General features: G+C 70.2%; 58 protein-coding genes and 1 tRNA gene (1 of these 59 only partly in view). 29 read left to right on the forward strand and 30 right to left on the reverse strand.

Features of this window, described 5'->3' with window-relative positions; all coding sequences use genetic code 11:
• Nucleotides 1-340 precede the first annotated feature (340 nt).
• The 7 genes from ABDZ66_RS14180 (at nt 341) to ABDZ66_RS14210 (ending at nt 3,797) form a co-directional block, all read left to right on the forward strand.
• Nucleotides 341-691 (forward strand): roadblock/LC7 domain-containing protein, encoded by a 351-nt coding sequence (locus tag ABDZ66_RS14180; protein WP_343760151.1) that lies wholly within the window; start codon nt 341-343, stop codon nt 689-691.
• Entirely contained in the window at nt 688-1,029 is a 342-nt protein-coding gene (locus ABDZ66_RS14185; RefSeq protein WP_343760153.1) for a roadblock/LC7 domain-containing protein, read from the forward strand. Before ABDZ66_RS14180 ends, ABDZ66_RS14185 begins: the two co-directional genes overlap by 4 nt.
• Nucleotides 1,026-1,346 (forward strand): roadblock/LC7 domain-containing protein, encoded by a 321-nt coding sequence (locus ABDZ66_RS14190; protein ID WP_343760155.1) that lies wholly within the window; start codon nt 1,026-1,028, stop codon nt 1,344-1,346. Before ABDZ66_RS14185 ends, ABDZ66_RS14190 begins: the two co-directional genes overlap by 4 nt.
• A gap of 74 nt (nt 1,347-1,420) precedes the next feature.
• Entirely contained in the window at nt 1,421-2,422 is a 1,002-nt protein-coding gene (gene hemB / locus ABDZ66_RS14195; RefSeq protein WP_343760157.1) for a porphobilinogen synthase, read from the forward strand.
• On the forward strand, nt 2,419-2,958 hold the full coding sequence (locus ABDZ66_RS14200; RefSeq protein WP_343760159.1) for a cyclin-dependent kinase inhibitor 3 family protein: 540 nt from the start codon (nt 2,419-2,421) through the stop codon (nt 2,956-2,958). Before hemB ends, ABDZ66_RS14200 begins: the two co-directional genes overlap by 4 nt.
• Before the next feature lie 13 nt (nt 2,959-2,971).
• The gene (locus ABDZ66_RS14205; RefSeq protein ID WP_343760161.1) at nt 2,972-3,274 is read left to right on the forward strand and encodes an antibiotic biosynthesis monooxygenase family protein; all 303 of its coding nucleotides are present in this window, start codon (nt 2,972-2,974) and stop codon (nt 3,272-3,274) included.
• A gap of 28 nt (nt 3,275-3,302) precedes the next feature.
• Entirely contained in the window at nt 3,303-3,797 is a 495-nt protein-coding gene (locus ABDZ66_RS14210; RefSeq protein WP_343760163.1) for a hypothetical protein, read from the forward strand.
• A 196-nt stretch (nt 3,798-3,993) separates the two neighbouring features.
• Here the strand turns inward: ABDZ66_RS14210 and ABDZ66_RS14215 are convergent, their stop codons facing one another.
• The 6 genes from ABDZ66_RS14215 to ABDZ66_RS14240 form a co-directional block, all read right to left on the reverse strand.
• Complete coding sequence (locus tag ABDZ66_RS14215) at nt 3,994-4,155, reverse strand: hypothetical protein (protein ID WP_343760166.1); 162 nt, start codon at nt 4,153-4,155, stop codon at nt 3,994-3,996.
• Between the two features lie 239 nt (nt 4,156-4,394).
• Complete coding sequence (locus ABDZ66_RS14220; protein WP_343760168.1) at nt 4,395-5,480, reverse strand: HupE/UreJ family protein; 1,086 nt, start codon at nt 5,478-5,480, stop codon at nt 4,395-4,397.
• Nucleotides 5,477-6,016, reverse strand: coding sequence for a hypothetical protein (locus ABDZ66_RS14225; protein WP_343760170.1), 540 nt, complete (start codon nt 6,014-6,016; stop codon nt 5,477-5,479). Before ABDZ66_RS14225 ends, ABDZ66_RS14220 begins: the two co-directional genes overlap by 4 nt.
• Before the next feature lies 1 nt (nt 6,017).
• On the reverse strand, nt 6,018-7,202 hold the full coding sequence (locus ABDZ66_RS14230; RefSeq protein WP_343760172.1) for a DUF3500 domain-containing protein: 1,185 nt from the start codon (nt 7,200-7,202) through the stop codon (nt 6,018-6,020).
• Nucleotides 7,203-7,535: 333 nt separating this feature from the next.
• On the reverse strand, nt 7,536-8,102 hold the full coding sequence (locus ABDZ66_RS14235; RefSeq protein ID WP_343760338.1) for an IS630 family transposase: 567 nt from the start codon (nt 8,100-8,102) through the stop codon (nt 7,536-7,538).
• A complete protein-coding gene (locus ABDZ66_RS14240) occupies nt 8,099-8,614 on the reverse strand; it encodes a winged helix-turn-helix domain-containing protein (RefSeq protein ID WP_343760174.1) in 516 nt (171 codons plus the stop codon). Before ABDZ66_RS14240 ends, ABDZ66_RS14235 begins: the two co-directional genes overlap by 4 nt.
• A gap of 89 nt (nt 8,615-8,703) precedes the next feature.
• On the opposite strand from ABDZ66_RS14240, the gene ABDZ66_RS14245 reads away from it, so the two are divergent.
• The gene (locus tag ABDZ66_RS14245; protein ID WP_343760176.1) at nt 8,704-9,042 is read left to right on the forward strand and encodes a hypothetical protein; all 339 of its coding nucleotides are present in this window, start codon (nt 8,704-8,706) and stop codon (nt 9,040-9,042) included.
• A gap of 4 nt (nt 9,043-9,046) precedes the next feature.
• Here ABDZ66_RS14245 and ABDZ66_RS14250 read toward each other — a convergent pair whose 3' ends face one another.
• The 5 genes from ABDZ66_RS14250 to sdhC all read right to left on the reverse strand — a co-directional run bounded on the left by ABDZ66_RS14250 (nt 9,047) and on the right by sdhC (nt 14,012).
• Nucleotides 9,047-10,429, reverse strand: coding sequence for a cytochrome P450 (locus ABDZ66_RS14250; RefSeq protein WP_343760178.1), 1,383 nt, complete (start codon nt 10,427-10,429; stop codon nt 9,047-9,049).
• Nucleotides 10,430-10,509: 80 nt separating this feature from the next.
• Complete coding sequence (locus ABDZ66_RS14255) at nt 10,510-11,274, reverse strand: succinate dehydrogenase iron-sulfur subunit (RefSeq protein ID WP_343760180.1); 765 nt, start codon at nt 11,272-11,274, stop codon at nt 10,510-10,512.
• A 217-nt stretch (nt 11,275-11,491) separates the two neighbouring features.
• Entirely contained in the window at nt 11,492-13,243 is a 1,752-nt protein-coding gene (gene sdhA / locus ABDZ66_RS14260) for a succinate dehydrogenase flavoprotein subunit (RefSeq protein ID WP_343760182.1), read from the reverse strand.
• Nucleotides 13,244-13,278: 35 nt separating this feature from the next.
• Nucleotides 13,279-13,656 carry a succinate dehydrogenase hydrophobic membrane anchor subunit gene (locus ABDZ66_RS14265; protein WP_343760185.1) on the reverse strand — a complete coding sequence of 126 codons (378 nt, stop codon included), beginning with the start codon at nt 13,654-13,656 and terminating at the stop codon, nt 13,279-13,281.
• Nucleotides 13,656-14,012 (reverse strand): succinate dehydrogenase, cytochrome b556 subunit, encoded by a 357-nt coding sequence (gene sdhC, locus ABDZ66_RS14270; RefSeq protein WP_343760187.1) that lies wholly within the window; start codon nt 14,010-14,012, stop codon nt 13,656-13,658. The genes ABDZ66_RS14265 and sdhC overlap by 1 nt, the downstream gene beginning before the upstream one ends.
• 228 nt (nt 14,013-14,240) lie before the next feature.
• On the opposite strand from sdhC, the gene ABDZ66_RS14275 reads away from it, so the two are divergent.
• Nucleotides 14,241-14,606 carry a hypothetical protein gene (locus ABDZ66_RS14275; protein WP_343760189.1) on the forward strand — a complete coding sequence of 122 codons (366 nt, stop codon included), beginning with the start codon at nt 14,241-14,243 and terminating at the stop codon, nt 14,604-14,606.
• 232 nt (nt 14,607-14,838) lie between these two features.
• Here ABDZ66_RS14275 and ABDZ66_RS14280 read toward each other — a convergent pair whose 3' ends face one another.
• The gene (locus ABDZ66_RS14280; RefSeq protein ID WP_343760191.1) at nt 14,839-17,382 is read right to left on the reverse strand and encodes a hypothetical protein; all 2,544 of its coding nucleotides are present in this window, start codon (nt 17,380-17,382) and stop codon (nt 14,839-14,841) included.
• Nucleotides 17,383-17,718: 336 nt separating this feature from the next.
• Between ABDZ66_RS14280 and ABDZ66_RS14285 the strand changes: the two genes are divergently transcribed.
• The 5 genes from ABDZ66_RS14285 to leuB all read left to right on the forward strand — a co-directional run bounded on the left by ABDZ66_RS14285 (nt 17,719) and on the right by leuB (nt 22,658).
• Nucleotides 17,719-19,005: a homoaconitate hydratase family protein gene (locus ABDZ66_RS14285; protein WP_343760193.1), complete on the forward strand. Its 1,287-nt coding sequence runs from the start codon at nt 17,719-17,721 to the stop codon at nt 19,003-19,005.
• 38 nt (nt 19,006-19,043) lie between these two features.
• Nucleotides 19,044-19,664, forward strand: coding sequence for a LysE family transporter (locus ABDZ66_RS14290; RefSeq protein WP_343760195.1), 621 nt, complete (start codon nt 19,044-19,046; stop codon nt 19,662-19,664).
• Between the two features lie 30 nt (nt 19,665-19,694).
• Nucleotides 19,695-20,945, forward strand: a complete 1,251-nt coding sequence (locus tag ABDZ66_RS14295) for a hypothetical protein (RefSeq protein ID WP_343760198.1) — start codon at nt 19,695-19,697, stop codon at nt 20,943-20,945.
• 83 nt (nt 20,946-21,028) lie between these two features.
• Nucleotides 21,029-21,607 carry a 3-isopropylmalate dehydratase small subunit gene (locus ABDZ66_RS14300; RefSeq protein ID WP_343760200.1) on the forward strand — a complete coding sequence of 193 codons (579 nt, stop codon included), beginning with the start codon at nt 21,029-21,031 and terminating at the stop codon, nt 21,605-21,607.
• The gene (gene leuB, locus ABDZ66_RS14305; protein WP_343760202.1) at nt 21,600-22,658 is read left to right on the forward strand and encodes a 3-isopropylmalate dehydrogenase; all 1,059 of its coding nucleotides are present in this window, start codon (nt 21,600-21,602) and stop codon (nt 22,656-22,658) included. The genes ABDZ66_RS14300 and leuB overlap by 8 nt, the downstream gene beginning before the upstream one ends.
• A 76-nt stretch (nt 22,659-22,734) precedes the next feature.
• Here leuB and ABDZ66_RS14310 read toward each other — a convergent pair whose 3' ends face one another.
• On the reverse strand, nt 22,735-22,911 hold the full coding sequence (locus ABDZ66_RS14310; RefSeq protein WP_343760204.1) for a hypothetical protein: 177 nt from the start codon (nt 22,909-22,911) through the stop codon (nt 22,735-22,737).
• 92 nt (nt 22,912-23,003) lie between these two features.
• Between ABDZ66_RS14310 and ABDZ66_RS14315 the strand changes: the two genes are divergently transcribed.
• The 4 genes from ABDZ66_RS14315 (at nt 23,004) to ABDZ66_RS14330 (ending at nt 26,020) form a co-directional block, all read left to right on the forward strand.
• The gene (locus ABDZ66_RS14315) at nt 23,004-23,312 is read left to right on the forward strand and encodes a hypothetical protein (protein WP_343760206.1); all 309 of its coding nucleotides are present in this window, start codon (nt 23,004-23,006) and stop codon (nt 23,310-23,312) included.
• A complete protein-coding gene (gene pdxR, locus ABDZ66_RS14320) occupies nt 23,288-24,757 on the forward strand; it encodes a MocR-like pyridoxine biosynthesis transcription factor PdxR (protein ID WP_343760208.1) in 1,470 nt (489 codons plus the stop codon). The genes ABDZ66_RS14315 and pdxR overlap by 25 nt, the downstream gene beginning before the upstream one ends.
• Nucleotides 24,758-25,041: 284 nt before the next feature.
• Nucleotides 25,042-25,407, forward strand: coding sequence for a hypothetical protein (locus ABDZ66_RS14325; protein WP_343760210.1), 366 nt, complete (start codon nt 25,042-25,044; stop codon nt 25,405-25,407).
• A gap of 91 nt (nt 25,408-25,498) precedes the next feature.
• Complete coding sequence (locus ABDZ66_RS14330; protein ID WP_343760212.1) at nt 25,499-26,020, forward strand: hypothetical protein; 522 nt, start codon at nt 25,499-25,501, stop codon at nt 26,018-26,020.
• A 14-nt stretch (nt 26,021-26,034) separates the two neighbouring features.
• Here the strand turns inward: ABDZ66_RS14330 and ABDZ66_RS14335 are convergent, their stop codons facing one another.
• The 4 genes from ABDZ66_RS14335 to ABDZ66_RS14350 form a co-directional block, all read right to left on the reverse strand.
• Entirely contained in the window at nt 26,035-27,606 is a 1,572-nt protein-coding gene (locus ABDZ66_RS14335) for a hypothetical protein (protein ID WP_343760214.1), read from the reverse strand.
• Nucleotides 27,603-28,313 carry a VWA domain-containing protein gene (locus tag ABDZ66_RS14340; RefSeq protein ID WP_343760216.1) on the reverse strand — a complete coding sequence of 237 codons (711 nt, stop codon included), beginning with the start codon at nt 28,311-28,313 and terminating at the stop codon, nt 27,603-27,605. Before ABDZ66_RS14340 ends, ABDZ66_RS14335 begins: the two co-directional genes overlap by 4 nt.
• 76 nt (nt 28,314-28,389) lie before the next feature.
• On the reverse strand, nt 28,390-30,504 hold the full coding sequence (locus tag ABDZ66_RS14345) for a transglycosylase domain-containing protein (protein ID WP_343760218.1): 2,115 nt from the start codon (nt 30,502-30,504) through the stop codon (nt 28,390-28,392).
• A 31-nt stretch (nt 30,505-30,535) separates the two neighbouring features.
• Nucleotides 30,536-30,697, reverse strand: coding sequence for a hypothetical protein (locus ABDZ66_RS14350; protein WP_343760220.1), 162 nt, complete (start codon nt 30,695-30,697; stop codon nt 30,536-30,538).
• A 518-nt stretch (nt 30,698-31,215) separates the two neighbouring features.
• Between ABDZ66_RS14350 and ABDZ66_RS14355 the strand changes: the two genes are divergently transcribed.
• On the forward strand, nt 31,216-32,436 hold the full coding sequence (locus ABDZ66_RS14355; RefSeq protein ID WP_343760222.1) for a cysteine desulfurase-like protein: 1,221 nt from the start codon (nt 31,216-31,218) through the stop codon (nt 32,434-32,436).
• A 61-nt stretch (nt 32,437-32,497) separates the two neighbouring features.
• Here ABDZ66_RS14355 and ABDZ66_RS14360 read toward each other — a convergent pair whose 3' ends face one another.
• Nucleotides 32,498-33,802 carry a DUF4127 family protein gene (locus ABDZ66_RS14360; protein WP_343760228.1) on the reverse strand — a complete coding sequence of 435 codons (1,305 nt, stop codon included), beginning with the start codon at nt 33,800-33,802 and terminating at the stop codon, nt 32,498-32,500.
• 143 nt (nt 33,803-33,945) lie between these two features.
• On the opposite strand from ABDZ66_RS14360, the gene ABDZ66_RS14365 reads away from it, so the two are divergent.
• Nucleotides 33,946-35,121: an ABC transporter permease gene (locus tag ABDZ66_RS14365; RefSeq protein WP_343760230.1), complete on the forward strand. Its 1,176-nt coding sequence runs from the start codon at nt 33,946-33,948 to the stop codon at nt 35,119-35,121.
• 1 nt (nt 35,122) lies between these two features.
• A complete protein-coding gene (locus ABDZ66_RS14370) occupies nt 35,123-35,839 on the forward strand; it encodes an ABC transporter ATP-binding protein (RefSeq protein WP_343760232.1) in 717 nt (238 codons plus the stop codon).
• A 215-nt stretch (nt 35,840-36,054) separates the two neighbouring features.
• On the opposite strand, the gene ABDZ66_RS14375 is transcribed toward ABDZ66_RS14370, so the two are convergent.
• On the reverse strand, nt 36,055-36,510 hold the full coding sequence (locus ABDZ66_RS14375; protein WP_343760234.1) for a hypothetical protein: 456 nt from the start codon (nt 36,508-36,510) through the stop codon (nt 36,055-36,057).
• A gap of 100 nt (nt 36,511-36,610) precedes the next feature.
• Complete coding sequence (locus ABDZ66_RS14380) at nt 36,611-38,566, reverse strand: hypothetical protein (RefSeq protein WP_343760235.1); 1,956 nt, start codon at nt 38,564-38,566, stop codon at nt 36,611-36,613.
• 96 nt (nt 38,567-38,662) lie between these two features.
• Between ABDZ66_RS14380 and alr the strand changes: the two genes are divergently transcribed.
• On the forward strand, nt 38,663-39,748 hold the full coding sequence (gene alr, locus ABDZ66_RS14385; RefSeq protein WP_343760237.1) for an alanine racemase: 1,086 nt from the start codon (nt 38,663-38,665) through the stop codon (nt 39,746-39,748).
• Nucleotides 39,749-39,803: 55 nt separating this feature from the next.
• Here the strand turns inward: alr and ABDZ66_RS14390 are convergent, their stop codons facing one another.
• The 8 genes from ABDZ66_RS14390 to ABDZ66_RS14425 all read right to left on the reverse strand — a co-directional run bounded on the left by ABDZ66_RS14390 (nt 39,804) and on the right by ABDZ66_RS14425 (nt 47,735).
• On the reverse strand, nt 39,804-40,922 hold the full coding sequence (locus tag ABDZ66_RS14390) for a M50 family metallopeptidase (protein WP_343760239.1): 1,119 nt from the start codon (nt 40,920-40,922) through the stop codon (nt 39,804-39,806).
• Nucleotides 40,919-42,187, reverse strand: coding sequence for a 1-deoxy-D-xylulose-5-phosphate reductoisomerase (gene dxr, locus ABDZ66_RS14395; protein ID WP_343760241.1), 1,269 nt, complete (start codon nt 42,185-42,187; stop codon nt 40,919-40,921). The genes ABDZ66_RS14390 and dxr overlap by 4 nt, the downstream gene beginning before the upstream one ends.
• 318 nt (nt 42,188-42,505) lie before the next feature.
• Nucleotides 42,506-43,336: a phosphatidate cytidylyltransferase gene (locus ABDZ66_RS14400; RefSeq protein ID WP_343760243.1), complete on the reverse strand. Its 831-nt coding sequence runs from the start codon at nt 43,334-43,336 to the stop codon at nt 42,506-42,508.
• Nucleotides 43,337-43,424: 88 nt separating this feature from the next.
• The gene (frr, locus tag ABDZ66_RS14405; RefSeq protein WP_343760245.1) at nt 43,425-43,976 is read right to left on the reverse strand and encodes a ribosome recycling factor; all 552 of its coding nucleotides are present in this window, start codon (nt 43,974-43,976) and stop codon (nt 43,425-43,427) included.
• A 109-nt stretch (nt 43,977-44,085) separates the two neighbouring features.
• A complete protein-coding gene (gene pyrH, locus ABDZ66_RS14410) occupies nt 44,086-44,796 on the reverse strand; it encodes a UMP kinase (RefSeq protein WP_343760247.1) in 711 nt (236 codons plus the stop codon).
• A gap of 203 nt (nt 44,797-44,999) precedes the next feature.
• Nucleotides 45,000-45,797: a translation elongation factor Ts gene (gene tsf, locus ABDZ66_RS14415; protein ID WP_343760249.1), complete on the reverse strand. Its 798-nt coding sequence runs from the start codon at nt 45,795-45,797 to the stop codon at nt 45,000-45,002.
• A 154-nt stretch (nt 45,798-45,951) separates the two neighbouring features.
• Nucleotides 45,952-46,704: a 30S ribosomal protein S2 gene (gene rpsB / locus ABDZ66_RS14420; RefSeq protein WP_343760251.1), complete on the reverse strand. Its 753-nt coding sequence runs from the start codon at nt 46,702-46,704 to the stop codon at nt 45,952-45,954.
• A 236-nt stretch (nt 46,705-46,940) separates the two neighbouring features.
• Nucleotides 46,941-47,735, reverse strand: a complete 795-nt coding sequence (locus ABDZ66_RS14425; RefSeq protein ID WP_343760253.1) for an aminoglycoside phosphotransferase family protein — start codon at nt 47,733-47,735, stop codon at nt 46,941-46,943.
• A gap of 64 nt (nt 47,736-47,799) precedes the next feature.
• On the opposite strand from ABDZ66_RS14425, the gene ABDZ66_RS14430 reads away from it, so the two are divergent.
• The 4 genes from ABDZ66_RS14430 to ABDZ66_RS14445 all read left to right on the forward strand — a co-directional run bounded on the left by ABDZ66_RS14430 (nt 47,800) and on the right by ABDZ66_RS14445 (nt 50,576).
• Entirely contained in the window at nt 47,800-48,624 is an 825-nt protein-coding gene (locus ABDZ66_RS14430; protein WP_343760255.1) for an undecaprenyl-diphosphate phosphatase, read from the forward strand.
• Nucleotides 48,625-48,715: 91 nt separating this feature from the next.
• Nucleotides 48,716-49,723 carry a heme-dependent oxidative N-demethylase subunit alpha family protein gene (locus ABDZ66_RS14435; protein ID WP_343760257.1) on the forward strand — a complete coding sequence of 336 codons (1,008 nt, stop codon included), beginning with the start codon at nt 48,716-48,718 and terminating at the stop codon, nt 49,721-49,723.
• Nucleotides 49,720-50,181, forward strand: a complete 462-nt coding sequence (locus ABDZ66_RS14440; protein WP_343760259.1) for a guanyl-specific ribonuclease — start codon at nt 49,720-49,722, stop codon at nt 50,179-50,181. The genes ABDZ66_RS14435 and ABDZ66_RS14440 overlap by 4 nt, the downstream gene beginning before the upstream one ends.
• Complete coding sequence (locus ABDZ66_RS14445; protein WP_343760261.1) at nt 50,178-50,576, forward strand: barstar family protein; 399 nt, start codon at nt 50,178-50,180, stop codon at nt 50,574-50,576. Before ABDZ66_RS14440 ends, ABDZ66_RS14445 begins: the two co-directional genes overlap by 4 nt.
• Nucleotides 50,577-51,124: 548 nt before the next feature.
• Here the strand turns inward: ABDZ66_RS14445 and ABDZ66_RS14450 are convergent.
• Nucleotides 51,125-51,200: transfer RNA gene (locus tag ABDZ66_RS14450), tRNA-Lys, on the reverse strand.
• A 118-nt stretch (nt 51,201-51,318) separates the two neighbouring features.
• Nucleotides 51,319-52,659, reverse strand: a complete 1,341-nt coding sequence (ffh, locus tag ABDZ66_RS14455; protein WP_343760263.1) for a signal recognition particle protein — start codon at nt 52,657-52,659, stop codon at nt 51,319-51,321.
• A gap of 67 nt (nt 52,660-52,726) precedes the next feature.
• Between ffh and ABDZ66_RS14460 the strand changes: the two genes are divergently transcribed.
• The 3 genes from ABDZ66_RS14460 to ABDZ66_RS14470 form a co-directional block, all read left to right on the forward strand.
• Nucleotides 52,727-53,008, forward strand: coding sequence for a nucleoside triphosphate pyrophosphohydrolase (locus tag ABDZ66_RS14460; RefSeq protein WP_343760265.1), 282 nt, complete (start codon nt 52,727-52,729; stop codon nt 53,006-53,008).
• A gap of 33 nt (nt 53,009-53,041) precedes the next feature.
• Complete coding sequence (locus ABDZ66_RS14465) at nt 53,042-54,220, forward strand: thiolase family protein (RefSeq protein WP_343760267.1); 1,179 nt, start codon at nt 53,042-53,044, stop codon at nt 54,218-54,220.
• Between the two features lie 77 nt (nt 54,221-54,297).
• Nucleotides 54,298-54,381, forward strand: the 5' portion of a protein-coding gene (locus tag ABDZ66_RS14470; protein WP_343760269.1) for a YciI family protein. The gene runs 225 nt beyond the window's last position; 84 of the gene's 309 nt are visible here — the first part of the coding sequence; it begins with the start codon at nt 54,298-54,300; its stop codon lies off the right edge, out of view.

Consider the following 54,381-nt stretch of genomic DNA (forward strand, 5'->3'; position numbering starts at 1 on the left):
TGATACGGACGGCTGTCTGGTTCGTTCACACCCCGCCCACGCACCGGGTTGCCAGCACCACGCCCGACCGTCCTCCGGGCTCCCACGCTGCGCAGCCGCCCGCCGGGTCCGTATGATACGGATTCCGTCTGTTTCGCCAACAATCCGGAACTGCACCGGATTGCCGGCTCCACGTCCGGAACCCGTTTTTCTCCTACTCGCTCCGCTCGGATTGAACGGGCCTTGCAGCCCATTCAATCGGAGTCCGTATGAGAACGCGCGTGCGGCAGGGGCACCACCCCTGCCGGTCTGCCAGTCACCACCCCCCGCTGACCGCGCGTACCCTTTATGATGCGCTCACATGCTTGATCAACTCACGCAACTCGTCAGGGACGTGGACGGCGCCTGGGCCGCAGCGATCGGTGGCCTGGACGGCCTGCTCATCGAGGGGTACTCCACCGCCACCACCGACCTCAACCTGCTGATCGCCGAGCACGCCGGCCTGTACCGCTCGGCCAGCACCGCCTACGCCACCACCCTGAACGGCGGCCAGACCCGCGAACTGTACCTGCGCGGCGAACGCCTGAGCGTGTACCTGCACCCCATCAAGGCCGACTACTTCCTGCTGCTGGCCGTCGACGCCCGCAGCAACCTCGGGCAGGCCCGCCTGTACGGCCGCGACACCGCCCGCAAACTGGAGGCCACCCTGTGATCATCGACCCCCTGCGCACCCTGCCCGGCGTGATCGCCGCCGCCCTGGTCGGCCCCGACGGCCTGCCCATCGAGACGCACGGCGAGGGCGGCGACGCCATGGCCGCCGAACTCAGCGCCCTGCGCACCAGCCTGGACCGCACCGGCCGCCGCCTGGGCGCCGGGGAGGTCACCCGCATCGCCTTCACCAGCGAACGCATCGAGGTCGTCGCCGTCTCCAGCGGCGACTTCGTGCTGGGGGCCGCCATGGCGCGCGGCACCGACACCCGCACCGCCCAGCAGACCCTGGCCCGCCTGGCCCTGGAACTCGGGCACCTGCCCCGACCGGAGACCGCATGATCGAGGCCCTGATGGACGTGCGCGGCGTGCGCCACACCGCCCTGGTCGCCAGCGACGGCCGCGTCGTGGCCCGCGCCGGGCTGCCCGAGGAACAGCTGGGCGCGGAACTGACCCTGATCGCCGCCGGCCGCGCCGTGATCGGCAGCCTGCAGGCCAACCTGAACACCGGCGACTGGCAGGAACTGCTGCTGGACGTCGAGGGTGGCCCCGTCCTGCTCACCCCGCACGGCGACCAGATCCTCCTGACCGCCTTCGACGAGGTCGCCAGCCTGGGCCGCGTGCGCTTCGCGGTGCGCCGCCTGCTCGGCACCGCCTGACGGCCCGCGTTCCCGCGTGTCGCGTGCCGGAGTGCGTTGCATTCGTCCCGGCGCCCGCGCGCTAGCGTAGGCGCATGGACCGTCCCCGCCGCCTGCGCCGCACGCCCGCCCTGCGCGCCCTGACCCGCGAGGTGCACCTGCACCCAGAGCAGTTCATCCACCCGATCTTCGTGCATGAACGCGACACCGTCACCGACATCGCCACCATGCCCGGCGTGCAGCGCCACTCCATCGGGAGTGCCGTCCAGCAGGCCCGCGAGGCCCTGGCCCTCGGCGTGCCCAGCGTGATCCTGTTCGGCATTCCCGACCACAAGGACGCCCTGGGCACCCAGGCGTACGCCGAGGAAGGCATCATCCAGCGGGCCACGCGCGCCATCAAGGCCAGCGTGCCCGAGGTGAATGTCATTGCCGACACCTGCCTGTGCGAGTACACCGACCACGGCCACTGCGGCCCGCTGTGCGAGGTGCCCGGCCTGAGCGGCCAGGACGCCTGGACGGTCGACAACGACGCCAGCCTCGCCCTGCTCGCGCAGACCGCCGTGTCACAGGCCCGCGCGGGCGCCGACGTGATCGCCCCGAGCGCCATGATGGACGGGCAGGTCGCCGCGATCCGCGCCGCACTGGACGGGGCGGGCTTCACGCACGTCCCGGTCATGAGTTACGCCGTGAAGTACGCCAGCGCCTACTACGGCCCCTTCCGGGACGCCGCCGGGTCCACCCCCAGCGTCGGGAACCGCGCCACCTACCAGATGGACCCCGCCGGCGGCTACCGCGAGGCGCTGCGCGAGGCCCGCCTGGACGCCGAGCAGGGCGCCGACACACTGATGGTCAAACCCGCCCTGGCGTACCTGGACGTCCTGAACCTCCTGAAACGCGAATTCGACCTGCCGGTCGTGGCGTACAACGTCAGCGGCGAGTACTCCCTGATCAAGGCCGCCGCCGCCGCCGGCTTCATGGACGAACGCCGCACCGTCCTCGAAACCCTGACCGGCTTCAGGCGCGCCGGAGCGGACGCCATCATCACGTACCACGCGCTGGACGCCGCCCGCTGGCTCGCCGAGGACGCCCGCGCATGACCAGCGCCGTCAACCCCATCCGCGTGGACTGGATTCCCACCGGCCTGTGGCCGGGCCGCCTGGGCCTGACCTTCGCGCCCGGCAAGAAGGGTGGCAGCGTGTACCAGCCGGGCGTCACGCACGACCGCAGCGTCACGGACGACATGCGGACCCTCGCGCAGCAGGGCACGAACGTCATCGCGCCCCTCATCGAGGACTTCGAATTCGACCTGCTGGGCATGGACGGCTACCACGACGCCGCCTCCGCGCACAGCATCGAGATCGCCCCGTACCCCATCCCCGACCGGCACGCCCCACACGACCCGCGTGACTTCGCCGCGTACATCGACGAACTCATGACCCACCTGCTCGACGGCCGCAGCGTCGTCGTCCACTGCCGGGGCGGGCTGGGCCGCGCGGGCCTGACCGCCGCGTGCCTGCTCGTGCAGGGCGGCCTGGGCGCCCACGACGCCATCGCCCTGGTCCGCCAAACCCGCAGCCCGCACGCCATCGAGACGCGAGGGCAGGAGCAGTTCATCCACGACTTCGCCCAGTGACTGGAGGTCACCCATGATCAGCGTCGCCAACCGCATCCACGTGAAGGCCGAGTACCACGACATCTTCGAGCAGCGGTTCCGTGACCGCGCCGGACTGGTGGACGGCATGCCCGGCTTCATCGCCAACCACGTCCTGCGCCCCACCCGGGACGGCGACCCGTTCGTGGTGCTGACCTTCTGGGAGTCCCGCGAGTCCTTCGAGGCCTGGACGACCAGCGACGCCTTCCGGCAGGGGCACGCCCGCAGCGGCACCCTCCCGAAAGACGCGTTCAGCGGCCCGAACGTCCTGGAAATCCACGAGGTCGTCACCCGCTGACCGGGACCGGCAGGGCTACACTGGGCGCATGAAGTTCCATGCCCTGCTCGGCGCGGCCCTGCTCGCCTCCGTCCTCGGCGCGTGCGCGCCTGCCGTCACCGCCCCGCAGACCGGGCGGATCGTGAACGCCGTGACCGGCGAGGAAGGCACCGTGACCTTCACGCGCGGGACCCTCACGCCCCACGTGGGTGACCCGTTCGCGCCCGACAACGCCACCCTCCGCATCGGTGGGCGCACCTACACGGGCCGCACGTACCTGATCGGGAACGGCGCGCTGCCCGGCGGACTGGGCTTCAGCGTGGCGTTCGGCGCCAGCAGCGGCAGCGACGGAAGCGCCGTGACGGGCGGCGGCACCCGCGTGGAGGGCGGCCGCCCCGTCCCCGCCTACACCGGCAACCTGATCGCCCGCGCGGACAGCGACCCGCCTGCCCTGCTGACCTGCACCCTGACCGTGGACGCGCAGGAACGCGGCATCGGCGAGTGCTTCGACGGGGCCGGCACCCGCTACGCCCTCCAGTTCTGAATGGAGCCTCCGGTTGAAAGGTTCGCAGAATCTTTCAACCCGAGCGGATGCGAGTAGGAGTGATACGGACTCCGATTGAATGGCTTACAAAGCGGTTCAATCCGAGCGGATGCGAGTAGGAGAGAAGCGGGTTCCGGACGTGGAGTCGGCAATCCGGTGAAGTTCCGGATTGTCGGCGAAATAAACGGAATCCGTTTCAGTCAGGAAGGCTGCGCATGATCGTGTCAGATCGGTATTCGGTGATCCAGGGGTCCAGGCTCCCCTCGCAGAAGTCGTCCAGGCGGGACACGTTCTGCGGGACGTTCACGGTCCAGCGGGGTTCGCGTGACAGGGTCACGAGGTCGGCGGTGTGACCCACCGCGCCCGGCCAGCCCAGCCCTTCGCTGCGGGGGCTGACTGGGCGGCCGGGGTAGCTGGACTGGTCTGGGAACGACGTTGCAGGGGAGCGGAACGAGGTGGACGCAGCGCTCCGAGAGTCCCGCGTCTGGAGTCCCACCAACCCGGTCTCGTCACCCACCTGGCCCTCCTCCGCTGGTGAACGCTGCTTCCGACGGGATGGGTGACCTGAAGAACTGACGGAACGCCCCGCGTCCGTTCTCAGGTCAGGAGGCGTTGCAGGAACCACACGCCGCCTGTCGCGGTGATCGCGGTGGCGGTCACGCGCAGGGACGTGCGGGTGATGTGCGGCCCGGCGCGGCGCAGCAGGTGCAGTGCGGCGGCGGCGACCAGCAGGATGCACAGTTGTCCGACTTCCACGCCGACGTTGAACGCCGCGAGGGACCACGTGGCGGCGTCTGCGGGGAGGGTCTGTTCACGCAGGACGCTGGCGAAGCCGAAGCCGTGGATCAGTCCGAACGCGAAGGCCAGAGCGGCGCGCGGGTCGCGGGTGGGGGCAACCCTGGGGGAAGTGCGGCGCAGGACGCGCAGGTCATGCAGGCCGACCACCACGATGCTCAGCGCGATGACACTCTCGACCAGGCGGTCCGGGAGTTGCACGGCGTTCAGGGTGGCGAGGGCCAGGGTGACGCTGTGCGCGGCCGTGAACGCCGTGACGATCTTCACCTGCGTGCGGGTCCGGCCGCCGAGCAGGACCAGTGCCAGCACGAACAGGATGTGGTCCGGCCCGATGAAGATGTGATGCACCCCCTCGCGGATGAACGTCAGCACGACCTGCGCGGTGGACTGGCGCGGTCCTTCCAGCGTGGCGGTCGTCTGATCGTGGTCCAGGGCGTACTGCCCGGCGAGCGTCTGCGCGCGGTATAGGTTCAGGAACGTCTTGTGCAGCGTGTCGTCCGGGAAGAGGTCGGTCTGCACGGTGACGGTGCCGGTCGCGGCGGGGGCGGTCAGGGTGACCGTGACGTTCTCCCCGGCGGCCCGGGCGGCCGTGACGGTCAGGGGCAGGTCGCCCGGCGCGGCCCGGACGTGCAGGCGCGCGGTGACGAGTCGCGTGAGGGCCTGCGTGACCGGCTGCGGGAGGGGCGTCGCCTGGAGGCTGGCGTCGGTCGTTCCGGCGGGCAGTGCCGCCGGGTCGTGCGTGAGGGCGGCGCGGGGCAGCGTGACGGTCAGCCGCGTGGCGTCTGCGTTCAGGTGCACGTCCACCTGACTGAACGTGAGGCTGTGCGCGCCCGCCACGCCGATCAGGGCCAGCAGGACCACCAGCAGGGAGCGCAGGACGCGCCTCACGTCCGCCCGGTGGTGAACTGCACGGTCAGGCGGGTCAGGTCGGCGCTGCGGGTCTGCGCGGTCACCCGGTCGGTCAGGGTCCCGCCGGGTTTCAGGAAGATGTTCGCGATCCGCTGCGTCTTCGCGGGTCGGTACGCGTTCGTGTACGTCAGGGCGTGCGTCCCGGCCCGCTGCGTCCTGGGAGCCACGGCGAAGATCTTGAGGGTGTCGCCGCCGACCTTCAGGTTCGCCAGGGGCGGCACCTGCACGTCCCGCAGTGTCCAGCGGGCGCGGGTGCCGTCCAGCGTGAGGGTCTGCGCGGCCAGCACCCGCGTGGCGTACGCGCGGGCCTCGGCGGCCGTGACCCGCCCGTCGTGGTCGGCGTCCAGGCTGCCCGTGACGCTGGCGGCGACGGCGCTGCCAGGCGTGATGTCCAGCTCCAGTTCCACCGCCGTGGGCGTCAGGGTCAGGTACGCGCCCTGCACCACCTCATCCACCGGGTGGGCCCGGGCGACGCCCAGCAGGGCCAGCAGCAGGAGTGCGGGGCGAATCCTCACGTTATTTCGTCCAGGCCGCGCCGTAATCGTTGCTGGGATCGCGGTACATGTTGTGGAGGTGGTTGGTGGCGTCCCCACCCATGCTCTGCGGGGAGAACTCGATGATCGCGGTGGGGGCCGTCACGCGGTAGTACGCGGCCGAGCCGTTCGTGGGGCCGTACCACGCGAACGTCGTCTGCGCGAGGTTCCGGCGGATCTCGGTCATCTTCGCGTTCAGGTCATCGGCGTTCAGGATGCCCAGCCGGTCCTGGATGAGCTTCAGCAGCGCCGCCTGCTGCGCGGCCGTCATGGCCGAGGCACTCAGGCCCTCGGGCTGCAGGGTCCTGCCGTCCTGCCCCGGCCCGAGCACCAGGTCGATGCTCTGGCCGCTGATGATCGCCTTCGCCTTCTGCGCGGCGCTCAGGCTGCCCAGCAGGGCGCCCGCGTCCCTGATTTCCTGCGGGACCTTGTCGATCACGGTGGTCGTCTTCCCGCCGGACGTGCTGCGGATGGGCTGCCCACCGGTCAGGCTGGGGGACAGCGTAACGTTCTTCCCGGCGACAGTCGCGTTGATCGCCAGGTGATGCCCACCGAACTGCAGCGTCCAGGTGCCCGACGTGCTGGGTGTACCCAGGAACGACACGTAGTACTCGTCACTGCCGAAGATGAGGGAACCGCCAGGACCGCCCGCCTGACCCCCGGGAGGAGTCCCTCCAGCCGGACGCTGGCCCTGACCGGTGGGGGTCGTGGGGGCCTGACCCGCTCCGCCCTGGGTGCCACTGGCACTCTCGGCTTTCAGGATGTCGTCGGCCGCCATCTGCTGCTGCACCATCTTCAGTCCGTCCGGGGACAGCACGGCGCCCAGCAGGGTGGTCAGCGCGGCCCGCTGCGCGGCGTTCAAATCACCCCAGCGCAGCCCGGCCCGCTGGAACAGCCCGGTCGGGAGGTTCGACCAGCGCTGACGCTGCGCACTGTCCGTGAACGCGAACAACACGCTCTGGCGCTGCGTGGCGTTCAGGGCGCCCAGGAACGCGTTGGCGGCACTGACGATCTTCTGCGTCTGCGCGTCGCTGCTGGCCACGGGGGTCGTGGAACTGGCCGTAGCAGTCGGTGCACCGGCGCTGCCGGCACTGGCGTGCATCAGGGAGAAGCTCAGCGTGGCCGCGCTGAGTGCGGCGGTCAGGGATATCCAGGTGCGTCTTTTCATGGGTGGAACCTCCGGCGTGACGACACTCAGTCGCCTGCGGAGCCCATCACAACCGAAAGTGACTAAAGGAACGTTAAGAAGGGAATGAACCGCCTCACGTCATGCCGGGAGGCCATCCACGCATGTCAGGCGACGCTGTCTGAATTCGATCGGCGAAGCCTCACACGGACTCCGATTGAATGGCTGACAAAGCCGTTCAATCCGAGCGGACTCGTAGAGCTGCGTAGCAGAGCGAGTGGGAGCCAAAACGGGTTCCGGATGTGGAACTGGCAATCCGGCGTGGTTCCGGATTGCCGGCGAAACAAACGGCAGTCCGTATCGTACGGACTCCGATTAATTAGCCAACAGCGGCCACCAGTGGAAGAGTGTGTGCCGGGTGACCAGATCAGGTTGAGCTTCCAACCAGATACAGCGTTCCGACAGGGCAGCCTCCACCTCCTTGATGCTCTTGAACACTCGATTCGCAATCGGTGCATCCGTCAACTCCCACAGCCGTTCCGCCGGCTGCAGTTCCGGCGAGTACGGCGGCAACGTCACCGTCTGAATCCCCTCAGGATGCCCGTCATCCGGTGGAAGATGGAAACCAGCCCCATCCTGAACGACCAACACCCGATGGTCGGCGCCAGCGCCGACCTTCTGCGCAAACGCCGCCATGACGGCCCCGTACGCCTGTTTGTTCACCACTGGGATCAACCAGAACAAGCTCTCGCCGCTCTCCGGATTGACAAACGCGTACACATACAGCCACTCGTATCCAGGCTGAACTGGGCAGGTCAACGGTTGCCCAGTCGGCGCCCGCATGGAACGCCGGATCGGTTTGAGCCCGATTCGATGTTCGTCCATGCACCACAGAGAGACACGCGGTGAGAGACGCTCCGCCTGGCGGAGCGTCTCGGTCAGGACTTTGTTTTGAACGCTTCCTTTGCGGCCTCATCGCTGCCAGCGTGCCGGGGTCGAGGGCGTTGGGGCGTGAAGCCCGCCGCCCGCAGGAATTCATAGGTGCGCCCGAGATGGACGGACAGGCCGTACTGCTGCTGAAGCCAGTCTTGAACGTCCTTACCGGACCAGACGATGCCCTGCTCGAAGTCGGCGTGCAGTCGGGCGGCCAGGGTTTGTTGTTGTTCGGCTGTCAGGAGGCGGGGGGCGCCCTGGTTGGCGTGACGCGCGTCACGGAGGCCCGCGAGCCCCTGTTTGCGGTAGCGCTTGACCAGTCCGTAGACGGTGACCCGGTTGTACCGGGTCACCTGGAGGATCTCAGGTACGGGGCGTCCTTCTGCGAGGAGGGCGAAGAGTTGGGCTCTGCGTCGTTCGACGGCACAGGTACTGGCCCGGTAGAGATGCCAGAAGGTGTCAGCGTCATGCGCGAGAGGGGTGGTCAGAGGTATCTGTTTGATGCAACGATTATATGCCATTCAATCGGAGTCCGTATCATACGGACTCCGATTGAATGGCTTACAAAGCCGTTCAATCCGAGCGAAGTGAGGAGGAGCTGAGCGCATTGGTGGGGGAGAGGCCGCGCGTGGTGTGCCTGTGCGGCAGCGTGCGCTTCCTGGCCGAGTTCGACGCGGCGTCGCTGGCCGAGACGCTGGCTGGGCGGATCGTCCTGAGTGTCGGCAGTCACCGCCAGCGGGACGAGGACGCCCTGTCGCACCTGCGCAGCGTCGAACGCGAGGCTGCCCTGGAACGGCTGGGTGAGCTGCACCTGCGCAAGATCGATCTCGCGGACGAGGTGCTCGTCATCAACCCTGGCGGGTACGTGGGTGAATCTACCCGCCGGGAGATCGCGTATGCGCGGCAGACCGGGAAACCGGTGCGGAGCCTCGAACCGTTGACGGTGTAACGGTTCAGGCGAGCAGACTGACCGCCGGGTGCCGCACGCCCGTCACGCGCAGGGTCAGCCGGTCGTCAGGGGTGGCGGTCGGGCGGGCCACCTCGCGCAGCACGTAGGTGGGGTCGCCGCGCAGTTCCAGGGTCCGCAGGATGGCGGCGAGGTTCAACATGATCAGGCCCTCGGCCATGCCGCTGCCCGCGCAGATGTGTGGCCCCAGGCCGTAGGGGGCGAACGCGCCGGGGCGGCGGTGCTCCATGCGGCCCGGCGCGAAGCGTTCCGGGTCGAAGCGCGCTGCGTCCGTGAAGCACCCGTCCAGGCCGTGCGGGACGGTCGTGCCGATGATCACCCGCCGCCCCCGCGGCACCGTGAATCCCGCGAAGCTGAAGTCCTGCGTGACGGTGCGGGTCATGGCGGGCGCGATGGGGTGAAGGCGCAGGCACTCCAGCACGAAGCGGTGCAGGTGCGGCAGGCGGCCCAGGGTGTCCATGCTGGGCGGCCCGTCCCGGAACGCCCCGTCGGCCTCGGCGACCAGGGGGGGCACCAGTTCCGGGTGCCGCCCGACGCGGTACAGCACGAACGCCAGGGTGTTCGCGGCGGTGTCCATCCCCGCGATGAACGCCCCCATGGTGGCCATGCGCAGGTCCAGGTCCGACCAGAACGCCGGGTCGGCGGCCTGCGCGGCCAGCAGGTCGTCGATCAGGTCCGGTTCGCGCCCGGCCTGTTCGGGTGGGACGCGGCGGTGCTCCTCGATCAGGGCCTCCACCATGCCCAGGGACCGCGCCCGCGCCCGCCGGAAGCCCGGCAGCTGCTCGACCAGCGGCGGGCGCTGCCGGGTCACGCGGACCATCAGGGTGTTCTGCACGAAGCTCAGCAGGTCACTCAGGTACGGGCGGGCAGAACCGTTCACGACCACCCGCGCCAGCTGTTCGGTGATCACGGCCTTGCACCAGTGCGCCACCCTCAGGTCGTCCCCGGCCCGCAGCGGGGCAAGGTCCCCGGCCGTCACGGCCAGCGCGCGGCGCAGGTTCGCGCCCAGGTAAGAGCGGGTGAACGTGCGCCCCTCCACCCGCCGGAAGACCCGGTGCTCGGCGCCGTCCACGCTGATCAGGGAGCGCGACGTCCCGAACGCCTGATCGTTGGGCCGCCACGCCTCACGCGACCGCAGCACCCGCGCGGACTCCTTCACGGTCCACACGTTCGCTTCCGGCCCGGCCAGCACCGTGTACGTCTGTCCCAGGCCCGTCACGTTGAACACCGGGCCATGCTCGCGGTACGCGGCAGTCAGGAACGCCCGCAGCCGGTGTGGGTACAGCTGCGTGATGCTGCCGATCACGGGCGGCCCGGACACGGTGGGAATGACACGCGGGGAGGCCGGCAGGGGCAGGGCGTCGGTCATGACCCACGGTACACTTCCGCGCCGCCCACGAGAAAGCCCCGCCGGCCGACAGGCGGGGCGGGGCGTTCAGGGTGTTGGTCTTACGCCTGGCCGTACATGACGGCGCGCTTGACTTCCTCGATCAGCTGCGTGATCGGAATGTCGCGCGGGCAGGCTTCGGTGCAGTTGTACGCGGTGCGGCAACGCCACACGCCGGTGTTCTGGTTCATGATGCCCAGACGCTGCTGCGTGGCCTCGTCGCGGGTGTCGAAGATGAAGCGGTGCGCCTGCACGATCGCGGCCGGGCCCAGGTACGAGCCGTTCACCCAGAAGATCGGGCAACTGGTCGTGCAGCACGCGCACAGGATGCAGTTGCTGGAGTGCGCCATGCGCTCGGCTTCCTCCTCGGACTGGATGCGCTCGGCGGCGGGGGCCGGGGACTCGTTGATGAAGTACGGCATGATCGCCTTGTACGAGTCGAAGAACGGCTCCATGTCCACCAGCAGGTCCTTCTCGACCTTCAGGCCGCGGATGGGTTCCACGGTGATGGTCCCGCCGTTCTTGGCGACGTCGCGCACCAGGGTCTTGCAGGCGAGGCGGTTGCGGCCGTTGATCAGCATGGCGTCGCTGCCGCAGATGCCGTGCATGCACGAGCGGCGGAACGTCAGGCTGGGCTCCAGATACCACTTGATGTGGTTGATGACGTCCAGCACGCGGTCACCCGGCTGGGCCTCCACGTCGTAGGTGGTCCAGTGCGCCTTCTTGTCCTTCTCGGGATCGAAGCGCAGGACCTTCACTTTCAGTTGCATCATCGGCACGCTCGCAGAGACGGGCGCGGCGCTGGTCGGTGCGTGGGTCTGGGTCATTGAGATTCCTTCCGGGCGGCACCTGTCTGTTGCGACGCCCGAGTGGGTGGGGGTGGAGGTCATACGGATTCCGTCTGTTTCGCTGACAATCCGGAACTTCACCGGATTGCCAGCTCCACGTCCGGAGGGACGTTTCTCTCCTGCTCTGCGGGGCAGCTCTACGAGTCGCTCCGCTCGGATTGAACGGGTTTTGCAACCCATTCAATCCGAGTCCGTATCAGTACACGCGGGGCTTGGGTTCGAACGCCCGCGTGAAGCCCTTCAGGGACACGGGCTTGTACCCGATCTGCACCTGACCCTCGCGGTTCAGGTCCTTGTACGCCATGGTGTGCTTCAGCCAGTTCTCGTCGTCACGGGTCGTGAAGTCCTCGCGGTCGTGCGCGCCGCGCGACTCGGTGCGGTTGAGCGCACTGGCGGTCATGGCCTCGGCGCAGTCGAGCATGAAGCCCAGTTCCATCGCCTCGATCAGTTCGCTGTTGTAGCGGCGGCTGGGGTCGCTGACGCCCACGTTCGCGTACCGCGCCTTGAGTTCCTGCACGATCCCGACCTGTTTTTCCATGTCCTTGCCGTTGCGGAAGATCCCGACGTTGTTCATCATGGATTCCTGCAGTTCCTTGCGGATCGCGGCGGCATTGTCCTTGCCGCTGCTGTTGCGCAGGCGGTCGAACAGGTCCACGCTCTCGCGCTCGGGGTTCTCGGGCATGTCCGGGAATTCCACCTGACGGGCGTACTGCGCGGCGTAGATCCCGGCGCGGCGGCCGAACACCACGAGGTCCCCGAGGCTGTTCGTACCCAGGCGGTTCGCGCCGTGCAGCGACACGCACGCCTGCTCACCGGCCGCGTACAGACCCTCGACCGTCCCGCCGTTCCCGTCGCTGAGGCACAGGCCGTTCAGGTCGGTGGGAATGCCGCCCATCGCGTAGTGCGCCGTCGGCTGGATCGGCACGAGGTCCTTGACCGGGTCCATGCCCAGGTACGTGCGCGCCAGGTCGGTGATCTCGGCCAGTTTGCCCTCGATCACCTCGCGCGGCAGGTGCGTCAGGTCGATGTTCACGGCGTCCTTGTCGCGGCCCACGCCCCGACCCTCGCGGATCTCGGTGATGATGGAGCGCGACACGATGTCACGCGGCGCGAGGTCCTTGATGGTCGGCGCGTACCGCTCCATGAAGCGCTCGCCGCTGTCGTTGCGCAGAATGCCGCCCTCACCACGGATGCCTTCCGTGACCAGGATGCCCAGCTTCGCCAGACCGGTCGGGTGGAACTGGTAGAACTCCATGTCCTCCAGGGGCAGGCCCTTGCGGTAGTAGATGCTCATCAGGTCGCCCGTCAGGGTCAGGGCGTTGCTGGTGATCTTGAACACGCGGCCGTACCCGCCGGCCGCCAGGATCACGGCCTTCGCGTGGAAGGTGTGCAGTTCCCCGGTGCTCAGTTCGTACGCCACCACGCCGCGGCAGCGGCCGTCCTCGATCAGCAGGTCCGTCACGTGGAACTCGTTGTAGAACGTCGTTCCGGCCTTCACGTTCTGTTGGTACAGGGTCTGAAGGATCATGTGACCCGTGCGGTCCTTCGCGTAACAGCTGCGCTCGACGGCGGCCTTCCCGAAGTCACGGGTGTGACCGCCGAACTTGCGCTGCGCGATCTTCCCGTCCGGCGTGCGCGAGAACGGCAGACCCATGTGCTCCAGCTCGTACACGGCGTCGATGATGTCCTTGGCGAACACCTCGGCCGCGTCCTGGTCGGTCAGGTAGTCGCCGCCCTTGACGGTATCGAACATGTGCCATTCCCAGTGGTCTTCCTGCACGTTCCCCAGGGCCGCGCCGATCCCGCCCTGCGCCGCGCCCGTATGCGACCGCGTCGGGTACAGCTTGCTGATGCAGGCCACCGACACGTTCCCCTTCGCGGCGTACAGCGCCGCCATCAGGCCCGCGCCCCCCGCACCCACCACCAGCACGTCATAACGATGATGCATAATTATCCTTTACCACCTGCCCGCAAGGGCCAGGGTCAGATCGAGAACAGACCCACCGTGCCGAACGCGAACAGCAGCGCCACCACGGTATAGAACACACCCTTCACCCACGCCCGGTTCGGGCGGGAGCGCACGTAATCCTCGATGGAATACCGCGCGCCGTTCGCGCCGTGCATCAACGAGAGTGCCAGAATCAACCAGTCGTAGAACTTCCACGCCGGATTCGCGAGTTTCCCCACCACCGCGTCGAAGGTCGCGTCCGACTCGCTCACCTGAATGAACGTCATGTAGATGTGCCCCAGAATCAGGAACACCAGGATCAGCCCGCTGATCCGCATGAAGATCCACCAGTTCAGCTCCGCGTTGCTGTGCGACTGCTGCCGCGCGTCCGTGAACGTCCGAGCACGAATCATCAGTACCCCCCCACCAGACGCGGGTACAGCGTCGCGGCCGCACCGATGAAGGCCAGGACGCTGATCAGCAGCACCCCGTACCACATCTGCCGCTGGTACGCCACGCCGAAGCCCGTGAAGTCCATCACGATGATCCGCAGCCCGTTGAACGCGTGGTACACCACGCCCGCCGTCACGAACAGCAGTCCCACCCGGAACGGCCACAGGTCATACGTCTCGTGAATCGCCATGTAAAACCGCTCACCAAAAATGAACGACCCGATGCTGAACACGTGCAGCATCAAGTAAGCCAGAATCGCCAGCCCGGACAGGCGGTGAAGCAGGAACGCCCACTGCCCCTCTCTTCCTCGGTACATTCTCCCAGTCCTCCTCGACGTCTAAACCTTCTTGCGTTGGCCCCGACACGCCACCACACACTAGGGCGAACGATATGCCGTGTGGGTGACCATTCACACCACTCTTTCAGACAAAGCCCAGTTTAACACCCCCCGCCAAGCCGCACCCACTCCACGGCCAGAGAAACGGAACGCCCGATGTCACCGCGTGAGGTGCAAGCCCGCCCCCCCCGCGCTACCCTGGACACCATGACCGGCCCCACCCCCACCCCACCCAGAGACCCGCAGGCCGAAGCGGAATTCACCCGCAAGATGATCCTCGGTATCCTCAGCACCCTCGAACACAAGGGCCTGCTCAGCAAAGCCGAAGTCGACGGCATCATCCGCGCCGCCCGTCACGCCGCCTACCCCACCCCCCCCCGCCGCACCCCCGGCCCCGCCGCGCCCGGCACGCAGTGGGTCAAACCCGGCCAGCCCCACCAGCCCATGGACCGCACCACTCCCGTCGCCATCCCCAACGTCCAGCGCGCCGCCCCGCCCAGAGACCAGCCGAAAGACAAACCGGCCGAGGAAACCCCCAAAGCGCCGCCCGTCATCGACTTCGACCTGCAGTAACCGGCGATCTCGCCCCGCAACCAGACAGGAAGGCCGCACCCGGAAGCTGGGGTGCGGCCTTTACTGAACAGTGGTTATACGGATTCCGTTTGTTTCGCCGACAATCCGGAACTTCACCGGATTGCCAGCTCCACGTCCGGAACCCGCTTCTCTCCTTCTCTACGGAGCAGCTCTACGAGTCGCATCCGCTCGGACCCAGCGGGCTTTGCAGCCCATTCAATCGGAGTCCGTATTACTTCAGCTGCGACAGGTAGTAGGTCGTGGTGTTGCCGTTGTACTCGTTGGTGATGACCTGCACGCCTCCCTGCGCGTTCAGGATGGCCTTGCTGACACTCCCCAGATTGACGGTGGTCGCAGTGGGGGTGGCCGCCGTATCGATCCTGTACACGTTGCTGGTGTCGCTGCCCCACAGCACGGCCGGGTTGCTCTGGTCGAACCCGGTCAGCGTGCCGGTCTGCACGGCAGTGAACTTGTTGACGGTGTTATCCGCGTTCAGGCGGGCAAGCTGCCCGTACGCGCTGAACCAGATGGTGCCGTCGGCGGCGACGGCCGCCGAGGTCGCGCCGCTGCTCTTGAGCAGGTCCAGCCTGGTGACGGTGCCGGTGGCCGTATCGATCTTCAGGGCGTCACCCGCGTACCCGCCCAGGTAGACCAGGGTCTTCCCGTCCGCAGCGAGGGTCAGTTGCGCGTCGTAGGAGCTGGACCCGTAATTGGCGGTACTGTCCACCGTGCTGATCACGCCGGTCGCCGGGACCCACGTCTTCAGGGACGTGGCGGTGCCGCCTACCCCGGTGTAGACGGTGTTCACGAACCACACGCGGCCCTGCCCGTCGGTCCTTCTGGTGAAGGCCGTCAGGTTGCCGAGGTTCACGGCGGGCAGCTGGGTCACCGTACCGTCATCTGCGATCAGCACGGGCGCTTTGACGGACCCTTTGTCGAGTGCAATCACTCCTCCCGTCGTTCTGATCAACTGAAGGCTGTTCTGCGACGCCACCGCGGCGCTGGCGGCAGACTGACCCGTGGTCGTGAAGCGGGTAACAGTGTTGCTGTACGCATTGCTGCTGGAGTCGTAGGCCATTGCCGTCACAGCCCAGAGGCCGCTGGTGGCGCCCACCGCTTCGCCGGCGGTCGATCCCAGCGCGGCGCGTGCCGGACGCACCGAGAGTTGCGTCTCCGCGCCGTAGGCGCCGGCACTCTGGTCTGGACTGGTGACCTTGAGGGTGCTGCTTCCCAGTGCGGCGTCGGCCGTGGCCGTCAGGGTGATGGCGGCCGTCGTGGTGCTGCCCGGCGTGACCGTCACGGTTTTCGGGGAGGCCGTCACACCAGTCGGGAGGCCCGTGACGGTCAGGGTCGTCTGGCCGTTGAAGCCGTTCTGGGTGCTCACGTCCACGTTCAGCTGCGTGGTGCCGCCCTGGTAGATCTGCTGGCCGTAGTAAGACGTGGAGGAGATGGCGATGTTCACGGTCGGTGCAGGCACCCTCAGTTCCGTGGAAGCGGACGCTTTCACGGTGCCCCCGTCGGCGGTCAGGGTGATCGGGTACGTGCCGGGCTTCAGGGTCGCGTCACTCTGGAAGGTCAGGCTGAGGTACGAGGAGCCGTTCAGGGTCTGCGTGACGGGCGTGACGGTCACGCCGGCCGGCAGGCCCGTGGCGGAGTACGTGACCGGCCCGCTGAAGTTCCCGACGCTGTAACCGCACACGTTCAGGGAGGCAGTCTTGCTGGGGTACAGCTCCAGGTAGCTGCTTCCGCAGGTGCCGATCGTCAGGCCGGGCTTGCGGACTTCCAGGCTGCCGTTGCCGCCGCCCACCTGCTTGCCGGTGGTGTCCTTGACGATCACGCTGAATGGGCCCGAGTAGTTGTCGTTGCCGCTGTACTTGAAGGTCAGGTTCGTGTCCAGGCGCTGCGGATTGACGCCCAGGTTCTTCAGGTAGGCGGCGGTGGCCTGGGCCTGCACGTTCTGAAGCGTCGTGGCGGTCAGGTTGACGGTGGACGGCTCGATGGTCAGGCCGGGCACGTCGGTGCTGAGGCTGACCTGCCCGGTGTACCCACCTTCCTGGTACAGGCGTGCGGGCACCGACACCCCGGCGTTCGACGTGATCGTCACGCCGCTGCCCAGGCTGACGAGCACGGACGGCGTGTAGGCCGTGGCCTTGAGTTCGGAGCGCACGCTGCTGCCGAGACTGCGCAGGGTGAGCGTGGAGCTGGTCCCGGCGTACTCGATGGCGTTCCAGCCGGTATTCAGGGCCACATTGAGTGCAGCGGTGAATTTAGTGCCGTCCGGGTAAGCGCACAGGACGGTGCCCTTCACGGTGGCGGCCACGGCGCTGTACAGGCGGGCCACCTGACTGCCGGGCACGGTGCCGCCCGACACGATCTGCTCGGTGGCGGACGCCAGAGAATCGATCTTCTCACTGAACAGTTCCACGTCCGTGAACAGGGCCACGGACGGATTACTGGTCTGCGAACCCGTGAAGGTGCAGCCGCTGCCCGTGGTGAGGTTGAACATGCGCTTGCTGTCTGGAGCCTTCGCCAGCGGCAGGTCCAGCACCCCACCCTTGACGGTGCCGGTGTTGGTGAAGTCGTAATCGTTCCCGCCGATCAGAACGGCGCGGGTTGCCGCCGCAGGGGCGCCGGTGACGGTCCCGGCCACGCGCTCGGCCTGCACGGTATTTCCGGGCGAGGGCGGAGTCACGCCGCCGGTGTTTGTCGTGGAAGGGCAGGCGGTCAGCAGGGCGGTCAGGCCGATCATGGCGGCCGGGAGTTTAAGGGTCTTCATGAACGTTCAGGATTCTAATGGGCCTCCGCCGGGCCTGCTGAAGGTTTGAGCGTCCGGGCTGCCGCCCCCCACAGCATGAAGACCTCATCAGGTTCGGCGAGGGCCTGGAATGCCTGGCTGGTCGGGAGGGGCGGCGCGGCGCCTATCTACACCACCTGTCCGCCGCGTGTGGGGGGTGGCGTATGCTCGGGGCATGTTCAGCGGTTCTTGGCGGGTTGGGGCGTCCCTGGTGGGGCTTCTTCTTCGTTGGGGGCGTTGAGCGCGGCCCAGCGTTCAGTGTTCGCCCCCGGCAGGCTCTTGGAGCGGCCGGGGGCGCGTTTCTTGGGGAGGGACTGTATGGGAATGACGATTGCGGAGAAGATTCTGGCGGCGCACAGCGGGCATGACGCGGTGGTGCCGGGGCAGCTGATCGAGTGCGCGACCGACTGGGTGCTGTGCCATGAGATCACCACCCCGGCGGCCCTGCGGATGCTGGAGGAGCGCGGCATGGACCGGGTGTTCAACCCGGACCAGATCGTGGCGGTGCCGGATCACAGCGTGCCGGCCATGAACATCAAGGCCGCGAAGATGTACCAGAAGCTCAAGAGCTGGGTGCAGGAGAAGGGCATCAAGCACTTCTACGACGTGGGCCGGGGCGGGATCGCGCACGTGGTGCTGGAGAACACGGGCCTGATGAAGCCGGGGCAGACGCTGGTCAGCGGCGACAGCCACACCTGCAACGCGGGTGCGCTGGGCGCCTTCGCGACCGGGGTGGGCAGCACGGACCTCGCGGGCGCCATCTACGCCGGGAAGGTGTGGTTCAAGGTGCCCGAGACCATGCTGATCCGCGTGACGGGCCAGACGCAGCCGGGCGTGACGCCCAAGGACATCGTGCTGGAGGTCATCAAGCGCATCGGCGCGGACGGCGCGAACTACATGGTCATGGAGTGGGTCGGGGACTACATCGACAATCTGGACATGGAGGGCCGTTTCACGCTGACGAACATGGCGATCGAGGCGGGCGGCAAGACCGGCATCGTCGCCGTGGACGACACCACGCGGGCGTACATGAGCGCCCGTGGCGTGACACCCGAGCAGTACACCGAGTACCAGTCCGACCCGGACGCCACCTTCAAGGTGGTCGTCGAGGTGGACGCCTCGGCGGTCGAGCCGACCGTGGCGTACCCGCACATTCCCAGCAACGGGCGCGTGGCGGGCAGTGACCGGATCGCCGTGACGCACGCCTACGTGGGCAGCTGCACGAACGGCCGCATCACGGACCTGCGGGACGTGGCCCGCATCCTGAAGGGACGCCGGGTCGCGGACGGCGTGCAGATGATCGTCGTGCCCGCCACGCAGGCCATCTGGAAACAGGCGGCGCAGGAGGGCCTGCTGGAGATCTTCGTGGACGCCGGGGCGAGCGTCAGTTACCCCAGCTGCGGCGCGTGCCTGGGCATGCACTCGGGCGTGCTGGGGCCGGACGACGTGTGCATCAGCTCCAGCAACCGGAACTTCGTGGGCCGCATGGGTGACCCGACGGCGCAGATCTACCTCGCCAGCCCGGCCACCGTCGCGGCGAGCGCCGTGGCGGGCTTCATCAGCGACCCGCGCACTTACAACGACAGCATCAACGCCGCCGACTGAACGCCAGTCGCAGCGGGCCGTGAGGGGGAGGGGAGAACGTGGACCTGAACATTCTGCTGGCCGTGGCGGCCATTCACGCGGTCGTGCTGGTCATTCCGGGACCGGACGTGCTGCTGGTCAGCCAGACGGCGCTGGCCCGCACGCGGCGCGCCGCACTGCTGGCCGGGCTGGGCGTGGTGCTGGGCATCGCGTGCTGGGCGGCGCTGGCACTGCTGGGCATCGGACTGCTGTTCCAGGCGTTCCCGTGGATTCACGGCGCGGTGAGGGTCGCGGGCGGCGCGTACCTGCTGTGGATGGGCGTGACCCTCTGGCGCAGCAGCGCCCGGCCCGACTCGCAGGCCGCGCCCATCCAGGCGCCCCTGAGTGACCTCGCGGCGTTGCGGGCGGGTTTCCTGACGAACATCAGCAACCCCAAGGCCGCCGTGTTCTTCGGCAGCGTGTTCAGCGGCCTGCTCGGCACGCACGCGGGCAGCGGCCTGAAACTCGCGGCGTTCGCCGTGATCGTGGGCCTCAGCCTCGGCTGGTTCGCGCTCGTCGCGGCCGGCATGTCGACCGCGCCCATGCAGCGCGCGTACCTGCGTGCCCGCCGGGCCGTGGACCGCGTGGCGGGCACGCTGATGCTGGGGTTCGGCGCACTGCTGCTCGCGTCCCGCGAGTAGACCGTCCACGCGAGTAAGCTGGGTGAACTTATGGGTGAAGCGAAACGACGTAAACAACTGGGCCTGATGCCCACCGTGCATCCCTTCGACGCGATCATGGACGCGGACGGCACACTGACCTTCACGCGCGCCCCCGAGGACGCCGCGCACCGCGAACTGATCGCGGGCGCGCTGCAGCGCTCGCAGCCGTACGGGGCCGCGTGGGACAGCCAGTACCGCACGCTGCACGTCATGCATGGCCGCGTGGACCGCTTCCTGGAAACCGCCGAGGACGTGCAGTCCATTCCCGTGCCGGCGCTGCGCCGCCTGAGCGGCGAACTGGCGCTGGGCCGCGTGGGCGAGGGCAGCGAGACGACCGGGCGGTTCCTGCCGGTCAAGGGCGGCGCGGTGCGCCTGCGTGAAGTGCAGCACTCCGCGGACGGCACGAAGTGGGAGGCGTTCCCCGTGAACATGGACCCCCGCCGCGCCATGGAGTTCCTGCTGCAACACCCGGCCGCCACGCTGGGCGGCGAGGTCGTCGCGACCTACGTGGCCGAGCAGTGGCGCGAGGGTCGCCTGGACATCGACCCGGAACCCCCGGCCGAACTGCTGGACATGCTCGAATCGCTGGCCCGCGAGTGGCACGGCGACACCGAGCAGGGCTGGCAGGAAACCCACCTGGACGCCACCGACGGCGACGACACGGACCCCGTGCCGGTCGCGCGGCGCGTGGCCTTCGAGCTGCGCCAGCCCGCGCCGCTGCAGACGCCACTGAACCTGGCGTTCGCCACGCTGGGCAACGTGGAAGTCACCGTGAACCGCGAGAACAGCAGCTACAGCCTCGACGGGGAGACGTGGATCTCGTACGCCGACCCGGACGGCGAGGCCCGCGAGGACGCCCTGAACCTCCCGGACTTCCTGGACGTGGAGACCGTGCCCGTCCAGGTGTTCGCCGACGGCCGCGTGGAATGGGTGGACGAGGACGTGCCCGCCGAGCACGGCGAACGCCTGCGCGCCGACCTGCTGCTGGAGACCGGCGCCGGGAACCCCGCCGAGTGGGCGCAGTGGACCCGTGAACTGATGGTCCAGACCTTCGAGAGCGAACTGGTCGTCCCGGAAGGCGCCGAACTGCCCGTGCCCGTCGCGGTGCTGCTGGACGTTCCCCTGGACGCCCTGGACGACCCGGACCCGCTGGCGCAGTCGTTCATCGAGTCGGCCATCACCTTCGACGGCACCAACTGGCGCGACCTGTACGACGAGGAAGTGCCGGAAGAACTCCGCGCCTACCTGGCCAGAGACTGACGGTGCCGGGAACGCACGGCACCGAGAACTGAATTCGAACCGGGTCGGGACCGCCCGCCGAGTCCCGACCGCAAGGAGCCCCCATGCCCACCGTGCACGTATTTGCCCGTGACCACATCAACACCGACGAGATCATCCCCGCCCGGCACCTGACCACCGACGTGGAAAGCGAACTCGCCAGGTTCGCCATGGAGGACTACGACCGGGACTTCGTGAAGCGGGTCCAGCCGGGCGACATCATCGTGGCCGGCGCGGACTTCGGCTGCGGCTCCAGCCGCGAGCACGCCGTGTGGGCGCTGCGCGGCGCCGGCGTGGCCGCCGTGATCGCCCCGAACTTCGCGCGGATCTACTACCGCAACTCCATCAACAACGGCTTCCTGGCGCTGGAATGCGACGGGATCGTGCAGGCCTTCGAGGATGGTGACCCGGCCGACCTGAACCTCACGGCGGGCACCATCACGAACACCCGCACCGGGCAGAGCCTGACCTTCGTGCCGGTCCCGCAGTTCGCGCTGGACGTGCAGAAGGCCGGCGGCTGGCTGGAGTACATGAAAGAACACGACCAGGCGGCGCTGGAAGCCCAGACCCTGGCCGCCCACAGCACCCAGGCCGGTCACGGTCACCCCGGCCAGGACACCCCCCAGGAGGAACAGCATGCCTAAGATCATCACCCTGCCCGGCGACGGCATCGGCCCGGAAGTCACGGCGGCCGCCGTGCAGGTGCTGCGCGAGGTCGCGCCGGACGTGACCATCGAGGAGCACCTGATCGGCGGCGTGGCGTACGACACGCACGGCGATCCCTTCCCGCAGCCCACCCGCGACGCCCTGAAGGACGCCGACGCGGTCCTGCTGGGCACGGTCGGCGGCGCGCAGGACAGCGCCTGGAACCTGCTGCCCCGCCACCTGCGCCCGGAAAGCGGCCTGCTGGCGCTGCGCAAGGCGCTCGGCTGCTACGCCAACCTGCGCCCGGTGCGCGTGCAGCCCGGCCTGGAACACCTGTCCCCGCTGAAGCCGGAACTGGCGCGCGGCGTGGACATCCTGATCGTGCGTGAACTGCTGGGCGGCGTGTACTTCGACGGCGACCGCAAGATCGACGGCGACACCGCCTACAACACCATGCGCTACACCACCCCCGAGGTCGAGCGGGTCGCGCGGGTCGCCTTCTGGGCCGCCGAGCAGCGCCGGGGCCGCGTGACCAGCGTCGACAAGGCCAACGTGCTGGAGGTCAGCGAACTGTGGCGCCGGGACGTGACTGCCCTGCGTGACCGCGAGTACCGCGGCATTCACCTGAACCACGAGTACGTGGACTCGGTGGCCATGCTGATCGTCTCGGACCCCAGCCGCTACGACGTGATCGTCACCGAGAACCTGTTCGGGGACATCCTCAGCGACCTCGCGGCCGTCATTCCCGGCAGCCTCGGCCTGATGCCCAGCGCCAGTCTGGGCGACGGCGCCGGCCTGTTCGAACCCATCCACGGCAGCGCCCCCGACATTGCCGGGAAGGGGATCGCGAACCCCGCCGCCGCGATCATGAGCGCCGGGATGCTCCTGCGGCACGGCCTGAAACGCCCGGACGCCGCCAACCAGATCGACCGGGCCGTGGCCCTCGCGCTGCGCGCCCAGCCCACCCGCGACCTGGGCGGCGCGGCCGACACGCAGACCTTCACGCGCGCCGTCATGAGCGCCCTGGAAAGCTCGCCCGCCGTCGGGTAAGCGGGAGCACCGCCCAGGGCAGCGGGGAGGGGGCAGGGGAGACGCGAATCCCCCCGCTCCCTCCCCGCTGCCCCGCTCAGCGCAGGCGCTCGCGTTCCAGCTGCTGGATGCGCCGCTCGAGTTCCTGCGTGCGGCCCCGCTCGCTGTCGTCCCCGAACTGCCGCGCCAGGAACAGGACCAGCGCGATCAGCCCCACGACGACACTCAGGACGGTCAGCAGCAGCAGCAGGTTAGGCAGGCCCGGGGTTGGCATGCCCGCAGCTTAGGGGCGGCGCGCGCCAGGCGTTGCCGCAATTGCCACAGGGACCCTGTTCAGGAACACTTCACGCGGCGCATCCTGTGGGCATGAGTGACCCCGCCGTGACCTTCCCCGCCCCGGCCCGCATTCCGTACCCCGGCGGCTGCGTGCTGGAACCCGGCCCGTACGCACTGGACTACCTGCTGAAATGGCGGGCCGACGTGACCGTGGCCGGCACCCACCACCCGGACACGCCGGTGTACCCGCTGCTGCGCGCCCTGCTGGCCGACCCGGCCGCGCACGGCCTGAGCCGCGCCGACGCCGAGGCGGCCCGCGACCGCTTCCTGGACCTGGCCGGGCAGGCCCTGAGTGCCGAGGGTGGACAGCGCGCGTGGCTGGAACGCGAATTCCGCTGACGCGGGACGCACCGGGCGAACTGGACGGCTGGCCGGATGACCTGAGCCTCGCGGCCGCCCACCCCGGTGAGACGCGCCACGCACTCGTGGCCCGCACCCTGCGCGACGCCGTGACCGCCGGCCGCCTGCCCGAGGGCACCCGCCTGCCCGGGCACCGCCGGCTCGCCCAGCGGCTCGGCGTGTCCCGCAACACCCTGGTGGACGCCCTGACGCAGCTGCACGCCGAGGGGTACGTGCGCCCGCGCGGCCGCAGCGGCACCGTGATCAGCGTCCCGGCGCTGCGCGGCCCCGCCCGGGTGGACGCCCCGCCGCTGCCGCTGAGCGCCTGGGCGGTCCGCGCCCTCCAGGGACAGGTGCAGGAGGCCGGCGGTGACACCTTCGCCGTGGATTTCCGGGTGGGGCAGCCCGTCCCGGACCTGTACCCGGAGGCCGCCTGGACGCAGGCGCTGGCCCGCCGGGCCGCGCAGGTCACGCACGCCCACGCCCACGATCCCCTCGGGCCGGTCGAGACGCGCCGCGCCCTGGCCGCCTACCTGAGTGCCGAACGGGGCGCGCGCGTCACGCCGGACATGGTGATGCTGACCGGCGGCACCCAGTCCGCGCTGGACGCCCTGGCCCGCGTGTTCCTGGAACCCGGCCGGCTGGTCGCCGCCGAGAACCCCACGTATGCCGGGGCGCGCGCCGCGCTGGCCGCCACCGGCGCGGAGGTGACGGGCGTCCCGGTGGACGCCGAGGGCCTGCGGACCGATGACCTGCCGGCCCGGGCGACCCTGGTGTACGTCACGCCCGGCTGCCAGTACCCCACGGCCGTCAGCCTGAGTGCCGCGCGCCGGCAGGCGCTGATCGCCTGGGCGACCGGCGTCAACGCCTTCATCCTGGAAGACGACTACGCCGCCGACCTGCACCTGACCTCCCGCCCGCCCCCGGTCCTGCAGGGGCTCGCGCCGGACCGCGTGATCCTGCTCGGGTCGTTCAGCAAGAGTCTGGCGCCCGTGACCCGCAGCGGGTTCCTGGTGGCCCCGCCGGACGTGCTGCGCGTCCTGACCGGCACCCGCCCCCTGACCGACCGGCTGCCCGGCCGCCTGGACGCCCTGGCCCTGGCGGACGTGCTGGGTTCCGGCGCGTACGCCCGGCACCTGCGCCGCGCCCGGGGTGTCGTCGCGCACCGGCAGGAGACGCTGGTGGCCGAACTGCGCGCCGCCCTGCCTGACTGGACGGTCACGCCGGTCGCCTCGGGCCTGCACCTGTACCTGCCGCTGCCGGCCCCCTGGACCGAGGAGGCCGTCCTGACGAGCGCCGCCGCGCAGGGCGTGGCCCTGAGTCCCGTCTCGCCGCTCGCCGCGGGCGGGCACGTTCCGGCGGTGCTGCTGGGGTTCGCGGGCCTGCCCCTGGACCTGCTGCGGGACGGTGCGCGGCGGCTGGGCGCGGCCCTGCAGGCCGGCTGATACGGACTGCGATTGAATGGCTTACAAAGCCGTTCAATCCGAGCGAAGCGAGTAGGAACTGGGCGGGTTCCGGACGTGGAGTTGACAGATCGGTGGTGTTCCGATCTGGGAACGAAACAAACGGAATCCGGCTGATACGGACTGCGTTGCGGCCTCCAGTCCCACGCCCGGAGGCCGTATGGGCTTCCGCGCGGCCTGGGGACTGCCCCCAGGCGGGGGCGGGAGTGGGGGCGGGGGCGGCCTTCCGGCACACACGCGGTGGGCCGCGCGGTAGACTGCGCGCAATGCGCCTGCTGCTCGCCGCCCTGGCCCTGGTCCTGACGTTGATGTATTTCACGTTCGGTCTACGCTTCGGGTATGTCACCCTGACGCCCACGTACATGCTGAACGCCAGCGGCGAGAACCGCTACGGCCTGAACATCTTCGAGGACCGCAAGATGATCGGCGTGCGCGGCTCCTGCGACGTGCGTTCCGGCACGGCCACCGTGCGCCTGCTGGACCCCAGGGGTATTCAGGTGGCCGGTCAGGTCTGCCCGAAGGGCACGTGGGGCCTGAACGTCATGACGACTGGCCCGGAGGGGAAATACCAGCTGATCGTGGAATTCTCTAAATTCACCGGAACGATCGATCTGAAAGAGGCGCGCGAGTAGGGAACACCCCGCCGCCGGCAGGGCGTTCAGGGAATACCCACGAATTTCTCATAGCCGCTGACCGCCGCGGCCCGCTAGGGTCAGGGTCCTCATGAATGCCGCCTTCCCCGCCGACCTGCTGGACGCTCCCGAACGGGACGACCTGCTGATCGGCGAACCGGCTCCCCGTCCGCTTCCCGGGGACCCGCCGCTCCCCTGTCTCCCGACCCGGACGGACAGCCTGACCGGGCCTGTCCGTCCGGGGGAAGTGACGACGCCGGGAGGGCGAGAACCGGGCTCCGGGCTGGGCGCGGACCCCCCGGTGCAGTCCGGGAGGGACCGAGAGACCGGCGGACACTCCATCCGCCCGGAGGTCCTGGCACGCGCCCGCCGCTGGGCGACCTTCTACCCCACCGGGGACGTGCTGATCGACCCGCACGGACAGGTCGCGCCGCAGCCGCGCGACCAGATGCGCCTCAGCGTTCACCTGTACGCCGTGACCCGCCGGCACCTGGACGGCATCCGCCTGGACGAGGGCGCCATGATGGCCCGCATGCGCACCCTCGCAGAGCTGGAGGGCGCTCCCCGCGCCCCGCTCAGCCCGGTCGACGTCCTGCTCAGCCGCCTCGGCTGAACCGGGACCCGGGCTCAGCCCAGCAGGGCGCGCAGGCCCCGGCGCGGCCGGGGAAAGCGGGCGGCCTGCACCTGCGCGGCGAAGTCCTCCAGGATGGCCTGCAGCTCCTGCGCCTCGCCGCGCAGGCGGGCGCTGATGGCCTGCACCTGCGCGTCGCGTTCCTGCTCCCAGTGGTGCAGGACCCGTTCGTTCAGGCGGGCGTGGTCGGGGCTGGTCACGTCGCGCGGCGGGGCGAGGCGGTCGCGGGCGAGTTCCAGGTACGCCACGTGGTCGGTCGCGCGGGCGGCGGCACCCAGGGCGCCCTGCGCCTTGAGCTGCGCCACGCGCGCCGCGAGGCGTTCACGTTCCAGCACGGCGCGGGCACGTTCGCGGCCCTGCATCAGCGCGGCCCCGGCGGCCATGCCCACCAGCGCGAGCGTGAAGGTCAGCAGCGACCAGTGCTGCGGGGCGCCGCTCTGCTCGGGCGCGGCGCTCAGGTCGGTCAGTTGACCCTGCTGCGCGGCGTTCGCGGCGATCTCGGCCGTGACGCGCAGGATGCCGTCCCAGTTCAGGAACCCCTCCACGCCCAGGTACAGCGCCGTGACGGCCAGGATGCCCCCGGTGTACGCACGCGGGTGGGCCATGCCGGGCGTGCCGGGCGCGAGCTTGGCGCGGTACGCGAGTTCATCCACCAGCCACAGCAGCAGCACGCTGAACATCACCCCGGCCGTCAGGGCGATCAGGGTCAGGTACAGCCGGGATTCCGGGTTGAACAGCAGGTTGATGCTGACGCCGCTGATGATGCCCACGAAGAACTTGCTGAACACCGCGAACGCATTGAACACGCGTTTGCTGCCGCTCCTCTGTTCGGGCGGACGGACGGCGTGACCCTCGCGGGCCAGCGTCATGACGGCCTGCTGGGTGTACAGGTCCTCGGCGCTGGTCGTGTCCGGGCGGGCGCCACTGGCGATCAGCGCGTCGAACCGCTCGGCGCGGGCCTGCTCGATGGCGGCCGTGGCGGCCTCATAGTCGCGTTCCACGCTGCTGCTGGCGGCGTTCATGAACGCCAGGTGCTCCTGCTGCCGCCCCCAGCTGGTTCGCACGCCCACGCCCGTCTCGGCCAGCACGCGGGTCAGGGCGGCGCGCGCCTGCGCGTGGTTCACGCGGTATCCCTCGACGTTCAGGTGCAGCAGCCGGGCGCGGCTGTTCAGGGCCGCGCGGGTCGCCTCGTCCGGGATCAGGCTCAGTTCGCCGCGCAGGTCCCCCAGCAGCTCCGCGAACTGCTGCGGGTGCAGGACCGGCAGGAACGACTCGGCGCTCAGCGGTTCCGGGCGGGGCAGCGCCGCCTCGTACAGGCGCGGGTCGAAGTCCGCCAGGTCGTCCTGGGGGGGAGCGGACGGCCCGTCGGTCTGCGCGTGTCCCGCTGCCCCGGCGCCGGTGGCATCGTTGGGGGCATCGTTCCGGGCGGCCTCCCCCACGAATTCCAGGTCCACGGTGCCCAGGTCCGGGCCGCTGAGGGTCACGCGTGACAGGGGTCGGGTGGTCGGGGGGCTGGTGCTCGGGGGGCTGGGGTCGCCCGGGCTGGTGGGGTCGCCTGGGCGGGTCACCGGCGGGCCGCCTTCACGGCCGACGCGAAGGTCGGGTACACGTTCGACAGGTCGTATGCGCCCGCCAGCAGCACGCGCCGGTCACTGGCCGAGGCGCCCAGCGCCTTCACGAACGAGTCGCGGACCGACACGCCGCCCGCCCCGGCTTCCGGGCTGAGGCCCGCCACGAACAGCGTCCGGGTGGTCTTCGCTCCCAGCAGCGTGCGGGTCACGCCGCCCAGTCCGGCGCGGCCGGGGTCGTCGAGCAGCGCGCCGTCCGTGAACAGCACGACCACGTCGTTCACCTTCGCGGTCTGCGCGGCGCGCCCGGCGGCCCGGGTCAGGCCGGCCGTGATGGCACTCCCGCGCCCCGCGCAGGGTCTGGTGAGCGCGGTGGTGTAGCGCAGGATGTCGGCCCTGGCCATGCGCGCCCCGTTCTTCGAGCTGAACGTGAAGTCCGCGACGGTCTGCACGCCGTCGCACACGCGCAGCAGGGTCAGGGTGTCGCCGCTGCGCAGCTGGTTGAGCATCACGCTCTGCGCGAGCAGCCGCGCCTGATCCGCGTACCGGAAGGCGGGATTCTTGCTGCTGCCGGTCATGTCCACCGCGACCGTCAGGTGCAGCGGCGGCGTGGACAGGCCCAGCAGCGTCGAGGCGCTCATGGCCGGAACCGGCAGGGACAGGGCGGACAGGGACAGGGCGGACAGCAGGGCAGGGGTCACAGGCATGGGCACTCCAGAAGGCAGGCGGGCAGGGCCGCCGGAAAGACAGGGGCAGGGGAGACGCGGCGCCGCGAACGGACGTTCACGGCGCCACCGGGGCCGGGTTGCGCGGGTTCAGGCCGGGAATCGGGACGGCGGCGCCCGCCACGCGCGTCACGCCGGGCGGCGCGTCCAGACTGCGGCGCTCGTGCGGCAACTCACGCAGCAGCGCCACCTCGCGGCAGGCGGTCTGCTCGCGGTACAGCGTGACCGGCACGCTCTGACGGCCCTCGGGATCGCCGATCCACACCGCCATGGCGTACTGCGGGGTGACGGCCGCGCACCAGGTGTCGTTCACGTCGTCGGTCGTGCCGGACTTCGCGCCGAGCGGCGTGGCCCGCCCCTGAAGCCGCTGGAACAGAGTGGGCCGCAGGAAGGCAACGTGGCTGGCGGCGGTGCTGACAGCGGCGGTCAGCAGGTCGAAGGCCTCGAACGCCACGACCTCGTCCCAGAGCGGCTGGCAGTCCGGGCGGGGCAGAGGCAGCGGCCGCCCGGCAGTGTCCGTGACCTCGGCCAGCAGGTGCGGGCGGCACAGCAGGCCCCCGCCGGCGAAACTGGCGTACGCGGCCGCCACGTCCAGCGGCGCGGCCCGGTACGTGCCCAGCGACGGACTGGAACGGTTGCTGGCGTCCTCCTGGTACCCGGCGGCGTCCAGCACGGCCCGCAGCGTCTTCTCGCGCGGCGTGCCGACCTGCACGGCCACGGTGTTCAGGCTGCGGGTGTTCGCCTCGCGCACCGTGACCGCCCGGCCCAGGAACGTGCCGCTGCTATTCCGGATGGCCTGCGAACCGTAACGGGTCGCCTGATCCGGAAAGGCGCTCAGTTGCGTCAGGCCGTCCCCGAACGCGGCGGCGTACAGCAGCGGCTTGACGGTACTCGCCACCGGGCGCAGCGCACTGACCGCCCACTGCCGCCCCGCGTCGCTGCTCTGGTTGCCGCCCGTGGAGCTGGCGAGCGCCACGATCCCGCCGCCGCGCACGTCCACGATGGCGGCGCCCTCGGCCACGCCGGTCGGGCGGGGGCCGGTGGCGCCCTCGCCGGTCACGCGGCGCGTCAGGGCGGCCTGCGCGGCCGCGTCGACGGTCAGCACGACCCGCCCCACCCGCTTGGGGTCCAGGCCCGCCGCGCGCAGTTCGCGCCGCACGAGTTCCTGCATGGCCCACACGGGCTCCGGTTCGCTGGTGTACGCGGGATTCCGGGCAGCCTGCACCACCCGCAGGTCCGTGCCGCTCCCGGCGTACTCGGCCCGCCACAGCCGGGGTTGCAGCGGCGTACCGACCGCCTCCAGGTACGCGCCCTGACCGATCAGCCCGTGTGACCGCAGGATCTCCAGCGTGACGAGCTGCTGCGTGCGCATCCAGCGGAAGCGGGCGGTGGCCGTCTCGGGCGGCGTGGTGTCCGTCACCAGGTAGCGGCCCGGCGCGGGCAGCAGGCCCACCAGGAACGCGCTCTGCGCCAGCGTCAGGTCCGCCGGCTCCACGCCGAACACCGCGCGGGCCGCGTCGTACACGCCCTTGCGCTGCCCGATCCCGATCCACGGGAGGCTGTTCACGCTCATGGCCAGCACCTCGCGCCGCCCGTAGCGCCACGTGACGACCGGCGCCAGCACGAACTCCGTGGCCTTGCGGGTCAGCGTCAGCAGCGGCCCGCGCCGGTCCGTGTCGTAATCGAAATGCCCGGCCAGCACGTTGTTCTTCAGCAGCTGCATGGTGATGGTGCTGCCGCCCGCGCCGCTCAGCAGGGCGCGGGGCAACCGGCCCAGGTCCACGCCCACGTGCGAGAAGAACCGCACGTCCTCCTTCGCCACGTACGCCAGCAGGAACGCCTCGCTGACGCCGGTCAGCGGCACGCTCAGGGACTCGCGGCACGGCACGGCGTTCACGGCGTTCCCGGCGCGGCAGTGGTCGATCACGCCCAGCGGCTCGCCGCGCCGGTCCACGACCTCGACAGGCCGCAGTTCCGCCCGCAGGTTCCACACCCGCCCCAGCGCCCCGGTCCACACGGCCCCCGCCACGCCCAGCGCGATCATGCCCACGGTCGCCGCGCCCACCCACGCCAGCGCCGCCCGCACCGCGCGCCGCAGCGTCCACGGGGCGGGACGACGCAGGAACGGCGAGCGCGGCCACGGGTTGCGCCAGCGTTCCCAGACCCTCAGCACGCCCGCCTCCTGCCGTTCTGGCGGGGCACGCTCAGCGGACCACGTCCGTCACGCCGGCCGCCGCCGACCGGAACTGCCAGTCACGCGCCGCGCTGTTCCACAGGCCCGACAGGCCCACCAGCAGCACCAGCACCGCGCCCAGCGCCGCCAGCGCCGTCACCGCGCCCGGCCAGCCCGCACCGGGCCACGACACACGCGCCCGCCCACCCCCGGGGGGCCGGTCAGGGGAGGGCCGTTCAGGACGGGGCCGGCGGGCGGGCCGGACCCGCCGCGCCGGGGCGGCAGGCACGGACGGTAACTGGGGCGTTCCAGGCAGGCCCGACGAGTACGGCCGGGGCTTACGCACGAAACTCATGGGCAGAGCATACGGGGCGGGCATGAGGTGCGCATCCCACCAAAGGACGATCAAACGGACGTTAACGCGCCCCGCCCGGGGTGACAGAGGTTGCACCCCTTTCAACCGGAATCCGTTTTGCTCCCACTCGCTTCGCTCGGATTGAATGGCTTTGTCAGCCATTCAATTCGGAGTCCGTATCGCTCCCACGGCCGGTCCGCTGGCCGCGCCGTGACCATCAGCTGCCCCTGCACGCCGACACCCGCCCGTCCGGCCCGCTGTTCCCCGCCGGGTTCGGCCTGACCCCCCGGTAGGCGATAGACAGGCAGTCGGACGGGCGGGACGCCCCGCAGACCCCCGCCGCTACACTCGGGGGCATGACCCGACCCGCACCGGCCCGCGCCCCGCTGCCCACCCGCGACGACCTGCGCGCCCAGTTCCCGCCGCTCGCGCGGGGCCGCGCGTACCTCGACAACGCCGCCGGGGGCCTGCTGCCCCTGCGCGCCATCGAGGCCGTCACCGGGCACCTGATGACCTACGGCGCCACGAACGCCATGCCGGGCCACCAGCCGGGCCGCGAGATCCTGGCCCTCAAGGGCCGCGCCCGCGAGGGCACCGCCCTGTTCCTGAACGCCGCGCCGGAAGACGTGGCCCTCGCGCAGAGCGCCACCGCCCTGACCTTCCGGCTGGCCGGGGCCTTCGCGCGGCTGTGGGGTCCCGGCGACGAGGTCATCCTGAGCGGCCTGGAACACGAGAGCAACGCCAGCCCCTGGCGGGAACTGGAACGCGTGGGCGTCACCGTGAAGGTCTGGCACGCCCGCCAGCCCGACATGACCCTGCACCCGGACGACCTCGCCGCGCTGCTCACGCCCCGCACGCGGCTGGTCGCCGTGACGGCCGCCAGCAACGCGCTGGGCGTCACGCCGGACATCCCCGCCATCACCGCGCAGGTCCGCGCCGCCGGAGCGTGGACCATCGTGGACGCCGTGCACGCCGCGCCGCACACCTTCCCGGACGTGCAGACCTGGGGCGCGGACTTCCTGACCTTCAGCCCGTACAAGGTCTGGGCCCCGCACCTGGGCGCCCTGTGGATCCGCCCGGACCTGCGCGCCACGCTCCCCTGGCCCCGCCTGGAATTCATCCCGCCCGGCGACATCACGGGCATCGAGCACGGCACCCCGCAGTTCGAGCTGCTGGCCGGGTGGCTCGGCACCCTGGACTACCTGCGTGACCTCGCCGGGCACGCCGACCTGACCCGCGCCGCCCTGGAAGCCGCCTCCGCGCGCATTCACGATCTGGAACAGCCGGTCATGGAACGCCTCGTGACCGGCCTGCTGAACCACGACCTCGTCACCGTGTACGGCCCGCAGGGCACGCAGGGCCGCGTGGGCACCGTCGCCTTCCGCGTGGGCGGCGAGGCCCCGGAACAGACCGCCGGCCGCCTCAGCCGCGCCGGGGTGGACGTCGCCGCCGGACACTTCTACGCCGCGCAACCCCTGCGCGACCTGGGCCTGTACCCGCAGGGCGTCGTGCGTGCCAGCATCGCCCACTACACCACCACCGAGGATATCGACCGCCTTCTGGCCGAACTGGGCTGAAGTCAGGCAGGGGAGGGTGGGCGGTGGAGGCGCGACTGCCTCCCACTGCCCACTTCCGACTTTACGGCTGCGGCGTCAGCGTGAAGTCCCACTCGAACGAGCGGCCCCAGGGCAGCGTGGCGTCCTGGAGGGTGTACGTGCCGCCCAGGCGCAGCGGGAAGGCGTCGCGGGCGAGGTTCAGCAGGGTGTCCTGCGTGCCGGGGGCAGTCAGTTGCGCTTCCGGGATGGCCTTTCTCAGGGCGGCGCGCAGGTCGGCGCTGTAGATGACGTCGTTGGCGTACTCGCGGGCCAGCAGGGCGTCCTGCCGGACGGGGTCCGTGCCCGGCGCGAGGGCCACTTTCGCGTGCGCCAGGGCCGTGCCCAGGTTGTTGCCGGGCGTGCCCCAGGCGGCCAGCGCCTTGAGGTTCGCGGTGCGGCGCAGCGTCTGAAGGTCCGTCCACAGGCGCGGGTTGCCCAGGTTCACCTTCTCCACGTCGGCCACCGCGACCGGCCCGGCGGCCAGCAGCCGGCTGACGCGCACGGCGGCGCGGCGGGGATCGCCGCCGTTGAACACGAACACCGTCAGGTCCGCCCGGCCTCCCTGCCCGGCTTCCTGCACGGTGAAGCCGCTGGCCTGCGCGTGGTTCACGGCGCTCTGCGTCAGGGGAATGCCCTCGTACTTCATGACCTCCCGCGCGGCGGCCGGGTCGCTGTACTCGAAGGTCACGCTGGCGGGCTGCGGGGCCAGGGCGCGGGCGGTCAGCATGGACAGCACCTCGTCCGCGCCGGGGTACACCAGCACGTTCGCCGGGGCGTCCTTGGCCAGCGCCGCGCCCTCGGCGGGGGCGGGACTGCCGGGCAGCGCGTCGTCCCAGCTGACGTGCAACTGCGCGAAACTCCCGGCGCGTGCCCAGTCGATCAGCGTGCGGGTCACGGCGAGGTTCCGTTCGCGGTTCGTGGCGTCCGGTTCGCGCGGCAGCGTGACGAACGCGTACACGGGCTGCCCGGTGCGGGCCGTCCAGGTGCGCAGGGGTTCCAGCCGCGCCAGCGCCTGCGCGGCACTCAGCGGGCTCGTGCGGGACTGCACCAGCCCGCCGTACGCCAGGGCGTCCAGCGCGGCGATCAGCGGGCCGTCCTTGGGTTGCGCCTCCAGCCACGCGCTCAGGGCCGCCGGGTCCGCGCCCACCTGCGCGGTGCCCAGCAGCGGGGCCGGCGGGACGTGCGCCGCGCCGCCGCGCAGGTCCGCGATCAGGGCCGGCAGGACCCGCGTGGCCGGGCGGGAATCCAGCGGCAGCAGCGTCTGCGCCTGCGCGCCCCCCAGCGCCCCACCCAGGGCGAGGGTCAGGGAGGACAGCGTGCTCAGCAGGGCCGGACGGGAGAACTTCATACCCCCGAGCGTACGGGCGCGGCGTGAGCCTTCCCGCAGAGAAAGCTCTGGACGGGGGCGCGACTTCTCGCGTTCCGCCCCCGCCGCGTCACTGTAGTCATGCGTCCCCACGCGGGCGGCCGGCACGGCGTAGCCTGCGAGTCATGACGTCGCCAGGACTACGATGGACGGACATCTGGAAACTCGCCTGGAGGGGCCTGACCCGCCGCCGCGTCCGCACGCTGCTGACCACGCTGGGCATCACGGTCGCGGTCGCCAGCATGGTGATCTTCCTGTCGCTCGGCGAGGGCATCCGCAAGGTGTTCGTCTCGCAGCTCGGCGGGATCGGCCCGGACGTGCAGGTCAGCCTCACGCCGCTGTCGCAGGGACTGGCGCTGCAACCGAACCTGCCGCAGCAGACTGCCGACGACATCCAGGCGCTCGCGCCGGAACTCGGCATCCAGACGGTCACGCCGGTCATCATGGCGGTGCGCGGCGGCCTGGAAGTCACGCAGAGCGTCGTCCTGTACGGCCTGCCCGCCGCGCAGGGCATCGCGGCCGTGTTCCCCACCACCACCGCCGCGCAGGGCCGCGCCCTCACGCCCGCCGACGAGGGCGCGGGCGTGGCGGTCGCCGGGGCGAAGGCCGCGCAGAACCTGCGGCTGGAGGTCGGCAGCACCCTCAACCTCAACCGCCGCAACCAGGTGAAGGTGATCGGCGTGCTCGCCCCGGAAAGCGGGCTGGTGGACAACTTCATCTTCATTCCCCTGACCACCCTGCAACGCAGCGAGGGCGCGGCGGGGCGCGTGTCGCTGGTCGCCGTGAAACTCGACAACCCCCGCGACGCCCGGCGCGTCGCCGACGTGCTGTCCGAGAAACTGAACCTGGAGGCCGGCACCCAGAGCGACTTCCTGAGCTTCATAGACCGCGCCCTGATCATCAGTGACGCCGTGCGTTTCGGGATCTCGCTGATCGCCCTGATCGTCGGTGGGCTGGCCGTGGCGAACACCGTCATGATGGGTGTCTTCGAACGCACCCGCGAGTTCGGCACGCTGCGCGCCATCGGGGCGCGGCCGTCGTTCGTGCGTTCCCTGGTCCTGACCGAATCGCTGCTGCTGTCGCTGGTGGGCGGGGTGGGTGGCGTGCTGCTCGGCCTCGCCGGGATCGCCGGCGTGAACCTCTACACCCAGCAGCTCGCCGGGATCGACGCGGCCGCCCTGACCCCCCGGCTGGTGCTGCTGGCGCTGGCCATCAGCCTGCTGCTGGGCCTGCTCTCGGGCCTGCTGCCGGCCCGCAACGCCGGGCGCATGAGCATCGTGGGCGCCCTCGGGAGAATCTGACATGACCACCGTTCAACCCGACCGTTCCATCCGGGCCGCGTCTGGCCTGCCGGGCCTGCGCACCGAGACCCTCTCGCGCACCTACCCCAGCGGCGACGGGCAGGTCCTGGCCCTCGCGCCGTTCACGCACGCCTTCCCGCCCGGCCTGACCGCCGTGGTCGGCCCGAGCGGCAGCGGCAAGAGCACCCTGCTGAACCTCCTGGCGGGCTTCGACGAACCCACCACCGGGCAGGTCATTGTCGGGGACACGCCCCTGACCCACCTGAGCGAGGCGGACCGCGCCGACTTCCGCCTTCGCCACTACGGGTTCGTGTTCCAGAACCACAACCTCGTCAGCATCCTCAGCGCGCAGGAGAACGTCGAGTTTCCCCTGACGCTCGCGGGCGTCCCCCCGCGGCGACGGCAGGACCGCGCCCGCGAACTCCTCGCCCTGGTCGGCCTGGAGGGACGCGCCGGGCACCTGCCCAGCCAGCTCTCGGGCGGCGAGGCGCAGCGCGTCGCGGTCGCCCGCGCGCTGGCGCACGACCCGGCCATCCTGCTGGCCGACGAACCCACCGGGAACCTCGACAGCCGCACGGGCGAGCGGGTCCTGGGCCTGCTGCAGGGCGCCGCCGCGACCGGCCGGACCGTCATCCTGATCACGCACGACCGCGACATCGCCGCGCAGGCCGACCATCACCTGAGCGTGAAAGACGGCGAGGTCAGCCTGGAAGACTGATACGGACTGCCGTTTGTTTCGCCGACAATCCGGAACTTCACCGGATTGCCGACTCCACGTCCGGAACCCGCCCTGCTCCTCCTCTGCGGAGCAGCTCTACGAGTCGCAGCCGCCCGGATTGAATGGCTTTATAAGCCGTTCAATCCGGGCGGACGCGCAGAGCTGCGCCGGCCCGCCGGGAGGGTCCGCGCCGGGGCAGGGACGACCGGTGCCGGTCAGCCGCCGGCCCGGCTGGTGTCGCGCAGCCAGTAGGTGTGGCCCAGGCGGTCTTTCAGCCGCACCACGACCTGCACGCTGGAACCCGGGCGCAGGCGGCCGCTGCCGCTCCACGCCGAGGCGCTCAGGGTGCCCGGCGCGCTGCTGGCGGGCGCCGTGACGCGCAGCGGCGCCTTCCACACGCCGGCGCCCGTGACGACGAACACGCCGTCCAGGGTCAGGCCGTCGAGGGACGCGGCGCCCATGCGGTCCGCGGTGGCCGCGCCCACCTGCACGCGCACGCCCAGCCCGCCGCCGTACAGGGTGGCGGTCGCCTGCGCGGTCAGGACCTGCCCCTGCCGGATCAGGGTGGTCGGTGCGCTCAGCAGGTCGCCCGCCTGGGGGTCCGGGACGCCCCCCGCCGCGCCGCAGGCCACCAGCACGCAGGCAAGCGCGGACAACCAGAACTTCTTCATGAGGTCAGCTTAGCCCATGAGCGCCGGATGCGCAGCCGACCAAAGTTGCAGGGGTGATCCGGGCCGCCCCGACCGGGACGCTGCGGGTGGACGCGGGCGCTCACCAGCTCAGGTCGGGAACCGTGACGACCCGGTCGGCAGGCTGATCCGTGAACAGGGTGTACGTCAGGGTGTACGTGCCGGGAATCACGCGGCCCAGCAGCAGGCTGTCGCCCTCCACGCGCGGGTCCACGTTGGCCAGGCTGGGTCCCTGCACCTGGATCGGGCCGCGCACGGCCGGCGTGCCGCCGCCGGGCAGCGCGTCGAGAATCCTGAGGTTCTCCAGGGTGCTGTCCACGGTCAGGACCAGCGTGACCACGTAGCCCTGCGCGGCCGCCTCCACGCTTTTTTGCAGGCTGGCGCGCGCGCCGCCCTCCACGGTGCGGGTCACGTTCGCGCCGCCCGGGTTGCGCACGCGGGCCTGACCGGTCGTGCGCAGGTCGGTGGGGGACAGGACCGCCTCGGCGGTATCGCTGCGGCACACCCGCACGGGTACTTTCAGGCGCAGCGGTTGCCCCTGGCTGAACTCGCCCGGCACTTCCAGCGGGTAGTCGCTGGTCCAGCCGGTCGGGAGGTTCAGTTTCAGGCGGGCCGGCAGGCGGTACGGGAACTCGGTCCTGGCGGTCGCGGTGAGTTGCGTCACGTCGCAGACGTTCAGGATGTCCGGCGCAGTCACCAGGGCCACCTCGGTCCGTACCCGGTACTCGATGGTGACGCGGTTGAGGCTGCCGTCCGCGACCCGGCCCGGCAGGGGGCGCGTGAAGGAACTGCCGGGCAGGGTGGTCGGCGTGACCGGGTAGTCACCGGGGGCCAGCGGCAGCGTGGCGGGCGTGGTCAGGGTCCGGCCGGCCACCTCGAACGGCACGCCGGTCAGCGGGATGCGCTGGTCGCCGTACAGCGCCACGGCCTCCACCGCCAGCTGCCCCTCGGGCGGGCGGGCCACGAACCGGATCTTGTTGAAGCCCGGCTGGTACCGCACCTCGCTGGCCGACACGACGTTCCCGGTGCCCTGCAGCAGCGTGCCGCTGACCGGCACGTACCCGGGCGGCAGCTGCGGACGCACGACCGAGTCACCCACCAGCGCGTACGACGCGCCGGGAACCGGGCGGCCCTGCGGGTCCACCACGTCCACGAGCAGCTGGTTGGCGATCTTCACGGTGTCCGGCAGCGTGAAGCCGCCCACGCGCGCCGTGATGGGCTTGTCGTCCAGGCGGAAGGCGTAGCGGATGGCGTTGCTGTACTGCTTCGTGGTGGACCGCACCCGGATGAACAGTTTCCATTCGCCCAGCAGGTCCGGCGTGATCCTGAAGGTGTCGGTGGCGGTGCGGCCGTTCTCGCTGGGCGTGAGGTTCACGCGCGTCCCGCCGGGCTGCACCGCCCACAGTTCGGCTTCCTTCGCGCCGTCCACGTCGTAGTTCAGCAGGGCCAGCGTCCGGCCGTTCCAGTCGCCGGTGACGTTCAGGGTGGCGGCCAGCAGGTCGGTGGCGTCGGTGCTGCGGGCGTTCACGCTGAAATCGCTGGTTTCCAGCGCGAAGGGCGCCGCGACCCGCAGCGCGAACGAGTTCTTGCCGTCACCCCGGCTGCTCACCTTGAGGGTGTACGTGCCGGCCCCCAGACCACCGGCGAACAGGCTCTCCCAGGTGTGCTCGCGGTTCAGGCCGTAGCGTCGCTCGACGACCGTGCCGTTCGGGCCGGTGAGCGTGAACGTCGTCTCGAAGGGTTCGTTCTTCTTGTACAGTTCGTCCCCGAAGTACCCGTCGCCCCGGCGGCCGTCCACGTAATCCGCGAGGTTGAAGCCCGGCGAGTACACCTCCAGTCCCAGGGGTTTCCCGGCGTCGGCGGCCGGCACGCGGATCACGTACGATTCCTGCGCCTGCGGCCACTTCTCACCGACCGACACCAGCGGCAGGAACCCGCCGGTCTGGGCGGCGGCCGGCGCGGCCCCCAGGGTGAGCAGCCCCAGGGTCAGCAGGGCGGAACGGAGACGGGCAGAGCGGACGGGCGTGAACGTGGGCATGACTGCGAAAAATCATACACGCGCCCGCTCCCGAACCGCCCTGCCCAGCCCACCCGGCCGGGCCGCGCCCCCCGCTGGGGGTAGCATGCGGCTCAGATGTCCGTCCTCGCCCCCCGCGCCCGCGCCCTGATCGACCCCGACGCCCTGCGCGGCAACCTGAGCGCCCTGGCGGCCCGCAGCGGCACGCCCCTGATCCTGCCGGTCAAGGCGAACGCCTACGGGCACGGCCTGCGCCTGATCGCCACCCTGGCCGCCGCGCACCCGGACGTGTGGGGACTGGCGGTCGCCACGCCCCGCGAGGCGCAGGCCGCCGCTGCCCTGAACACCGGCCGGCCCGTGCTGCTGCTCACGCCGCCCACGCCTGCCGAGGTGCCGGTCCTGGCGGACCTGGGCGTGCGCCTGCCCGTCGCGTCGCTGGCCGAGGCGGCCGCGCTGCCCGACCACGCCCGCGCGCACCTGAAGGTCGACACCGGCATGAACCGCCTGGGCGCCCGCCCGGACGAGGCTGTCGCCGTGGGCCGCGAACTGGCCCGCCGGGGCCTGCTGGAAGGCGCGTACACCCACTTCGCCAGCGCCGACGAACCCGACCTGACGTTCGCCCACGAGCAGCTGCGCCGCTTCCGGGCCGTGCTGGACGCGCTGCCCCCCACCCCGCAGCCGCTGCTGGCGCACGCCGCGAACGGCGGCGCGGTCCTCAGCCTGGGCCGCCTGCCGGGCATGGCGCTCGCCCGGCCCGGACTGGCCGCCTACGGCTTCGCACCGGCGCACCTGCGCGCCCACGCGCCGCTGACCCCGGTCATGACCGTGCAGGCCAGCGTCACGCACCTGCACACCGTCCCGGCCGGCGAGACCGTCAGTTACGGCGGCCTGTGGCGGGCCACGCGTGACACGCCGGTCGCCACGGTCGGCATCGGGTACGCCGACGGCTACCCCCGGAACGCCACGGGCCGCGCCGAGGTCCTCGTCGCCGGGCAGCGCCGCCCGGTCCTGGGCCGCATCTGCATGGATCAACTCATGATCGACGTGACCGGCCTGAACGTGCAGCCCGGCGACCCGGTCACCCTCTGGACGCAGCGGGAGCTGACCGTCACCGACGTGGCCGCCTGGGCAGGCACCGTGGAGTACGAGGTCCTGACCGGCGTGGGTGACCGCGTGGAACGCACGGTCGCGCCGTCCCCCTGAACGAGGCGGGTGGGCCGCAGGAGCACTCTCCCACGGCCCACCCCTCACCCGCCGCCTAGAAGAAGCGGCTGACGTCCCGCACGACCACGAACAGCATCAGCATCATCACGAACGCGAAGCCCGCGAGGTTGATGGCCTGCTCCTGACTGAAGGTCAGCGGACGGCCGCGCACGGCCCCGACGAGCACCAGCAGGATGCGCCCGCCGTCCAGGCCCGGAATGGGCAGCAGGTTGAAGAACGCCAGCGACAGGTTCAGCAGGATGGCGACCTGCACGAGCGCCCAGGGGCTGACCGTGGCGGCCCGCGACACGATCTCGGCCGTGCCGATGGGGCCGCTGACATTCTCGTCCCGCGACAGGTTCAGGGTCAGGAACCGCGCGAACAGCTCCCCGAAACTCCGCAGGACCTGCGGCACCGCCTCGCCCGTCACCTGCCACGCCCGGACGAACGCGGCGGGCGCGCTGGTGGCCTGCACGTCCGGCCCGTAGCGGATGCCCAGCAGTTGCCGCTCGCCGTTCACGGTGGGCGTCCAGTCGAAACGCACGTCACGGGTCTGCCCGCCGCTCACGACCGTGAAGGTGTGCGGCCCGGCCCTGGTCAGCACGTCCCGCACGCCCTCCCAGCCGGCCACCTCGCGCCCGCCGACGCGGGTGGTGTCCGGGATGTCCTGCCCGTCGATGGCGGTGATCACGTCCCCGGTCCGCAGGCCCAGGCGCTGCGCGGTGGACCCGGCCACGACCTCCTCGATGCGGGCGCGGTCCGGGGCGGGCACGCCCTGCGCGGTGAACGTGACGGTCATCAGCGCGATGGCCAGCAGCAGGTTCGTGAGCGGCCCGGCCAGCAGGACCGCGACCTTCCCCCGGGCGGGCAGGCCCGCGAAGCCGCGCGTGGGTTGCCGGTAGCCGCCCTGACCGTCCTCCTCGGGGGCCATGCCGTCGATCTCCACGTACCCGCCGATCGGCAGCAGGCTCAGGCGCCACTCGGTGCCGCGCCACTGCCGCCGCAGCAGCACCGGCCCCATGCCCACGCTGAACGAATGCACCGCCACGCCCTGCCGGCGGGCGAGTGCGTAGTGCGCCAGTTCATGCAGGAACGTCGCCACGCCGATGATCAGCACCGTCCACAGCAGGCCCAGCGGCGTCAGGGCCGCCGCGATGCCCTGCAACACGTTCACGCCCGCTCCCCGCCGCCCGCGCCGGCACCCACGGCGCGGCCCAGGCCGCCGGCGCACAGTTCACGCGCCCGCCCCCGCGCCCAGGCGTCCGCCTCGCCCAGCGAGTCCCAGGTCAGGTCGCCGCCCGGCGTCTCGTCCAGCAGCCGCTCGATCAGGCGCGGAATGTCCATGAACCCGATCTGCCCGGCCAGGAAGGCGTCCACGGCAACCTCGTCGGCGGCGTTCAGCACGACCGGCGCCAGCCCCCCGGCGTTCCCGGCGCGGTACGCCAGTTCCAGGCACGGAAAGCGCCGCAGGTCCGGCGCGCGGAACTCCCAGTCGCCCAGCAGCGGCCACGACCCGTGCGACGCGACCTCCGGCCCGCGCCGCGCGCCCCGCACGTCCCCCGGACGCTGCATCCCGGTCGGCGCGGCGTCGATGGCGTACGCGATGGGCAGCCGCATGTCCGTCGGCCCGAACTGCGCCTTCAGGCTCCCGTCCCGGAAGCGCACGGCCGCGTGCACGATGCTCTGCGGGTGCACCACGACGCCCACCTGCGACAGCGGCAGCCCGTACAGGCTGGCGCACTCCATGACCTCCAGGCCCTTGTTCAGCAGCGTGGCGCTGTCCAGCGTCACCTTCGGCCCCATGCTCCAGGACGGGTGGCGCAGCGCCTGCTCGGGCGTCACGCCGCTCAGGTCGTCCGGTCCCAGCCGGAACGGCCCGCCGGACGCCGTCAGGATCAGCTCGGCCACGTCCGCCATGTCCTCGCCGGTCAGGCACTGGAACATGCCCGTGTGCTCGCTGTCCACCGGCACGACCCGCCCGCCGCCCACCGCCGCCGCCTGCCACATCAGGTGCGCGGCCGTGACCATCGCCTCCTTGGTGGCCAGCGCCACCGCCTGCCCGGCCTCCAGCGCCGCGCGGGTCGGGGCCAGCCCGATCAGGCCGCTCATGGCGTTCACGACCACGTCTGCACGCTGCGAGGCCACCTCGGACGGGTCCGCGATCACCTGCGTCAGTCCCGACAGGCGCGAGCGGGCCTCGCCCAGCACGCCCTCCTGCACACTGACCAGACCGGGCCGGAACTCCCGGACCTGCGCTTCCAGCAGGTCCAGGTTCCGCCCGGCGGCCAGCGCCGTGACCTGCCAGCCACGCTCCCGCGCCACGTCCAGCGCCTGCGTGCCGATACTGCCGGTACTGCCCAGCACGGCGATGGCCTGCACCGCACTGGCCTGCACCTGCCCGGCCTGCGCCGCGCCGCTCTCTGCCTGCTCTCGCTTCATCACCCTGCATGCTAGAGCATCCGCCGCAGAAGTCTGTACGCGCCCAGCCCAGGCCGGCCGCGCATGGCGTCGGCAACCCGGCGCTGTCCCGGGGAACGAATCATACGGACTGCCGTTTGTTTCGTTCACAGATCGGACCACCACCGATCCATCAACTCCACGTCCGGAACCCGTTACTCTCCTGCTCTGCGGCGCAGCTCTCCGAGTCGCATCCGCTCGGATTGAATGGTCTTTGCAGCCCATTCAATCGGAGTCCGTATCAGACGGCAGTCCGCTCGGATGGAATGGTGGTGGCAACCCATTCGATCGGAGTCCGTGTCACTGCGAGAACAGGCTGATGTGCAGGAACAGGTACGTGGCCGGCACCGCGAACAGCAGGCTGTCGATGCGGTCCAGGAACCCCCCGTGACCGGGCAGGCTGTTACCGCTGTCCTTGGTGTTCAGTGACCGCTTGATCAGGCTCTCGGCCAGGTCGCCCAGCTGACTGGCACTTGCCACCAGAACCGAGTACAGCAGCGCCTCCAGCGGGGACCAGATGCCGGTCAGGGTGGTCAGGGCCAGCACGATCACGAAACTGGCCAGCAGCCCCCCGATGGCCCCCTCGACGGTCTTGCCGGGACTGACTTCCGGGGCCAGCTTGCGCCGCCCGAAGAAATGCCCGGTGAAGTACGCCCCGATATCCGCCGCGAAGGTCGCCAGCAGCGGCAACGCGAAGTACAGCAGGCCGCGGTCCGCATCCGGGCTGTAACGCAGCATCAGGAAATACCCCAGCAGCCACGGAATGTACAGCAGCCCGAACACCGAGTACACGATCCGCTCCAGTGGCCGCTCGCCGGGCCGGATCACCTCGATCACCAGCAGGTACGCCACGGCGACCGTCATGACCGCCTCGCGCCACGACCCGCCGGGCCACGGCGCCTGCGGCCACATGGGCAGGCTCGCCAGGATCAGCGCCACGGCGAACACCCCCAGGCTCACGCGTCGCACGTCGATGTCGTTGCGGTCGAGCATGCGGATGTACTCGTACAGCCCCATGACCGACACGAACAGCAGCGCCGGCAGCATGGCCCACCAGCCGGTCCACACGACCGCGCTGATGATCGCGAACCCCACCACGCTGGTCAGGACGCGGCTGCTCAGCGACTCCACGCGGCCTCCAGAAGGGACGTGGGCTGTGGGCCGTGGGGTGTTGCACCACACGCCACGGCCCGCAGCCCACGTCCTGTCTCAGGCGTCCTCACCCGAGGATTTCCTGCTCCTTCTTCTGGAAGGTACTCTCGACCTTCGCGATGAACTCGTCGGTGATCTTCTGCACGTCGGCCTCGCCGCGCTTGATCTCGTCGTCACCGATGCCCTCGACCTTCTTGACCTCGTCCAGACCGTGCTTGCGGATGTTGCGGATGGCGATCCGGGCGTCCTCGGCGTAGTTCTTGGCGTTCTTCACGAGGTCACGGCGGCGCTCCTCGGTCAGCATGGGCAGGCTGATGAAGATCGTGTCGCCCTTGTTGTTCGGGTTCAGGCCCAGGTCGCTGTCGCGGATGGCCTTCTCGATGGGGTTCAGTGCGCCGCGGTCCCAGGGGGTGATGACCAGCGTCCGGGCGTCGGGCGTGGTGATGCTCGCCACCTGATCGATCGGCACCGAGCTGCCGTAGTACTCCACGACGATCTTCTTCAGGATGCCGGGGTTGGCGCGACCGGTGCGCAGCACCGACAGGTTGTTCTCCAGCGCTTCGATGGCCTTGCCCATCTTCTCGCGCGTCTCGGCCTGGATTGTTTTCATGTCAGCCATGGTCAGGGCCTCCTTGGAAATGAAATGATTTCGCTCGCGGGGATTGTAGCGCAGCGCGGCCCGGCCTTCCGGTGCGGCCGGTCAGCTGACCACGCCCGGCGGGTGCGGGTCAGGGCGTGCTGATCAGCGTTCCCACCCGCTGCCCCTCGAGCAGCCGGCGCAGGTTCCCTTCCTGGAACAGGTCGAACACCACGATCGGCAGGCCCTTGTCCATGCACAGCGTCAGCGCGGTGGCGTCCATGACTTCCAGCCGCTGCTCGACCACCTGCAGGTGCGTGGCCTGCTCGATGAACTTCGCGTCGCTGTTCTTGCGGGGGTCGCTGTCGTACACGCCGTCCACACGGTTTTTCGCCATCAGCACCACGTCCGCTCCGATTTCCAGGGCGCGCAGGGTGCTGGTCGTGTCGGTCGTGAAGAACGGCGCGCCGTTCCCGCCGCCGAAGATCACCACGCGGCCCTTTTCCAGGTGCCGCATGGCGCGGCGGCGGATGTACGGCTCGGCCACGGCCGCCATCTGGATGGCGCTCATGACGCGCGTGGGCCGCCCGGCACTCTCCATGGCGTCCTGCAGGGCCATGGCGTTCATGACCGTGCCCAGCATCCCGATGTAGTCGGCGGTGGCGGGGTCCATGCCGGCCCCGTTGCGCGCGCCGCGCCACAGGTTCCCGCCGCCGATCACGACCGCGAGTTCCACGTCCGTGCCGTCCAGAGCGCCGGTGATCAGCCGGGCCAGCTGGGCAGTGGTGTCGGGACTGATCCCGAAGCCCGACTCACCGGCCAGGAACTCACCAGAAAGTTTGAGCAGAACGCGCTTGAACATGCATACCTCGCTTGGGGACCGGCGCGTGCGCGCCGGCAGGGAAAAAGGGGCGAAGGGAGGAAAGGGGGGTGGCGTCTGGCAGCATACTCCCGGCAGTTGCGCGGGCCGCTGCCGGGACGGGGGAGGGGGCGCCGGGGGGGGGCCCTTCAGGGCGCCGCCCCTCCGGGGAGAGGGGCGGCGCGGAACTTCAGGGCAGGGTGGCGTTAAGCGCCGATCTCGAAGCGCACGAAGCGCTTGATGGTCGCGCCGCCCAGGTACTTGGCGACGGTGACGCTGTTGTCCTTGACGAAGTTCTGCTCGGGCAGGACCTTCTCGGAGTAGAACTTGCCGATCTGACCTTCGACGATCTTCTCGACGATCTGCTGGGGCTTGCCCTCGTTCAGCGCCTTGTTCGTGAGGATCTCGCGCTCCTTCTCGATGTCGCTGGAGTTCACCTCGTCACGGCTCAGGAACTGGGGGCGCTCGGCGGCGACGTGCAGGGCCACGTCCTTGGCCTGCGCGTCCGTGCCGCCCTCGAGGTCGACGAGCACGCCGATCTTGCCGTTGCTGTGCACGTACCCGGCCACGGTGCTGCCTTCCACGAAGGCCACGCGGTTCAGGACCAGGTTCTCGCCGATCTTGCCGGCGGCGGCGGCGACGGTGGTCGCCACGGTCTCACCGCTGGGCAGCGTGAAGGAGCGGAACTCCTCGACGTCGCTGGTGCCGGCGCTCAGGGCCGCCTGGGCCAGTTCGGCCACCAGCGCCTGGAAGTCGCTGTTGCGCGCCACGAAGTCCGTCTCGGAGTTCACTTCGACGATGGCAGCCTTGTTGCCGTCCACCACGAAGCGCACGAGCCCTTCCTTGGCTTCACGGTCGGCCTTCTTGGCGGCCTTCACGATGCCGCGCTCGCGCAGCAGCGCCACAGCCTTCTCTTCGTCGTTGCCGGCGTCGGCGAGGGCCTTCTTGACGTCCATCATGCCTGCGCCCGTCAGTTCACGGAGTTTCTTGATTGATTCCAGCATGTCATGCCTCCAGGGTCGGTCCCAGCGTGTGGGTCCGGGTGAGGGGTTCGCCCGGCAGTCCGGGCGTGAGCGTGGGCCGCGGTCGGGGCAGGAGAAAAGGGTGGTCCGAAGCGTTTGCGCCGGACAGCACCCTTCCTCCCGGCCCGGTCCGGGCTTAGTTCTCGGTCTGCTCGGTCTCGGTCGCTTCCGCGGCGACTTCGCCCTCGGCCGCGCCGACGTCCTCGCCGCCGCCACGCGCCTCGACGAGCAGGTCGCCGATGCGGTGCGTGATCAGCTGGATGGAGCGGATCGCGTCGTCGTTACCGGGAACGATGTAGTCGATGACGTCCGGGTCGCTGTCCGTGTCGGCCAGCGCGATGACGGGAATCCCCAGCTTGTTGGCTTCCTGCACGGCGATGACTTCCTTGGTGGGGTCCACCACGAAGATCGCGTCAGGCAGGCGGTTCATCTTGCGGATGCCACCCACGAAGCGCTGCAGACGCTCGCGCTCGGCGGCGAGCTTGATGCGCTCGGCCTTCAGGCGGTCGTTGATGCGGCCGGACTCGAACATCTCGTCGAGTTCGTTCAGGCGGTCGATGCGGGTGCGCATGGTCTTGAAGTTCGTGAGCATCCCGCCGAGCCAGCGGCTGGTGACGAAGGGCATGCCGGTGCGGCGCGCTTCGAGTTCCACGATCTCCTGGGCCTGCTTCTTGGTGCCGACGAACAGGATGACGCCGCCACGCTCGGACAGTTCCTTGATGAAGTCGAAGGAACGGTCCACCTGCTTGAGGGTCTTCTGCAGGTCGATGATGAAGATGCCGTTACGCTCGGCGAAGATGAAACGCTTGAACTTGGGGTTCCAGCGCTTGGTTTCGTGACCGAAGTGAACCCCGGCCTCCAGCAGTTGCTTCATGGAGATGTACGACATGTGAACTCCTGAGCGTTGAAATGTGGGACAAGTTTGCCGTTCTCGTGCCAGCCCAGCGTCATGAACGCCGAAGGTGGGCCAGGCCGGGCGCGACGCTCCAGCGCGCACGGCGGGTCACGGGGGCACCCAAACGGGAATTATACGACATCGGACGCACGGGTGGGAGGGGGGACGCCGGGCGGACAGCTGATGGCAGAAGGCTGATAGCAGATGGCGGATGGTTGATGGCGGATGGCTCAGTGGAGGCTGTGGGCCAGCGCCGAGACTGCCAGCGACTGCCGGGCCTGCTCCATCTGGGCGTCCTCCAGATGCCACGCCGCCGAGAGGGCCGCGTACGCCCCCACCCACGCCAGCAGGCGCGTGCGGTCCAGCCCGGCCTCCTGCGCGATCAGGGCCGACTGCCGTTCCAGCCGCCCCGACGTCAGCGCGTGCGCCAGCGTGGGATTGCACAGCATGTTCGCGAAATCGAAGGTCCGCTCGCCGGTCAGTCCCTTCGGGTCGATCACCAGCCAGCCGCGCTCCGGGCTGCGCAGCACGTTCCCGTGGTGCAGGTCTCCGTGCAGGGGCCGCACGTCACGCTGATCCGCCAGCAGGCGCTGCGCGGTGACCCAGGCCTGCCTGAACACGCCGCCCAGCTCGGCGCTCTCGGCCAACTCCTCGAACCACTCCCAGAGTGTGAGCAGCGAGGATGGATGGTCAGGGCGTTGCTGATGGACTTGGACAGCTGCGCTGCACAGAATCTGTGTCGCTGCGGAATCCTGGTTGCCGAGAGCCATTTCGGCCAGAGCCGGTTCTGGATGTAATCGCTCCATCAGCAGCCCCCGACCGCCCTTGCGGAATACCTGAGCTGCCCCCTGCCCGTCCAGCCACACCATCAGGTCGTAGCCACGGACCTCCACCACACTGCGGGTCACCTTCAGCATCGCCGCCCGGCCCTGCCAGCGCACGGGCATCAGGTCGCTGCTGGTCGTGCGGATCGCCGCGCCGTCCGGTGTCAGATTCCAGCGCATCATGTACCCGTCCAGACCCATAAGCCCAGTCTGCACCCAAAGAGGGACGCCCGGCCGGTGGTGACAGGGCTTACACTCGGCAACTATGGACTGGTTCTACGCAATCGTTTACGGCATCGTCGAGGGCATCACGGAATTCCTGCCGATCAGCTCGACCGGCCACCTGATCCTCACGGGGAACCTGCTGGGCGTCCCGTGGACCAAGGAAGTCAAGGACACCTTCGAGGTCGTCATTCAGGGCGGCGCGATCCTGGCCGTCCTCGCGTACTACTGGAAGGACTTCCTGCAGATCCGCCGCATCGGCACCGACCGCAGCCAGCAGACGCTCTGGCTGGGCGTGCTCGTCGCCTGCATTCCCGCCGTGATCCTGGGCCTGCTGTTCGGGGACGCCATCAAGGCGAACCTGTTCCGGCCCAGCGTGGTCGCCTGGGCGCTGATCGTGGGCGGCGTGATCATCTGGCTGCTCGAGAGCCGCCGCGTCACCCCGAACGTGGACGCCATCGAGAAGATCGGCGTGCCCCGCAGCCTGATGATCGGCGCGGTGCAGTGCCTCGCGCTGCTGTGGCCCGGCTTCTCCCGCAGCGCCAGCTCCATCCTGGGCGGCATGGTCCTGGGCCTCGACCGGCCCACTGCCACCAAATTCAGCTTCTACCTGGGCGTTCCCACCCTGGGCGGCGCGGCCCTGCTGGACTTCATCAAGAGCCGCGACATCCTCGCGGAGATCGGCGTGGGGAACGTGCTGCTGGGCGCCGGCGTGTCGTTCGTGGTCGCGTACCTCAGCATCGGCTGGCTGCTGCGGTTCGTGTCCACCAACACCTTCAAGCCCTTCGCGATCTACCGCGTGGTGGTGGGCGTCCTGATCCTGATCCTGATCGCCACGGGCGTCCTGAGCAACGGCAACCTCGCCTGACCCTGCCCGCCTGACCTGACGCGCCGCTCCTGAATACCGGGAGCGGCGCGTTCGCCATGCAGACCCGCACGCGGCCTGCCAGAATCGGGGCGTGGTTCCCCCCACCCTCTACCGCCCGTTCCTCAGCGGCACCTACAGCGTCTCGGCCGGCCTGTACCGCCTGGGCGCGCAGCCCGTGCCGTGGCTGGACGACCCCGGCCCCGAACAGCACACCTTCACGCTGGACCGCGAGTACCCGCGCCTGATCGCCAGCAAGGCCGCCGCGCACGCCCGCGCCCTGCCCGAGTACGCCGGCGAGGCCGCCCTGACCCCGGACCTGCGGGAGGCCGCGCTGACCTTCACGGCCCGCCAGCTCGCCGCCGACAGCGGGGGAGAGATCCGCTGGGACGGCCGCACCCTGCGCAACACCCTGCTGGGCTGGCAGGCCGACCTGCACCCCCGCTGGAACGCCCTGGAGAACCTGCGGCGCTTTTCCGGCCCCCACGCCGCGCTGGTCGCGGACACCCGGCCCGTGAGCGCCCTGGATTTCCTGGGCCTGAACGCCAGCGAGGACCTCGCCCTGATCGCCCGCGACCCCCACAGCGGACGCGACTGGCTGGCCGCCACGCACGTCCTGAACCCCCAGCACTGGGACCCCCGCGACAAACTGGGCCGCGACTTCGCGCAGGTGCACGCCCCCATTCCCGGCAGCGGCCCCATGAACGCCACCGCGCCCCGCCTGCTGGACGCCGTGATCCACCGCGGCCCGTTCGTGCGCTTCGCCTGGGGCCTGAGCACCACCGACCGCCTCGACCACCACCCCGCCGCGCCGCCCGACGCGGACCGCGACCCGCGCACCCGCTTCGACCCGCACGGCACGTTCCTGCGCGTGGAACGCCAGACCCTGACCGGATTCCCGCACGCGAACGGGGCGCTGTTCACCATCCGCCCCTACACCCACCCGCTCACGCAGGCCGTGCAGAACCCCGCCCACGCCCGCGCCCTGGCGGCCGCCCTGCACTCCATGACCCCCGCGCAGACCGACTACAAAGGATTAACGCGGCTCCGGGACGACCTGCTGACCTGGCTCGACACCCAGGCCCTACACTCGACCGTGTGAACCGCGCCGCGCCCACCCTCGCCGCCCTGCTCCTGAGCGGGCTCCTGACTGCCCTGCTGGGAGCCTGCGACCTGCCCCAGGATTCCCAGGTCACCCAGTCCCAACCCACCCAATCGCAGCCCGCCCCATCAAGGCCCGCCCCGCCCGCCTCCACCCGCGACCCGCACAGTGGCCTGCGCTGGATCGCCGCCCGCGACCTGCCCCGCGAGGGACAGACCCTCCTGACCCGCATCGCCCAGGGCGGCCCCTACCGCTACAGCAAGGACGGCAGCACCTTCGGGAACCGCGAACGCCTCCTGCCCCGCCAGAGCAGCGGCTACTACCGCGAGTACACCGTCCCCACCCCCGGCGAGAACGACCGGGGCGCGCGCCGCATCGTCTGCGGCGGCCAGCCCCGCACCACCGAGTGCTACTACACCCCCGACCACTACGCCAGTTTCAGGAGAATCCACCCATGATGCAGGTCTTCGACGAAGCGCCCCAGGGCATCCAGACCGCCCCGCACGAACCCCGCATCCTTGCCGCCGGCCACCAGGTCAGCGTCCGCGAAATCAACCTCGGCGCCGCCCACGACAAGACCAGCCTCATGCTCGCCTTCCTGACCGGTCTGGGCCTGCGCGACACCTTCGGGCAGAACTGGGACGCCCTGTACGACGTCCTGACCGACCCCGACCAGCGCCCGGACCGCCTCGCGCTGCTGCTGTGCGACCACGCCCACTTCCGCCGCCGCCACCCCCACCTGAACGCCGACCTCGAACGCGTCCTGCTGGACGCGCAGGCCGAAGCCGCCCGTACCGGCCGCGCCCTGTGGCTGCTCAGCGAGGAACCCGACAGCGACACCCGCCACTGGTGACCCCAATCCCCCTGATACGGACTGCCGTTTGTTTCGCCGACAATCCGGAAGTTCACCGGATTGCCAGCTCCACGTCCGGAGGGGCGTTTTTCTCCTGCTCTGCGGCGCAGCTCTCCGAGTCGCATCCGCTCGGATTCCGAGTCCGTATGACAAGAGGTGAAACGAGCATGCGCCCGGAATCACCAGGGACGCCCGCCACGGCCACATTCGGTCCCACCCTCACCGGCCCGCCCTTGCCGTGGCCGGTGCGGGTGATCATGCGGGCCGCGCTGCGCGTCCGGGCCTCCCTGCAGGGCAAGCGGTGAGCGGCCCACCCCCTGGGACCAGCGAGAGTACAGACCTGATCCTGTCCTACGGCCCGGCCTTCCCGTGACACTTCGCCCTGGCGTGCGCGCGGCTGTTCCTGGCGGTCCCCTCTCGCCGCGTTCCGTGGGCACGCTGGGCGCTGACCGGCGCGTCCGTGCTGGCCCTGACCGTGACGGGCGTCCTGCGGGCCGCCACCGGCAGATGTCAAAAGCAAGAACCCCCGTCCTGGACGGGGGTTTTCCTGGTGGGTCGTGTAGGACTTGAACCTACAACCCGCTGATTAAAAGTCAGCTGCTCTACCGATTGAGCTAACGACCCAGCTGGTGTTCGCCTTGTGCGTGCCGTGTGGGCGCGTTCTCAGCGGGAGTGAGTATATGTGGCGCGTGCCGGAGTGTCAACACCCGCCCCGGCTGTGGCGCGGGGCGGGTGCGGCGGGTCAGCGTTTCAGGCTGGGGGGCACGTTGGGCATGCGGGGGGGTTTCATGCCCTTGGCGCCGGGGCCGCTCATGCGCTGGAGCATCTTCATCATGTCCTTCATCTGCTCGTGCATCTTCAGGAGTTTGTTGATGTCCTGCACGGTGTGGCCGCTGCCCGCCGCGATGCGTTTGCGGCGGCGTCCGTCGATGATCTTGGGGTTGCGGCGTTCCTTGACGGTCATGGAGCTGATCATCGCGTCGATGCGTTGCAGCTGCTTCTCGTCGATGTTGAAACCCTCGGGCAGGGCGCGGCTCATGCCGGGAATGAGCTTGAGCAGGTCGCCGAGGGGTCCCATCTTGCGGATCTGCCGCAGTTGCACGAGCAGGTCCTCGAGGTCGAAGTCGCCGGGTTTCTTGACTTCCATGGCCTTCAGGTCGGCCTGCTGGGCGCGTTCGATCAGGCCGAGCACGTCGCCCATGCCGAGGATGCGGCCGGCGACCCGGTCGGGGTAGAAGGGTTCCAGGCCCGCGATCTTCTCGCTGACGCCCGCGAAGTAGATGGGTTTGCCGGTCACGGTGCGGGCCGAGAGGGCCGCGCCGCCGCGCGCGTCGCCGTCCATCTTCGTGATGATCAGGCCCGTGACGTTCACGCGCTGGTCGAAGGTCTGCGCGACATTCAGGGCTTCCTGGCCGGTCATGGCGTCCACGACGAGCAGGCTCTCGGTGGGCTGCATGGCGGCCTGCAGGTCGGCCAGCTGATCCATGAGCGCCTCGTCGATCTGGAGGCGGCCGGCGGTGTCCACGATCACGAGGTCGCGGAAGTCGGTCTTCAGGTGCTCGTCCACGCGGCGTTTCGTCTCGGCGGGACTCTCGCCGTCCGCGACCTTCAGGACGGGCACGCCCACCTGCTTGGCGAGGACTTCCAGCTGGTCACGTGCGGCGGGACGCTGCGTGTCGGCGGCCACCAGCAGCACGCGGCGGCCCTTGCTCTTGTAGTGCGCGGCGAGCTTGCCGGTGCTGGTGGTCTTCCCGGCCCCCTGGAGGCCGACCATGAACCACACGTTCCCCTCGTTCTTCAGTTCGGGTTGCGCGGCCTTGCCGCCGAGCGTCTCGATCAGTTCGTCGTGCACGAGTTTCACGACGGTCTGCCCGGCGTTCAGGCTGCCCTCCACGGACTGCCCGACGGCCTTCTCGGAGACGCGCGCCACGAAGTCCTTCGCCACGCCGAAGTTCACGTCGGCTTCCAGCAGCGCCATGCGGATCTCGCGCATCGCGGCCTTGACCTGCGCCTCGGTCAGCTGGCGTTCCTTACCCACCCGGTCCAGGATGTCCTGCAACTTGTTGCCCAGGGACTCAAACATGCTGTCACGCTACCACGCAGCCCCATGTGCGTCTGTGCCGTGGGTGCCGACTGCTACGCTGCCCGGCATGGGTAAACTCGTGCGCGACCGCATCCCGGACCTCTTCGGTGGCCAGACCCGCCTGCTGAATGGGGAGGAGTACCGCGCCGCGCTGCGCGCCAAGCTCGAGGAGGAGGTCGCGGAGTACCTGCAGTCCAGTGAACCCGAGGAACTGGCGGATGTGCTGGAGGTCCTGCGCGCCCTGGCCGCCCTGCACGACCTGACCCCCGGGGATCTGGAGGCCCTGCGCCGCGCGAAGGCGGACGCGCGGGGTGGCTTCGCGGGCCGGGTGTGGTGGACGCCAGCCTAACGCCCGTTAGGCAGGGCGCGCTATGCTGCGCGCATGCAAAGAGCAGTGATCGTCGCGGCCAGCCGCACGCCCACCGGGAAGTTCCTCGGCAGCCTCGAGAGCGTCAGCGCCGTCGACCTGGGCGCCACCACCCTCCGTGAAACCCTGCGCCGCAGCGGCCTGGACGCGGCCCTGATCGAGGAAGTCATCATGGGGCAGGTCGTGCAGGCGGGCAGCGGGCAGAACCCCGCCCGGCAGGCCGCCCTGAAAGCCGGACTGACCCACGAGGTCGGGGCGCTGACCATCAACAAGGTCTGCGGCAGCGGCCTGAAAGCCGTCATCCTGGCCGCGCAGAGCATCCGCGCCGGCGATCAGCACGCCGTCCTGGCCGGGGGCATGGAAAGCATGAGCAACGCCCCGCACCTGCTGCCCGGCGCGCGCAAGGGCTACCGCCTGGGCCACGCGCAGGTCCTCGACGCGAACACCCACGACGGCCTGTGGTGCTCCATCAACGACGAGGGCATGGGCCTGACCGGTGAACGCGTGGCCGAGAAGTACGCCATCACCCGCGAGGAGCAGGACGCCTACGCCACCCAGAGCCACCGCCGCGCCATCGCCGCGCAGCAGGCAGGCCGATTCACGGACGAGATCGTCCCCGTGACCGTCAAGGGCCGCAAGGGAGACACCGTTGTCGACACCGACGAGGGCCCCCGCGCCGACACCAGCGAGGAGACCCTGGGCCGCCTGAAACCCGCCTTCAAGAAGGACGGCAGCGTCACTGCCGGAAACGCCCCCGGCCTGAACGACGGCGCGGCCAGCCTGATGGTCGTCAGCGCCGACTTCGCCCAGGCGCACGGCCTGACCCCCCTGGCCGAGATCATCGACTACGCCACGGGCGGCCTCGCGCCCGAGTGGGTCATGATGACGCCCGTTCCCGCCACGCAGAAACTCCTGAATAAACTCGGCTGGCAGGCGGGCGACGTGGACCTGTGGGAACTCAACGAGGCGTTCAGCGTCCAGAGCCTCGCCGTCGCCCGCGAACTCGGCCTGGACCCCGCCCGCGTGAACGTGAACGGCGGTGCGGTCGCCCTCGGCCACCCCATCGGCGCGAGCGGCGCACGCATCCTCGTCACCCTCCTGCACGCCCTGAAACAGCAGGACAGGGAAACCGGCGTCGCCACCCTGTGCATGGGCGGCGGCAACGGCCTCGCCCTGGCCGTCAAGCGGGTGTAAGGACACGTGAACGAAGCAAGAAAAGTGAGGGGCCGCCCCCGAACGTCCAGCCAGAGAAAGCGGGTAGGCTGAGCACCATGACGACCCTGTGGATCATCGAGAGCACCTACCTCAAACCCACCGACGAGATCGCCAAGGTCACGCCCGCCCACCGCGAATGG

The organism is Deinococcus depolymerans, from assembly GCF_039522025.1.
Classification (GTDB): domain Bacteria; phylum Deinococcota; class Deinococci; order Deinococcales; family Deinococcaceae; genus Deinococcus; species Deinococcus depolymerans.

Excerpts from the sequence above, each read along its gene's own strand:
- ABDZ66_RS14180 (WP_343760151.1), top strand. The coding sequence starts at position 341 with ATGCTTGATCAACTCACGCAACTCGTCAGGGACGTGGACGGCGCCTGG.
- ABDZ66_RS14190 (WP_343760155.1), top strand. The coding sequence starts at position 1,026 with ATGATCGAGGCCCTGATGGACGTGCGCGGCGTGCGCCACACCGCCCTG.
- hemB (WP_343760157.1), top strand. The coding sequence starts at position 1,421 with ATGGACCGTCCCCGCCGCCTGCGCCGCACGCCCGCCCTGCGCGCCCTG.
- ABDZ66_RS14200 (WP_343760159.1), top strand. The coding sequence starts at position 2,419 with ATGACCAGCGCCGTCAACCCCATCCGCGTGGACTGGATTCCCACCGGC.
- ABDZ66_RS14205 (WP_343760161.1), top strand. The coding sequence starts at position 2,972 with ATGATCAGCGTCGCCAACCGCATCCACGTGAAGGCCGAGTACCACGAC.
- ABDZ66_RS14210 (WP_343760163.1), top strand. The coding sequence starts at position 3,303 with ATGAAGTTCCATGCCCTGCTCGGCGCGGCCCTGCTCGCCTCCGTCCTC.
- ABDZ66_RS14230 (WP_343760172.1), bottom strand. The coding sequence starts at position 7,202 with ATGAAAAGACGCACCTGGATATCCCTGACCGCCGCACTCAGCGCGGCC.
- ABDZ66_RS14240 (WP_343760174.1), bottom strand. The coding sequence starts at position 8,614 with ATGGCATATAATCGTTGCATCAAACAGATACCTCTGACCACCCCTCTC.
- ABDZ66_RS14250 (WP_343760178.1), bottom strand. The coding sequence starts at position 10,429 with ATGACCGACGCCCTGCCCCTGCCGGCCTCCCCGCGTGTCATTCCCACC.
- ABDZ66_RS14255 (WP_343760180.1), bottom strand. The coding sequence starts at position 11,274 with ATGACCCAGACCCACGCACCGACCAGCGCCGCGCCCGTCTCTGCGAGC.
- sdhA (WP_343760182.1), bottom strand. The coding sequence starts at position 13,243 with ATGCATCATCGTTATGACGTGCTGGTGGTGGGTGCGGGGGGCGCGGGC.
- ABDZ66_RS14265 (WP_343760185.1), bottom strand. The coding sequence starts at position 13,656 with ATGATTCGTGCTCGGACGTTCACGGACGCGCGGCAGCAGTCGCACAGC.
- sdhC (WP_343760187.1), bottom strand. The coding sequence starts at position 14,012 with ATGTACCGAGGAAGAGAGGGGCAGTGGGCGTTCCTGCTTCACCGCCTG.
- ABDZ66_RS14275 (WP_343760189.1), top strand. The coding sequence starts at position 14,241 with ATGACCGGCCCCACCCCCACCCCACCCAGAGACCCGCAGGCCGAAGCG.
- ABDZ66_RS14280 (WP_343760191.1), bottom strand. The coding sequence starts at position 17,382 with ATGAAGACCCTTAAACTCCCGGCCGCCATGATCGGCCTGACCGCCCTG.
- ABDZ66_RS14285 (WP_343760193.1), top strand. The coding sequence starts at position 17,719 with ATGGGAATGACGATTGCGGAGAAGATTCTGGCGGCGCACAGCGGGCAT.
- ABDZ66_RS14295 (WP_343760198.1), top strand. The coding sequence starts at position 19,695 with ATGGGTGAAGCGAAACGACGTAAACAACTGGGCCTGATGCCCACCGTG.
- ABDZ66_RS14300 (WP_343760200.1), top strand. The coding sequence starts at position 21,029 with ATGCCCACCGTGCACGTATTTGCCCGTGACCACATCAACACCGACGAG.
- leuB (WP_343760202.1), top strand. The coding sequence starts at position 21,600 with ATGCCTAAGATCATCACCCTGCCCGGCGACGGCATCGGCCCGGAAGTC.
- ABDZ66_RS14310 (WP_343760204.1), bottom strand. The coding sequence starts at position 22,911 with ATGCCAACCCCGGGCCTGCCTAACCTGCTGCTGCTGCTGACCGTCCTG.
- ABDZ66_RS14315 (WP_343760206.1), top strand. The coding sequence starts at position 23,004 with ATGAGTGACCCCGCCGTGACCTTCCCCGCCCCGGCCCGCATTCCGTAC.
- ABDZ66_RS14325 (WP_343760210.1), top strand. The coding sequence starts at position 25,042 with ATGCGCCTGCTGCTCGCCGCCCTGGCCCTGGTCCTGACGTTGATGTAT.
- ABDZ66_RS14330 (WP_343760212.1), top strand. The coding sequence starts at position 25,499 with ATGAATGCCGCCTTCCCCGCCGACCTGCTGGACGCTCCCGAACGGGAC.
- ABDZ66_RS14340 (WP_343760216.1), bottom strand. The coding sequence starts at position 28,313 with ATGCCTGTGACCCCTGCCCTGCTGTCCGCCCTGTCCCTGTCCGCCCTG.
- ABDZ66_RS14355 (WP_343760222.1), top strand. The coding sequence starts at position 31,216 with ATGACCCGACCCGCACCGGCCCGCGCCCCGCTGCCCACCCGCGACGAC.
- ABDZ66_RS14360 (WP_343760228.1), bottom strand. The coding sequence starts at position 33,802 with ATGAAGTTCTCCCGTCCGGCCCTGCTGAGCACGCTGTCCTCCCTGACC.
- ABDZ66_RS14365 (WP_343760230.1), top strand. The coding sequence starts at position 33,946 with ATGACGTCGCCAGGACTACGATGGACGGACATCTGGAAACTCGCCTGG.
- ABDZ66_RS14370 (WP_343760232.1), top strand. The coding sequence starts at position 35,123 with ATGACCACCGTTCAACCCGACCGTTCCATCCGGGCCGCGTCTGGCCTG.
- ABDZ66_RS14375 (WP_343760234.1), bottom strand. The coding sequence starts at position 36,510 with ATGAAGAAGTTCTGGTTGTCCGCGCTTGCCTGCGTGCTGGTGGCCTGC.
- ABDZ66_RS14380 (WP_343760235.1), bottom strand. The coding sequence starts at position 38,566 with ATGCCCACGTTCACGCCCGTCCGCTCTGCCCGTCTCCGTTCCGCCCTG.
- alr (WP_343760237.1), top strand. The coding sequence starts at position 38,663 with ATGTCCGTCCTCGCCCCCCGCGCCCGCGCCCTGATCGACCCCGACGCC.
- dxr (WP_343760241.1), bottom strand. The coding sequence starts at position 42,187 with ATGAAGCGAGAGCAGGCAGAGAGCGGCGCGGCGCAGGCCGGGCAGGTG.
- frr (WP_343760245.1), bottom strand. The coding sequence starts at position 43,976 with ATGGCTGACATGAAAACAATCCAGGCCGAGACGCGCGAGAAGATGGGC.
- pyrH (WP_343760247.1), bottom strand. The coding sequence starts at position 44,796 with ATGTTCAAGCGCGTTCTGCTCAAACTTTCTGGTGAGTTCCTGGCCGGT.
- tsf (WP_343760249.1), bottom strand. The coding sequence starts at position 45,797 with ATGCTGGAATCAATCAAGAAACTCCGTGAACTGACGGGCGCAGGCATG.
- rpsB (WP_343760251.1), bottom strand. The coding sequence starts at position 46,704 with ATGTCGTACATCTCCATGAAGCAACTGCTGGAGGCCGGGGTTCACTTC.
- ABDZ66_RS14425 (WP_343760253.1), bottom strand. The coding sequence starts at position 47,735 with ATGGGTCTGGACGGGTACATGATGCGCTGGAATCTGACACCGGACGGC.
- ABDZ66_RS14430 (WP_343760255.1), top strand. The coding sequence starts at position 47,800 with ATGGACTGGTTCTACGCAATCGTTTACGGCATCGTCGAGGGCATCACG.
- ABDZ66_RS14445 (WP_343760261.1), top strand. The coding sequence starts at position 50,178 with ATGATGCAGGTCTTCGACGAAGCGCCCCAGGGCATCCAGACCGCCCCG.
- ffh (WP_343760263.1), bottom strand. The coding sequence starts at position 52,659 with ATGTTTGAGTCCCTGGGCAACAAGTTGCAGGACATCCTGGACCGGGTG.
- ABDZ66_RS14460 (WP_343760265.1), top strand. The coding sequence starts at position 52,727 with ATGGGTAAACTCGTGCGCGACCGCATCCCGGACCTCTTCGGTGGCCAG.
- ABDZ66_RS14465 (WP_343760267.1), top strand. The coding sequence starts at position 53,042 with ATGCAAAGAGCAGTGATCGTCGCGGCCAGCCGCACGCCCACCGGGAAG.